Source organism: Enterococcus sp. CSURQ0835, assembly GCF_902706605.1.
Taxonomy (GTDB): domain Bacteria; phylum Bacillota; class Bacilli; order Lactobacillales; family Enterococcaceae; genus Enterococcus_A.
This window is the reverse complement of record NZ_CACSLH010000008.1, coordinates 1-57671: the sequence shown is the minus strand read 5'-3', so window position 1 is coordinate 57671 and position 57671 is coordinate 1. Positions and strand designations below refer to the sequence as shown.

Here is a 57671-nt window from a genome sequence, read left to right as displayed (position 1 = left end):
CGCAAGTGCTGTGTATCACCCATTTACCACAAGTCGCCGCCTGTGCTGACCATCAACTCTTCATCAAAAAAGAAGTCAAAGCCGGCCGCACGATCACAAAAGTAGAAGAGCTTTCTGAAGCTGAACGGATCGAAGAAATCGCCCGGATGCTAGCTGGTGCAGAGATCACGCCGCTGACTTTGCAGCACGCCAAAGAATTATTGGAAATGGCTCAAACGGAAAATCGGGCTTGATCATTCCTTTTGTCGCAACGGTTGGGAAATTTCAACCCATAAAAAAAGACCCGCCGCGCATTTGCGGCCGGTCTAACTGTTTATTGTAAGACGCTGACGATACTTCCGAACACTAAGGAGCCGATCGTCAAAATCAACATCGTCCAGATGACGACTTTCGTTACTTTAGAAAAAGTGCTGTTTGATTTTTTGTTATTCATGGCACTCACCATCCTTTGCGGAATCTTCGTGACTATTGTAGCGTGTTTCCTGCTTGGGCGCAAATGTTCTTTTTGCAAAAATGAAATCATTAATAAAATTTATAAGTTAGCCTCACATGAAATAGTGAAACGCTTTTTTGCGGAAATTGAAATAATTTTTAATTCTTGTTTAATCTCGGCTACTTAAAGTAAAATTGAAATCAAGCTGTAACGAGGATCGCGTATAGTGAGAATCAGTTTGTGAGGAAGGAATGGGGTCGTTGGCAAAATTTTCACCGCTGTTGTTAGTTTGGTATATTTTTCCGGTCATCATCATGGTTGGAGCGCAATTTTTAGTTGAGACATTTCATTTAAAAGAACGCTTTAAAATCAAAGCACCAGATATCGCCGTTCCTTTTTTATTGATCGGCGTCCACGAGATCTCTAAATCATTTGCACCTTTTTCGATCTTACCTTACGTATTACTTTCGATTTGTTTATTAGGGATCGCACTCGTGATCTTTCACGCGTATCGCTATCGGGAGATCGTGTACGGTCGTTTTTTCAAGATGTTTTGGCGGCTGACATTTTTATTGACGTGTTTGCTGTATGTAGTATTGATCGTCATGAGCCTCATCCGTTTACTTTAATTACCTATTTTGACCAGCACTGTTGCATGAGATTGATCATGTGATGGTGCTGTCTTTGTTAAAGTAATCCTGTCGTACATAGTTTGGTGCTAGAAAATAGAGTTAGCTGCTCGATTACGGGAGAAAGTTTTTAAAAAGTCTATTATTAGTTTGTTATTCGTGGATGGTAAAAAAAGGTCAAAAAACTAAAAAACGACTTTCCCATAAACGGTGGTAGATTGTGGGGGAATGTGGTAGACTTAATTTAGATTGTGGGGGAACGGGGGAAAGCCGATGTTCATGGGAGAATTTCAGCATAATATCGATGCAAAAGGACGTTTAATCGTACCTTCGAAATTACGTGAACAATTAGGCGAAAAATTCATCGTGACTCGCGGTCTGGATGGCTGTCTTTTTGGTTATCCTATGACTGAATGGTCGAACTTAGAACAGAAATTAAACGAGATGCCGCTTTCGAAAAAAGACGCGCGGACTTTTGTTCGTTTTTTTTATTCCGCAGCAACGGAGTGTGAGCTAGATAAACAAGGGCGGATCAATATTCCCCAAACATTACGTCAGCACGCGGAACTGGACAAAGAGTGTGTCATCACCGGAGTAGCAAATCGCATTGAGATTTGGAATCAAGCAAAATGGCAGGCTTTCACAAAAGAAGCCGAAGAAAACTTTGACGATATCGCCGAGACAATGGTCGATTTTGGATTTTAGGGAGAAGGATATTCAATGACACAAGATTTTCAACATACAACCGTATTACTCCACGAGACGGTGGACGGGCTCAGGTTAAAATCAGACGGTCAGTATGTTGATTGTACGTTAGGCGGTGCTGGTCACAGCGAATATCTGCTGAGCCAATTAGGTCCAAACGGGCACTTATATGCGTTTGATCAAGACCAAAGTGCGATCGAGCATGCCAAAGTTCGCTTAGCAAACTACGTTGAACAAGGCCAAGTGACGTTCATCAAAGCGAATTTTCGGGAGTTGAAACAAGAACTTCACGCACTAGGGATCGAAAAAGTCGACGGTATTTTGTATGACTTAGGCGTCTCTTCGCCCCAGCTAGATGAAGCCAGCCGCGGTTTTAGTTACCATCACGATGCGCCACTTGATATGCGGATGGATCAAAGCGCAGAACTTTCAGCGTATCAAGTCGTCAATGAGTATTCTTATCAACAGCTAGTGAAGATCTTTTTCCGTTATGGTGAAGAAAAATTTTCTAAGCAGATTGCCCGTTTGATTGAAGAAAAACGGCAAAAGCAACCGATCGAGACGACGGGTGAATTAGTCGACATCATTAAAGAAGCGATTCCCGCTCCAGCTAGAAGAAAGGGCGGGCATCCGGCAAAGCGTGTGTTTCAAGCGATCCGCATCGCGGTGAATGACGAATTAGGCGCGATCGAAGATTCATTGGAACAAGCGATCGAGGTGATCGCAGTTGGCGGACGGGTCAGCGTGATCACGTTCCACTCGTTAGAAGATCGGATCGTTAAAACGATTTTCAAAGAATACAGTCAGCCCAAAGACACACCGCCGGGGTTACCAATGATCCCTGAAGAGTTCCAGCCGATTTTAAAGCTGGTAAATAAAAAGCCGATTCTTCCCTCTGAAGAAGAATTAGAGAACAATAACCGCGCACGCAGCGCAAAATTACGTATTGCAGAAAAAATCAAGGAAGGATAGGGAGAATGGCTGAATTAAAAGACCAAGACCAAACGATATTTGACTATGCCCAAGAACATGAACAACAACAACCGCTAAACGAGCCAGACACCACCAAGATCCTTCATTCACCTGCCGATCGCTTGAAGAAAGTGACGCGGTTGGAAAAAGTGGTTGTCTTGGGCATGCTGCTTTTGTTGATCGGAACGGCCATCATCATGGTGAACTTCCGGAATGAAATCAGCAAAACTCAAAACGAGATCACGTCGATCCAAGCTAAGATCGATCAGAATGAAAAACAAGCGACGCAACTTCAGCAAGAAAAAAATGAGTTGTCGCGTTCCGAGCGATTGAAAAAAGTAGCTGAGAAAGCAGGGCTTACGATCAACGATGATAATTTAAGGAAAGTGAAATAATGGATTTTAAGGAATTAAAACGAAAAATCCGCAAAAAAAATCAAAGTCCGATGAACAATCGCAAAAAAGTAGGTATTCTTTTATTTGCTACGAGTATTGGGTTGTTCTTTTTGTTTGCCACGCGGATGATTTATGTGGTCGCCGGCGGACATATTGCGGGAACTTCGCTGGAGAAAAAGACTAGCGAATTGTATCGCGGTGAAGAAGTCGTCAAAGCCAAGCGCGGAACGATCTATGACCGGAACGGGGTAGCAATCGCAGAAGACGCGGCTTCGTATTCGATCTACGCGATTTTGTCAGAAAGTTATACGTCAAATGGCGAGAAGCTCTATGCCCAACAAAAAGATTTCAAAAAAATCGCTCAAATTTTAAAAGCACACTTAGCCATCAAACCGAAAACCTCACTGAAGATTTTAAATGACGGGATGAATGATGATGGAACGAGTAAATATTACCAAGTCGAATTTGGTGCTGCGGGTCAAAATATCTCAGAAGAAATCAAGCACAACATCCAAGCGCAGATGGATCGCGAACATGTCAAAGGGTTATATTTTACCGAACACGTGGATCGCATGTATCCAAATGGGGAATTCGCTTCTCATTTCATCGGGTATGCGACGCCGGACAAACATGAAGTTTTAAAAGGTAAGATGGGACTAGAGCAGGCTTATGATGATGTATTAAAAGGGAAAGATGGCAAGATCGTCTACCAAAAAGATAATACGCAAAAGCCATTACCAGGCACTGTCGCGGAAGAAAAAGAAGCCGTCAACGGTGAAGATATTTATACGACCCTTGATGCAGGACTGCAAAGTTATTTAGAGACGTTGATGGATAAAGTCAGCAAAGAGACTCAACCAAAAGAAATGACCGCGATGTTGATGCAAGCTAAGTCCGGTGAGATTTTAGCAATGTCTCAACGGCCGACTTTCAATCCTGAAACAAAGGCTGGTTTAGGAAGTAACGGTTCATGGCGGAATTTCTTGATTCAAGATAGTTATGAACCAGGCTCGACGATGAAAGTCTTCACTACGTCAGCCGCGGTCAACGAAGGGATCTTTGACGAAAATGAAACCTTCGTCTCCGGTAAGATCAAAGTCGGCGATGCTACGATCAATGACCATGACTTTGGGGCTAAAGGCGTGTTGACGATGCGACAAGCGTTATCGTGGTCCAGTAATGTCGGCATGGTGATGCAAGAAGAACGACTAGGCAATAAATGGCGCGAGTATATGAAAAAATTTGGTTTTGGTCAAAGCACTTACTCTGGCTTGCCAGGCGAGGTCAAAGGGTCACTGCCAACTTCCAATATGGTCGATGAAGCGATGAGTTCTTACGGTCAAGCGATTGGCGTGACGAATTTTCAAATGATGCGGGCGTATACGGCTGTAGCTAATGATGGCAAGATGCTTCAACCTCATTACATCAAAAAAACCGTCGATCCGACGACTAAAAAAACGATCGAAACTAAACCGGAAATCGTCGGTGAACCGATCACAGCGGAGACTGCTGATACGGTACGGGGTTATATGCGAGATGTCATCGAAAGTGAAAATTATGGGTCAGCATATGGCTTATATAAAGTACCAGGCTATCGCATCTCAGGTAAGACAGGGACAGCTCAAATCGCCGAAAACGGACGCTATTTGACTGGAGACACGAATTATATTTATTCGATCGCCTTGATGCTGCCTTCAGAAAATCCAGAATATATTTTGTATTTGACCCTGAAGCAGCCGACAAAAACACCTGGCGGCTCCCTTGCTCAAATCGCCAATCCACTATTAGGACGTGCGATGGAATTTGAAGAAGATCCGACAACTGATTCAACGAAACAAAAAAAGGCCAAAGAAGACGAAGAACAGATCAAAGTCGAGGATTATCGCCAATTAGCTGCTAGTAAAGCAGCCAGCGATGCTAACAAACGCGGATTATCAGCGGTCGTTGTCGGCAATGGGAAGAAAGTTCTCAAGCAATCAAGTAAGCCAGGTGAAAAAGCGATGGCCAATGAGCGCTTGATCTTGATCACCGATGGCAAAAAAACGATGCCAGATGTCAGTGGCTGGTCGAAGTCAGATATTTTGAAACTTGCTAATTTATTAGGCATAGAAGTCAGCTTCAAAGGTGAAGGTTACGCAACAAAACAAAACATTGAACCATTTGCAGAAATCGGGAAGAAAAAACTAAACATTACTTTAGATTAGAACTGGAGAGAAAAAAATGGATGCGGCACAACTTTTTATAGCTTTTGTTAGTAGTTTTGCGATCACAGTAGCAGGGATGCCCTTTATCATCGGGTATTTCCACATGAAAAAACAAGGACAAGAAATTCGGGAAGAAGGTCCCAAATGGCACAATGCAAAAGCGGGAACGCCGACGATGGGAGGTCTAGGCTTTTTAGCTGCTTCAGTCTTGACGGCACTTTGGTTTGGCGCTTGGCAAGGGAAGCTGACCAACTCACTGTTGATTTTGATTTTTGTCCTCTTGTTGTATGGGATCATCGGCTTTTTAGATGATTTCTTAAAACTGGCACACAAACAAAACGAAGGGTTGACGTCGCGCCAAAAATTTATTGGGCAAGTCGTTGGAGCGATCATTTTTTACGGCGTGTATCGCTTTGAAGGCTATCCGGATACGTTGAATCTTTTTGGTTTTGATTTACCATTAGGGATCTTGTACGGACTATTCGTCATTATTTGGCTAGTCGGTTTTTCCAATGCGGTCAATTTGACAGATGGGATCGATGGTTTAGTTGCCGGCTTAGGTACGATCTCGTTTGCGGCCTATGCTATAATTGCGGCATACCAAAAACAGTATGAAGTCTTGATTATGTGTTTGAGTGTGATCGGTGGTTTAGTCGGTTTCTTTCCTTATAATAAGAAAACGGCGAAGATCTTTATGGGGGATGTCGGTTCATTAGCATTAGGCGGGTTGCTAGCGGCGATTTCCGTGATGCTTCATCAAGAATGGACGTTGCTTTTGATCGGTTTAGTCTACGTTTTTGAAACGGCTAGTGTCATGATCCAAGTCATGTCGTTCAAATTAACGGGCAAACGGGTCTTTAAGATGTCACCGTTACACCATCACTTTGAGATGTCTGGCTGGTCAGAGTGGAAAGTCGATACTGTTTTTTGGCTAGTCGGGTTAGTTGCAGCCGGAATCACATTAGCAATCGTATTGTAGGAGATGACCAAGATGAAACAAGTAGAGCGTTATAAAAATGAAAAAGTATTAGTGTTAGGTTTAGCCAAAAGCGGCATGAGTGCGGCCAAGTTATTGCATCGGTTAGGGGCGCTTGTGACTGTAAATGATGGCAAACCATTTGCGGAAAATCCGGAAGCGCAAGATCTGCTGGCGATGGGAATCAAAGTCGTAACCGGCAGTCATCCGATCGAATTATTAGATGAAGATTTTGCTTTGATGGTGAAAAATCCAGGGATTCCTTATGACAATCCGTTAGTTCAAAAAGCCGAAGAATTACAGATCCCGATCATTACTGAGGTCGAGTTGGCCTATCAAATCGCGGAATGCCCGATCATTGGCATTACCGGGACTAATGGGAAGACGACGACGACCACGATGATCGGACTTGTCTTAAATCAAGACCGTCAACAGGGAAAAGCTTATCTAGCAGGCAACATTGGCTATCCGGCTAGTGAAGTCGCGCAAAAAGTGACTAAAGATGATGAGTTGGTCATGGAACTTTCCAGCTTTCAATTGTTAGGGACACAAGAATTCCATCCGCATATCGCGGTGATCACCAATATTTATGAAGCGCATTTGGATTATCATAAAACTCGGGAAAATTACATAGCAGCAAAGTGGGAGATCCAACAAAACATGACTGCCGCTGATTTTCTAGTGATGAATTGGAAAGATGCAGAATGGCGCGCCTTAAGTGAACAAACAAAAGCGCAAGTCGTGCCGTTTTCTTCGATTGAAAAAGTCGACGGCGCCTATTTAGCAGACGGCAATTTATACTTTAAAGAGGAATTGATCATGGCAGCAGCTGATCTGGGTGTGCCAGGCTCGCATAATATCGAAAATGCATTAGCTGCGATTGCAGTAGCTAAGATCCAAGGTGTAGCTACTGAGGCGATCAAACAAGCCTTGCAAACTTTCCATGGTGTTCCCCACCGAACGCAATATGTCGATACAATCAATGGTCGCAAGTTTTATAATGATTCAAAAGCAACGAACGCGCTGGCAACTGAAATGGCACTCAGTGGTTTTGATAATGCAAAATTAATCTTACTAGCAGGCGGCTTAGATCGCGGCAATGGGTTTGATGAATTATTACCAGCCTTTAAAGGGTTGAAAGCGATCGTTGTCTTTGGTGAGACGCAAGCTAAGTTAGCTGAGACCGCCAAACGTGCCGGAGTCGAAAAAATCATTTTCACTGAAAATGCCGAGACAGCTGTTCCACTAGCGTATGAATTAAGTGAAGCAGGAGATAGTATTTTACTTTCACCAGCCAATGCTAGTTGGGATCAATACAAAAATTTTGAGATTCGCGGTGACAAGTTTATGCAAGCCGTGAAAAATTTAGAAAAGTAGGGTGAATCCATGAGAATCTTAGTGACCGGTGGTGGCACAGGCGGCCATATCTACCCCGCTTTAGCCTTTATCCGCTACGTGGAAAAATTGCAGCCAGATGCCAAATTTTTATATGTTGGGACCCATCGCGGGTTAGAAAATAAAATCGTTCCCGAAAGCGGCATCCCATTTAAAACGATCAAGATCCAAGGTTTCAAACGTAGCTTGTCATTAGACAACGTCAAAACCGTTCAATTGTTTTTGAAAAGCATCAAACGAGCGAAAGAAATCATTCGTGAATTCAAACCAGATGTTGTGATCGGGACTGGTGGCTATGTCTCCGGAGCGGTCGTGTATGCAGCTGCTAAATTAAAGATCCCGACGATCGTGCACGAGCAAAACAGTGTGCCGGGGATCACCAATAAATTTTTGAGCCGTTACGTAGATCGAGTCGCGATTTGTTTTCCTGATGCAGCCCAATATTTTCCAGCTAAAAAAACGGTTTTAGTCGGAAATCCGCGGGCGCAAGAAGTCGTGACCAGCGGCAAATCAGAAGTTTTACAAGAATATCAATTGAATCCAGATCAGCCGACAGTTTTGATCTTTGGTGGTAGCCAAGGTGCGTTAAAAATCAATCAAGCAGTCGCCAGTGCACTGCCGCAATTTGCCAAAAAAGATTATCAAGTCTTGTACGCTTCAGGCGAACGCTATTACGCCGATTTACAAAAAACCTTAACAGGTCAGACAGCCAGTAATTTATCGATCCAGCCGTATATCAAAAATATGACGGATGTGATGGCCAATGTCGATCTATTGATTGGGCGAGCCGGGGCGACTTCGATTGCGGAATTTACCGCGCTGGGCTTACCGGCGATCTTGATCCCCAGTCCGTATGTCACCAACGACCACCAAACTAAAAACGCGCAGAGCCTCGTTGCTGTCGGTGCTGTGAAAATGATCACTGATGCCGAACTTTCAGCAGATAACTTGGTGGCTGCAGTTGATGAGATCATGGGAGACGCCGAGTTAAAAGAAACGATGGCACAAGCTTCGAAAAAAGAAGGCATTCCCGATGCTGCGGAACGTCTATTGCACTTAGTTAACCAAATCATTTAAAAGGTGGTGAGGATCATCAGCAAAAATGAGGGAAAACAACCGAAAAAACGCCCGCTGACACCGTGGCAGCAAGCCAACCTTGAATATATGAAGAAAAAAGCTGCCGAAACTAAAAAACAGGCGGAGAAAAAAGCGCCAGAAGCTGAAAAAGGATCAGCTCCAGCAGAAAACTTACCAGCGGAAAAATCAGCGGAGAAAAAAGTTTTTCCTGCTGATGCGCCACCGGTCCCGATTGACGAACCAGCTGATACGACCGACGATTTAGAAGAGAAGTTACCTTTTTTCGATCGACTGCCGAAAGATCGGAAGTTATATCAACGGATGGGGCTGTTGATCGGAATGTTTTTACTTCCGCTCGTTGTGTTGGGGTATTACATCTCGCCTTTTAGCCGGCTTGCAGGTGTTCGCGTTGAAAATAATGAACACGTTTCAAAAGCGGCGATCGAAAAAACGGTCGATCTTCAAGTGGGGGAGAATTTGTGGCCGCAATATTTTGAGCGGCAAGCTAAAGTCGCACAATTGAAGAAAAAAGAAGCACGGATCAAAAACGCAGCGATCACATTCAATGGTGCTAATCGATTCGTGATCAACGTAACGGAGTATAAAGAAGTGGCCTTTTTAGAACACAATGGGAAGTACTCCCCGATCATTGAAAACGGTCAGATCATGCCTGTCGATCAAAAAAAAGCCGCGGGAGATTTGCCGATCTTAGAAAATTTCAAAGGCTCGAAACGGATCTTAGCCGTTTTGTCACGCTATAAAAAATTATCTGAAGAGATCCAACAAGGTATCTCGCAGATCAAATTCGCGCCAACGACAGAAAACGATGAGCTATTGCAGATCTTTATGAATGATGGCAATCAAGTCTTAGTCAGCATCACTGAATTGGATCAAAAGATGAAGTATTACCCACAAGTCGTCAAACAAATGAACAAGGCGAAAATGCAAGGCGTCGTCGATATGGAAGCAGGGATCTACAGCTATCCGTATCCGCACGAAAAAAAAAACTAAAAGCTCGCAGCAAAATACCACTAGCTACTCACAAGAATTAAAGGAAAATGAATAAATTTGTCACAAGAAAGTAACGAATCTGCTTTATCAATGGTAGTAAATTGTGGTAGAATTAATCCCAGTGAATATATTTACATGGAATATATTTCTGGCTTTAAAAAAGCAAACTCTCAGTCTTAGATAACATAACAGAAGTAAAGTAGGAGGGAAATCCCATTCATGGCAAAAGCAGGAATGTATGTAGGCCTTGATATCGGTACGACGTCGGTCAAAGTCGTCGTTGCTGAATACATCGATAGCCAAATGAATATCATTGGTGTAGGAAATGCAAAATCAGAAGGAATCAATCGTGGGATCATCGTGGATATCGACAAGACGGTCCAAGCGATCCAACGAGCAGTAAGACAAGCCGAGGAAAAGGCCGGGATTCAAATCAAAAGTGTCAGTGTGGGATTGCCAGCTAACCTTCTAGAAGTTGAACCTTGTCAAGGCATGATCGCAGTGAACAATGATTCAAAAGAGATCGGGGATGAAGATGTTCGCAATGTCGCCGCAGCTGCAATGGTCCGCTCGGTGCCGCCAGAACGTCAAATCGTCGCTTTATTACCACAAGAATTTACCGTTGATGGCTTTGAAGGTATCAAAGATCCACGGGGCATGATCGGTGTCCGATTGGAGATGCTAGGTCTGATCTTTACCGGACCTAAAACAGTCGTCCACAATATTCACAAGTGTGTCGAAAAAGCCGGTCTTGCAGTTTCACAAACGATCATCACACCACTGGCTTTAACCGAAACGATCTTGTCAGAAGGCGAAAAAGACTTTGGGACGATCGTGATCGACATGGGTGGTGGTCAAACGACGACTGCAGTCATTCATGATGATCAGTTGAAGTTTACGCATGTAGATCAAGAAGGCGGCGAATATGTCACCAAAGACATTTCGATTGTCTTGAACACTTCTTTCCAAAACGCCGAGACATTGAAGATCAATTATGGCGATGCGTATCCGGAACGAACGTCCGCTAACGAAGAATTCCCGGTGGATGTGATCGGTAAGACTGATCCAGTCAAAGTCGATGAACGCTATTTATCCGAGATCATCGAAGCGCGTTTAGAACAGATCTTCAGAAAAGCGAAAAAAGCATTAGATTCCATCGATGCGTTGGATCTTCCAGGCGGGATCATTTTGACTGGTGGTGCAGCTAGTTTACCAGGTGTTGTTGATTTAGCTGAAGAAATCTTTGAAACTAACGTCAAATTATACGTGCCTAATCAAATGGGCTTACGTAATCCAGTCTTCACGAATGTCATCAGCTTAGTCAATTATGCAGCTGAGTTAAGTGAAGTTTACCAATTGGCCAAAACAGCGGTCACAGGGGATAAGACATCACAAGCGGTATCATCACAAACAAGTGCGCCAGTCGTTACTCAAACACCGGTCTACGATGATTACGAAGCGGCTGAAGAGTACGAAGAAGAACAGCAACAACCAAGTAAGCCGAAACCAAAAAACGATGAAAAAGTGACCGGGAAGATCAAAGATTTCTTCTCAAACATTTTTGATTAATTCTTTAGGAGGAAAAAAGCATGGAATTCTCATTAGATAACAATATTAATGAAGGCGCGATTATAAAAGTTATCGGCGTCGGCGGTGGCGGCGGTAACGCGATCAACCGCATGATCGAAGAAAACGTAAAAGGCGTCGAATTTATCGCTGCCAACACTGATGTGCAAGCATTAAAAAATTCAAAAGCTGAAACAGTCATCCAATTAGGACCTAAATATACGCGGGGACTAGGAGCTGGTTCACAACCTGAAGTTGGTCAAAAATCAGCGGAAGAAAGCGAACAGCAAATTCGGGAAACGTTAGAAGGCGCAGACATGGTCTTCATCACAGCCGGAATGGGTGGCGGAACCGGAACTGGTGCTGCACCAGTTGTGGCTAACATCGCCAAAGATTTAGGCGCGTTGACAGTGGGTGTCGTGACGCGACCATTTAGTTTTGAAGGACCAAAACGCGGTCGCTTTGCAGCAGAAGGTATTGCTTTGATGAAAGAAAACGTGGATACGCTTTTGATCATCTCAAACAACCGCCTATTAGAAGTCGTTGATAAAAAGACGCCGATGTTAGAAGCATTCCGCGAAGCTGATAATGTGTTACGTCAAGGGGTCCAAGGAATTTCTGATTTGATCACAGCACCAGGGTATGTCAACTTGGACTTTGCTGATGTGAAGACGGTCATGGCTAACCAAGGAACTGCTTTGATGGGGATCGGTGTTGCTTCTGGTGAAGACCGGGTCGTTGAAGCAACGAAAAAAGCTATTTCATCACCATTGCTTGAAACATCAATTGATGGTGCAGAACAAGTCCTACTAAACATCACAGGTGGTTTGGATATGACATTATTTGAAGCGCAAGATGCTTCTGATATTGTAGCCAATGCTGCAACTGGGGATGTGAATATCATCTTAGGGACCTCAATCAGTGAAGAATTGGGCGATGAAATCCGCGTGACGGTGATCGCAACAGGGATTGATCCAACAAAAAAAGAGCGTAAGGCTAGTCGTCCAGCGCAACAACGTACTAGTCAAGTCGTAAAAACCCCAGCTCCTGCTCCAAGACAAGAAGTTGAGCCAACACCAACAACCGATTCAGATTCACGTTCAGCTTTTGGTGACTGGGATATTAGAAAAGAAGAAAATGTGCGCCCACGAGTGGATGATTCAAAATTTGATAGTGTTGAGAAAAAAGATTTTGACACGTTCCATCGTGATGAAGTAAAACTTGACGACGAAGATGAGTTAGATACACCACCATTTTTCCGTCGCCGTAAATAAAAGTTAAGGGGGAAGAGCAGATGATTGCTGATAACTTGCACGACATTCAGCAAGAGATCCAGGAGTCGTGTGCTCTTGTTTCTCGTGATGCAAGTGCCGTTACACTAGTTGCTGTCACTAAAAGCGTTGAAGCCGATCAAGCACGTGAACTAGTCGAGCTAGGCGTAACGAATGTGGCCGAAAATCGGGTTGATAAATTGTTAGCCAAAAAAGCGGCCTTAGCTGATCATGATCTGACGTGGCATTTGATCGGTAATCTACAACGCCGCAAAGTCAAACAGATCATCAACGAGATCGATTATTTTCACGCGTTAGATAGTCTGCGTTTAGCTGAAGAGATCGAAAAAAGAGCGGCACGGCCCATCAAATGTTTTATCGAAGTCAATGTCTCAGGGGAAGAATCCAAACACGGGATCACCCCACAAGCATTACCAGAATTGATCGCCGCACTTCAAACACTTGAAAAAATTAAAATCGTCGGATTGATGACGATGGCACCGCTTCATGCCGCGGAAGCTGAGATCCGAGATGTCTTCCACCGCTTAAAAACGTTGCAGCAAACGACGCAAAAACAAGTTGCGACCTGTACTGAATTGAGCATGGGAATGAGTCATGATTTTAAGCTAGCGATTGAAGAAGGCGCGACCTTTGTCCGGATCGGTACTGCATTATTTAAAGAAAGGTAGGATCAAATTATGGCATTTAGTTTATCAAAGATCTCTGAATTTTTCGGCTTGTCAGAAGAAGAAACGTATGAAGCACCGGTACAGCAGCCGGTAAAAGCAAAAAAAGAAACACGTCGTCCGGTCCAATCGCAATCTACATATCGTCCCGCCGCTCGTCCAGCAACACCGCAGCCAGCAAAACAACCAGCGCCAGCTAAAGTCGTAGCGATGCAAAAACCACAAGCAACGACTCGTCCAGAAAACGCGCGGCCGGTACAACCGATTCAAAAACAAGCGGTACAGCAGACAAGACCGCTAAAAGCAAAAGCTGCGAACACGATGCAAACTCAAACGGCAGCGATCAATCAACAAGCGACGCGGCCTAATCGCAAAGAAGCACACCGCAAGATCGCAATCGTTGAGCCCAAAGTTTATTCAGAAGCGATGGCGATTGCTCGAAAGATCGAAGCTGGTGAAGCTGTCTTAGTGAATTTCCAATCGATTGATGAAATGAAGGCACGTCGGATCGTGGACTTTTTGACGGGTGTCGTCTTTATGGCAGATGGGGATATCAAACGTATTGGCAGCGAGATGTTTATCTGTACGCCGCCAAATGTTGAGATCGATCGTTCAACGTTACGCAATTTGCAAGAAGAAGATATCTTCGGCTTAGGCATGTAAAGGAGCAACTTATTTGATCATTATCCAATTATTAGCACTTATTAATCGTATCGTTTATCTTTATTCTATTTTATTGATCGTCTATGCGCTGATGTCATGGTTTCCTGGAGCGTATCAATCAAAATTAGGTCAGCTTTTAGGCAAGATCTGTGAACCATTTTTACGGTTGTTCCAACGGTTACCTTTGCAATTTGCCGGGATCGATTTTTCCATCATGGTCGCGATTTTCGCGTTGAATATTTTGATGCGGGTCATCGATCGGCTGGCGTATATGTTCATTTATTAAAAAGGGAGAGGAGGAGAAAACTTGAATACGAATGTTTATCAGCACTTTCGGCCAGAAGAGCATCCTTTTATCGATGCGGTCGGCGATTGGCTGGAACAAGTGGAAAGTCAATATGCTCCTTACTTGACCAATTTTTTAGATCCGCGCCAAGCGTATATTTTAGAAACGTTGATTCGTGAAAATAGTGAACTGCAATTTAAATTTTATGGCGGGTACGAACAAGCAGAACGTTGTCGTTGTCTGATCTATCCTGAATATTATGAACCGACTGACGCTGATTTTGAACTGGTGATGATCGAAATCAAATATCCCCACAAATTCGCGCAGTTATCCCATGGAAAAATTTTAGGCACGATGATGAGTACCGGTGTGAAACGTGAATTTTTCGGTGATATCATTTCTGACGGTGAACGCTGGCAAGTTTTTTTAGCAAATGAAATCGCAAATTACATTGAAACACAAGTTACGAAGATCGGGAAAGTCACGGTCCACTTTGAAGAGCGGCCGTATACGGAGTTGATCGTACCAAAAGACAGCTGGACGGAAGAAAGTGCGACGGCTAGTTCATTGCGGTTAGACGTAGTGATCTCAACGGTCTACAATATTTCCCGCCAGCGTTCAAAACAATTAGTCGAGTCTGGCAAGATCAAAGTCAATTGGATGCCCAATGAGCGGCCCGATTACAGCTTGGATCTTTTAGATATCGTTTCGATCCGCGGCTTTGGCCGAATCCAGATCCAAGGTATCGAAGGCACGACCAAAAAAGGCAAGATCCGCTTACAGTTAGGCGTGTTACGTAAATAAATTTTAGAGGTGAAAAAACACATGGCATTAACCCCCTTAGATATTCAAAATAAAGCTTTTTCAACCAAAATGCGCGGCTACAATCAAGATGAAGTCGATGATTTTTTGGATATGATCGTCCGCGATTACGAAGACACATTGACCAAAAATCGTGAGCTGGAGAAATCTTTGAAGCACTCACAAGAAAAATTAGAATACTTCAATGAATTAAAAGAAGCGTTGAACCAATCGATCGTAGTAGCACAAGATACTGCTGACAAAGTAAAATCTTCTGCCAGCAAAGAATCAGAAGTCATGATCTCATCTGCTCAAAATCGTTCTGATGAAATGATCGCGAATGCTGAGAAAAAAGCGCATTTGTTAACTTCAACAGCCGAAGAAAAAGCAAATCAGATCTTAGCTGATGCAACCCATCAAGCTCGCCAATTAGCAACTGAGACGAACGACTTGAAGAAAAAAACGCGCGTGTTCCACCAACAATTATTATTATTGTTGGAAACTCAATTAGAGCAAGCCAAAAGTGGGGACTGGGATGATATCTTGACCCCGATGTCGAACTTTGTCGATGGTCACGCTGAGATCAAACAAATCTTAGGCGAAGAACTTGACAAGGGTGAAACGACTGCTGTACACTCAGAACAACCAGCAGAAGTGACTGAAGCAGTGACTTTACAAACAGCTGAATCAACTGACCAAGCTCAAGCGGTTGAAGAAAAATCAGCGGAAGCAACTGAGATCGATCGTGACGCGGTAAAAAAGTCTGAGGTTTCCGCAGTTGCTAAAGCGGAAACGATCGATGCACCTAAGCCAACACGACAAGCGCGCCGCAAAGCTGGACTGACGATCGATATCCCAGAATTAAAAAAAGAAAGTAACGCATAGAACAGAAAAGCTGATCTCATTCTTTTAGCGAGTTGCAGAAAGTGCGAGTGCAACAGACCCTGTGATTAAGCCAGATCCTCTATGAAGCTTATTTGTGAACTACAAGTAGCAAGTAACGATTCATCTCGTTAACGATGATTTGAGGAGATCTATGGATTTCAAATTTGGGTGGTACCACGACAAGCTCGTCCCGACGAGGAGCTTGTCGTTTTTTTTTATTAAGCTAGCCTTTAAGCGACGGATCGTTCTAGTGGTAGAAAATTATTTTTAAGCTAGAAGTGGTTAGCTAAGTTAAGTTTAACTTTGGAAAGGAAGTCGATCGAATCGTGAAAATGAAAGAAACGTTGAACATTGGCAAAACAAAATTCCCGATGAAAGGTAATTTACCAAATCGAGAAGCTGATTGGGAAAAAGAGTGGGAAGCAAATAAAATCTACGAAAAGCGGCAACAATTAAATGAAGGTAAGCCAAGTTTTGTCTTACATGATGGACCGCCTTACGCCAATGGGAATATTCATATCGGTCATGCACTGAATAAAATCAGTAAAGATATCATCATCCGCTCAAAATCAATGTCAGGTTTCCGTGCGCCGTATGTTCCAGGTTGGGATACTCACGGCTTACCGATCGAACAAGTGTTAGCCAATAAAGGTGTTAAACGCAAAGAGATGACCCGGACTGAATATTTAGCGAAATGTCGCGAGTACGCATTGTCGCAAGTGGATAAACAACGAGAAGATTTCAAACGTTTAGGTGTTGCTGGTGAGTGGGATCATCCGTATTTGACGCTTTCACCAGATTATGAAGCTGCTGAGATCCGCGTCTTTGGGAAGATGGCAGAAAAAGGTTACATCTATAAAGGTTTGAAGCCGATCTATTGGTCTCCCTCTTCCGAATCCTCTTTAGCGGAAGCTGAGATCGAATACAAAGATGTCAAATCACCTTCGATCTTCGTGGCGTTCAAAGTCAAAGACGGTAAAGGATTATTAGACACGGATACATCGTTCATCATTTGGACGACAACACCATGGACACTACCTGCTAATGAAGCGATCGCAGTCAATCCGAAATACGTTTACGTGTTAGTCAACGCGGACGGGAAAAAATTTGTGATCGCAAAAGACTTGTTGGATACGGTCAAAGCTGAACTGAATTGGGAAAACGTAGAAGTGCTCAAAGAATTCAAAGGTACTGAGCTGGAATACATGACCGCGCAACATCCGTTTTATGATCGGGAGTCATTAGTCATCTTAGGCGACCACGTGACGTTAGATGCCGGGACTGGTTTAGTTCACACCGCACCAGGACATGGGGAAGACGACTATATCGCTGGGAAAAGATATGATTTAGAAGTCTTATCGCCCGTTGATAGCCGAGGAATGCTGACGGCTGAAGCACCAGGCTTTGAAGGTGTCTTTTATGACAAAGCCAATCCGATGATCACCGATTTATTAAAAGAAAAAGGTGCGCTGTTAAAATTAGAATTCTTCACCCACAGCTACCCGCATGATTGGCGGACGAAAAAACCGGTCATCTTCCGAGCAACGCCACAATGGTTTGCTTCGATCGATAAATTCCGCCAAAATATTTTAGACGAAGTAGAAAAAGTCGATTGGATCATTCCGTGGGGCAAAACACGGCTGTACAACATGATCCGCGACCGTGGTGATTGGGTCATTTCTCGGCAACGGGCATGGGGCGTACCACTTCCAATTTTTTATGCGGAAAATGGTGAGGCCATCATCACACCAGAAACGACGGAACACATCGCGCAATTATTTGAAGAACACGGTTCAAGTATTTGGTTTGATTGGGATGCGAAAGATTTATTACCAGCTGGCTTCACACATCCCGGTTCACCAAATGGGACTTTCACCAAAGAAACAGATATCATGGACGTGTGGTTTGATTCTGGTTCTTCCCATGAAGCAGTCTTGAAACAACGGGACAATTTGACGTTCCCAGCAGATATGTATTTGGAAGGCTCTGACCAATATCGTGGCTGGTTCAACTCGAGTATCACGACTAGTGTTGCCATCAATGGCGTAGCACCTTACAAAGCTGTTTTATCACAAGGCTTCACGTTAGATGGTGAAGGTCGCAAAATGAGTAAATCACTGGGCAATACGATCGCACCAGACAAAGTGATTAAACAAATGGGAGCCGATATTTTACGACTGTGGGTCTCAAGTGTCGATTATGAAGCTGATGTGCGGGTATCGATGGATATCTTGCAACAAGTCGCTGAAACGTACCGCAAGATCCGGAACACGCTTCGCTTCTTATTAGCGAATACGACAGACTTTGAACCAGCTAAAGACGCTGTGGCGTATGCTGATTTGCGCTCGGTCGACAAATACATGACAGTCCGTTTGAATGAAGTCATCAAAGCAGTTCGCGCTGACGGCTATGAAAAATATAATTTCATGCACATTTACCGCACGATCATGAACTTTTTAACGAGTGACTTGTCAGCCTTTTATTTGGATTTTGCCAAAGATGTCGTCTACATCCAAGCCGCTGATAGTTATGAACGACGTTGCATGCAGACTGTCTTTTACAATGCAGCAGTCGCCTTGACGAAATTATTGACACCAGTGATCCCTCACACGGCTGAAGAAATCTGGTCGTATTTAAAAGAAGAGGAAGACTATGTGCAATTAGCTGAATTCCCAAGCTATGAAGAATTTCCGAACCAAGGGGAACTCCTGGACACGTGGGCAGCTTTCATGGATTTCCGCGACAAAGTCTTAAAAGCTTTAGAGGCAGCTCGGAATGAAAAAGTGATCGGCAAATCGCTGGAAGCGAAGTTAACCGTTTATCCGAATGAACAAGTTCGTGACTTGTTAGAAGCGTTAGATGAAAACGTGGCGCAACTCTTGATCGTCTCACCGGACTACTATGAAGTCGCAAGTGGTGCGGCGCCTGAGAACGCGGTAGTCTTTGAAGATGTTGCTTTCGTCGTTGAAAAAGCACCAGGGCATGTCTGCGAACGTTGCCGCCAAGTCAAAAAAGATGTTGGCAGTGATGAAAAATTACCAGAACTATGTGGCAGTTGTGCCGAATTAGTTGAAAAAAATTATCCGGAAGCTGTTGCGGAAGGGTTTGAAACAAAATAATTTTTGGAGCAGGACAAGAGTTAACTCTTGTTCTGCTTTTTTGCCTATTTCCAATTATAAAAAGTTGGTTGCTAGGAAGGATTTTGTTTTCAGTACCTACAACCTTAAAAATCTGAAAACAAATCGAGCAAAACGAACAGATATACGTTTTTTATGTATAATGAAGTTGTAGGAGTAGGCGTAAAAAGGGGGCGAACTTTTTAGCCAGCGGTTTGACCGCAAAGGGGGAAATTCCCATGGAGAAAAAAATACTCCGATTGCTCCTGTCGCTGTTTTTATGGTGTCTTGTTATTCTGCCAGTGACTGTTCAGGCCAAAATGATTTTGCCAAGTTCAACTGTTTCAAGCATCTTTTCACCGCCAAATGAAAAAACAGTTTCTACAGTACCCTCACCGTTTATAAAAGCAACTCCTTTCCAACCAACATCTTCTTCTAGCAACAATTTAGCACCAAATGAAATAACCTCTTTCGCTCCAACTTCTGCAGATTCATCCCTCAGTGAATCTGTCAATTCAAAGCCTCTTTTCCTGAACAACTCAACAAACCCCAACAATTTAACGAGTCTGACGAAAAATACTTTACCCATTTCGAATGAACCAACGCCAACTGATACGCTACCGCCTAAAAGTGATGCGGAGAGCGCACAAACATTTGAATTGTCACCGGTTACTTACGACGGCCAGAGCGGCTATCAAATCGATGGCTTTGCTGATACGGCGACAGCTGCGGATCGGAAAAATTTAGTCATTCCAGCCAACTATCAGGGATTGCCGATTTTGACTATTAAAGGTGCGCCAGAAGAAAAGTACAGAGAGAGTGCCTTCTATGGTGAAAGTTCCATCAAGACGGTCCAATCCGCACCGAACTCTAGACTGCAACAAATAGGAGTCAATGGATTTAATTCATGTTCGAATTTGCAAAGTGTTGACTTGCCCTCTGTTGTTACATTGGAGAGCTATGCTTTTTCAAGTTGTGAGAAATTAGAACAGCTCAATTTTCCCCAAGTAAGAGCACTTCAGGGATATGTTTTTATAGATGATAAAGCATTGCGCCAAGCCAATTTTCCTCAAGCAGAAGTGCTTGCCGTGCGTGATTTTTCTATGTGCGTAGGCCTCGAAAGTTTGAGTCTGCCAAACGTTAAAAAAATGGGTCAACTTGCATTTGCTCATGACACCGCGTTACAAGAAATTGATCTAAGTGGGTTAACTGTCGAGCTAACACCGTGGGCTTTTTACGATTGCCCGAATTTAAAAGTGATCAAAGCCACCAATTTAGCTAACTTTGACAATTTCAAGCAAGCGGTAAAAACAGCCTATGTTAATGCTAGAGTGCCAGCAACAGCCGTGATCGTCACCCGTGATTACATTGATCCTGCTGTGACGTTTACGTGGCGCGACCCAAAGACGGGCATCCGGCAAACCGGTCTCGGCCAAGTCTATTCTGCGATCCCCATAAGCGAACTAGCCATTAGTTCTGTCAACGATGGGATCCAACTTAAAGCGCCTGTAGATCCTTTGACCGCTGACCTGCAAAAGACGTTCGGCTTTAATTGGCATGCAGACAGTGAGAGCGGACCGGTGGGAAGTTCGCCTAAAGTAGAAGCAGATGGCACGCTACCTGCTCAAACTTATTACGGTGTTTTTCGCCGGCTGAAAAGTGGCGTGGCTGCAGGCGACCTCACCTTAGCAACACCGACCTTGGAATATGACGGACAAGCTCAGTCGGTAACATTACAAACTATTTTATGGAAACCAGCTGACTGGATCACGTTAGGAGAAGGCACTGTGGAATATAAAGCCGCTACTGATCCTGATTTCAATTTGACCCCGCCAAAAAATGCGGGAACCTACCAAGTTGGGGTGTTGTTTGATTCAGATGATCAGCAGAAAAATTTTGTCCAACTGGATCAACTGTTAACTATTACACCTCACAACATTTTACCCGCAGAGATCCAATTTACCGGCACCGACAAAATTTATGACGGAATGCCGGCTGCACACTTGACGGCTAAATTGATCGGCCGCGCGTCATATGTGACCGATGACGTTGGTCTAGTGATCCAATCGGCTAGCTATCGTGATTCGCTGGTCGGGACGGAAAAACCGATCGACTATGCTTGGCAGTTGACGGGGGCTGATAAATCGAATTATATGTTGGCAGATACGGCGCATGTAACAGTCAACGGGACGATCAAGCCAGCTGATGTCAACGTGACGTTTGAAACTGCTGGCCACGGTTTGTTGCAAGGTGCAACGAGTGCTACTGTTCACCGGGGAGAAAAGTTGAGCACACTGCCCACTCCGCTACCCGATCCTGGCTACGCATTTGACCATTGGGAAAAAGCCGGGCAAGTCGTTGATCCGCTTAAAGAAAAATTGACGGCGGACACGATGTATCGCGCCGTGTTTAAAAAATTGCCACCATTTATGTATCAGGTAACGTTTGCCACCGATGGCCACGGTAAATTAAGGAACAACACGCCACTCCAAGTAGCACGCGGTGAAAAATTACCTCAATTGCCGACTCCGATCGCTAATTCTGGTTATGGCTTTAGTCATTGGGAGAAAAATGGTCAATCAGTGGCAAACTTAAAAAATGAGATCGTCACTGGTAACACGACCTACCAAGCGATTTTTAAAAAAGTTTTATCAGCTATTGTGTATCATGCCACATTTAAAGCTGGTGAGCATGGAAGCTTGAGTGGGGATACGCTGGTGGCGGTCAAGCGCGGTGAAAAAATAGCGAGCCTACCGAAACCCGTTGCAGATCCAGGCTATGTTTTTGACCACTGGGAACAAAACGGTCAAACGATCGCACAGCCTAAAGCGCAACGCGTTACTGGTGATCTGACGTATCAAGCGATTTTTCGGAAAGCACCGACTGTTGAAAAAAAGCGGCCATTGTATCGCGTCTACAATCCAAACTCTGGGGAACATTTTTATACGTTGCATGCTGGCGAAAAAAAACAACTAGTTAAATTAGGTTGGCATGACGAAGGAACTATCGGCATGATGGCTTCTAAAGGGACCCCAATTTATCGGTTGTATAACCCAAATGTCGGGGACCATCATTATACTAAACGTGTGGCTGAACGAGATCAGTTAGTCCGTCTCGGCTGGATCGCAGAAGGTATTGCGTTTTATTCAGGTGGGAATAAAAAGATTTATCGGTTGTACAATCCTAATGCTATTACTGGTGCGCACCACTATACTCCGAGCCTCGCAGAAAAAAATTATTTAGTTCGGCTTGGTTGGCGGGATGAGCAAGTAGGATGGTACAGTTATTGATGTTCAAGTTGATCGGTGGAAAGTTTGTTTAGCAGGTTAAAAATAGTCAGAAAAAAAGCGCGAACGATTCCGGTGTCAAACACCAGCGAATCGTTCGCGCTTTTGATTTGAATGTTAGTCTAATTTTCCTCGTTCACGGTACCATTCATCAGGATGCCAGATCCAAGCGTGCCCATTTTTTGCCAGCAAGTCAAAGGCAGCTTGTGGTCCCATCGTGCCTGCATTGTAGTTCGGAAAATGCGGGGTCGTCTTGTCCCACGTTTGGCGAATGCGGTCGACGATCTCCCAGCTTTGAGCCACTTCATCCCAATGCGAGAAATTCGTACCATCACCATTCAACGCATCAAGGATCAATTTTTCATACGCTTCGGGACTGTTTTCGGTCACTTCAGCACTTTGACGGAAATCGAGTTTGACCGGTTCAGGATTGAAGCCTTGGCCGATCTGTTTGCCATTTAAAGTCAGTGAAAAACCTTCTGTCGGCTGGATGTAAATGGTCAAAATATTTTGCGGTAAGTTTTCTTCTGGGATCGTGTCTTCTGCTAAATCGTCATTGGTGAAGCTGAAAACATTCACCGGTACTTGTTTGAAGACGACATTGATCCGAGTCCCTTTTTCAGTCATACGCTTACCGGTACGGATGTAAAAAGGAACACCTGACCAGCGGAAATTATCGATCAAAAATTTTCCGGCGACAAACGTCTCAGTCTCAGAATCTTGCGCGATATTTGGTTCATCGTGGTAAGCGACGAATTCATTTCCGTCGATTTTGCCGGCAGCGTATTGGCCGCGAACAAAATTTTCGCTGACTTCTTCTGGTGTATAGCGGCGAATCGCTTGCAGTGCTTTGATTTTTTCTTGCCGGATGCCTTGATCAGAAAATGAAGTCGGCACTTCCATCGCCAAGAGTGACAAGACTTGCAAAATATGGTTTTGCACCATGTCTTTTAAAGCGCCACTTTCTTCGTAATAGCCGCCGCGTTCTTCTACGCCGATACTTTCGGAAAAGGTGATCTGCACATTATCGATGTAACGATTGTTCCACAGTGATTCAAAAATATTATTCGCGAATCGGACGACGGCGATGTTTTGGATCATTTCTTTTCCTAAGTAGTGATCAATCCGAAAAATATCAGATTCGGGGAAGACTGCGCGGATTTGTTTATTCAAAGTCGTCGCAGATTTTAGATCAAAGCCAAATGGTTTTTCGATCACTAAACGATTGAAGCCATTGTCAGTCAAAATGTGTTGTGATTTCAAATGGTCGACGATCGTACCGAAAAATTGGGGGGCCATCGCTAAATAATACATACGGTTTCCTTGCAATTTGTAGCGGGTATCCAACGTGTCTGCCAAATCTTTCAGCGCGTCATAGTGGCTAGTATCATTGACGTTGTGAGACAAATAATAAAAGTGGCTGGCAAAACTTTCCGCCGCTTCTTCTGATGGATTCAAATCTTGGATCGTTTCTTTGACGACTTGGCGGTAGTGGTCATCACTCCACGGTCTGCGGGCTGTGCCGATGACGGCAAAATGTTCCGCTAAATTACCTTTTTCATATAAACGGAATAAAGAAGGATACAATTTCCGTTTGGCTAAATCTCCGGTTGCCCCGAAGAAAATAAATAAAGCCGGTTGTTCCATAATAGTCGCTCCTTTGCGATTCTCTGTGTGTGCTTTTTATTATTATAGTAGCGTTTTAGTGAAATTCAGTTGTCAGTATTCATTTGAGCGCTAGTCAATCAAGCCTGCCGCACTTATAATTGATCGACAAAAATCGTGCTGGCGGCTTTATAGCTGACGGCGATTTCTTTTTCATCGTTTTTCAAAGTGATGGGACCTTCATAAGCGGCGATCGTTTCAATCACATATTCCTCATGGATCTTGATACCAAGGTCGACTAAATAGTCCAATAATTCTTTTTCATCTAAGACACGAGCGATCCGGATCTTAGTTCCAGCAGGATACTCACTCAATGCTTGACGTTTTTTTTCATGGATCACTTGATCACTTTGGGGAATCATCCCGCCGTGGGGACAGTAGGCCGGATGCCCCAAGTAGTCATCCATTTTTTCTTCCAGCTGATCGGAGGTAACGTGTTCTAATACTTCCGCATCATCGTGGACTTCATTCCAAGAGTAACCGAGGTGGTCGACGAGAAAAACTTCCCATAAGCGATGCTTCCGAACTAAAGTGCTGGCTTTTTTCAATCCGAGCTTGGTCAACTGCACGCCTTGATAAGGGGAGTGTTCCACCAAATCTTCTTTCACGAGTTTGCTGATCATCTCACTGACCGACGCACCGGAAACGGTCAAGCCAGCGACGATCTGTTTGTTAGAGATTTTATTTTCATCGCCGCCTAATTCTAAAATCAATTTTAAATAATCTTCACGATTTGGTGTCATTGCAGTCATCCTTTCACGACTTGGCATATCAGGTTCATCTTAGCAGAAAAATAAAATTATTTCCATTTGTCCGTTTCGTCAGTAAAAGCCGAACGATAACGAAAGTCTTTAAAAGAAATTTCTAAAAAAGATTGATTTGGTTCACTAAAACGATTATTATATTAAAACTAAATAAGAATTGTCAGAAAATTCAAGAGGACTGATAACATGAGGAATAACGATAAATTAAATTCGACGATGTATGAGCCGGCGTTTGAAAAAGACGCATGTGGGATGGGGTTCATCGCCCAAATGAGCGGACAAGTCTCCCATCAGATCGTGAGCTGTGCTTTGACGATGTTAGAGCGGATGAATCACCGAGGAGGAACCGGAGCTGAACCAGATACTGGTGATGGTGCTGGGGTCTTGCTGACATTGCCAGATCGTTTTTTTAGAGCTGAAGCTACTGCCGCGGGAGTGGTTTTGCCACCAAGCGGCGATTATGCGTGTGGTATGTTTTTCTTGCCGCAAGAGACAGAGAAAAAAGCTGGTTTATTAGCGGCATTGAAAACGGAGATCGCCTCGGCTGGCTTTCCTGTTTTATGGATTCGAGAGGTGCCGTTTGCGTTTGAAAATTGTGGTCCTGGTGCGCAAAAAGTGATGCCGAGTTTCGTCCAACTTTTCTTAGGGCGACCAAGTGAAGTAAAACGGGGCCGAGCCTTTGAAGATCAATTGTATCGGTTGCGCCGTCAGATTGAAAAAACGTATCACGCCACTGAACTTTCGATTTGTAGTTTATCTGCTAAGACCGTGGTGTATAAAGGAATGCTGCATGCTTACCAAGTGGGGCTTTTTTATCCAGATCTGCAAGATCCCCGCGTAGAAGCGAGTATCGCCGTCGTCCATTCGCGTTTTTCAACCAATACTTTTCCCAGCTGGGATCGCGCTCAACCGTATCGTTTCTTAGCACATAACGGTGAGATCAACACATTACGCGGAGCAGAAAATTGGATGAAAAGTCACGGGATCGAGATTTATAATGAAGAAAATTCCGATTCAGCAAAATTAGAAAATTGTTTAGAATATTTGTACCGTAATGGCCGCGAGATTCCGCAAGCTTTAATGATGATGGTTCCAGAAGCTTGGTCAAAAGAAGCGAAACTTGCCGATGAGTTGACTGCGTTTAGTGAGTACAATGCTAGTTTTATGGCGCCTTGGGATGGTCCGGCGGCTTTGTGTTTCACTGATGGCGAAATGGTGGGGGCTGCGCTTGACCGCAATGGCTTGCGTCCTTCCCGTTATTCGATCACAAAAGATGGGCTGGTACTGGTTGCTTCTGAATCAGGCGTCATTGATCTCAAGCCAGAAAACGTAATCGAAAAAGGTGTCTTGGGACCAGCGAATATGATCTTAGTGGACACGAAACGCGGAAAATTTTATCGCAACGAAGAAGTCAAAGCAAAATATGCTAAACAATACCCTTATCAAAAATGGTTGCAAGAACATCGGTTGACGTTAGCCGAATTAGTAGCGCCCGTAGCACCTGACAATGATACGATGATGACAAAAACTGATTTACATCAGTTGTGGCAATTGAATGGTTATACTGATGATATGATTCGGGGCGCGATCTTACCGATGGCAGAGCGAGGTGAAGAACCGGTCATCTCGATGGGATTTGATTCTCCGTTAGCTGTCTTAAGTAATAAGCCGCAGTCGTTGTTCACGTATTTCAAACAACAATTCGCCCAAGTGACGAATCCGCCCATCGATGCGATCAGAGAACAACTGGTGATCGGGACGGAACTATTTTTAGGTCGTGATGGCGATATTCGTTACGACAGCGCTGAAAATTGTCAAAAATTAAAAATCGACAGCCCAGTGTTAAGTTCGGCTGACTTTGAAAAAATTCGGACACTCGATCAAGCGCAGCAAAAAGCGGTGACGATCTCAACGCTTTATCACGTGACTGAAAATCACAACCAATTAGAAGAAGCGTTGGAAGTCATTTTCCAGCAAGCTGAAAAAGCGATCGATCAAGGCGCAACGATTGTCATCTTGAGTGATCGTAAGCGCGCAGCCGATCAAATGGCCGCACCGATTTTGTTAGTGGTAGCAGGCTTACACAATCATTTAGTTCGTAAAGGCAAACGTGCGCAAGCCAGTTTTGTGGTGGATGTGGCAGAAGTCTGTGAAGTGCATCATTTTGCTACTTTATTGGGGTATGGTGCTAGCGCGATCCATCCGTATGGTGCCTATGCAACGTTAAGTGACTTTACTGTTGAGCACGGGTTAGAAAATTATCGGAAAGCCGCTGAAAAGGGAATCATCAAAGTCATGTCGCGAATGGGAATCTCGACGATCGCAGGTTACCATAGTGCGCAATTATTTGAAGCAGTGGGGATCAGTCCGGCAGTCACCGAAAAATATTTTACCGGAACTGCTAGTCGGATCGGTGGTTTGACGCTAGCTGAGATCGAACAAGAATACTTAGCTCGTTTCCAACAAGCGACCGGTCAAAAACAGCATGACCCACTTCCGTCAGGCGGGAGTTTCCAATATCGTGCAGAAGGGGAACACCATTTGTACAACCCAACGACCATTTATCAATTCCAACAAGCCGTACGCAGTGGAGATTATGGGTTGTATAAAGAGTACAGCCAAAAAATGGATCACGAAGCATTAAGTGAACCGACGACATTACGTTCATTGTGGGAATTTTCTAGCCAGCGTCCGTCCGTGGCCTTAGCAGAAGTCGAGCCGGTCTCAGCGATCGTTAAACGGTTCAAAGTCGGGGCCATGTCTTATGGTTCGCTGAGTGAAGAAGCCCATAAATGTATTGCCGAAGCGATGAACTCGATCGGCGCTAAATCCAACAGTGGTGAAGGTGGCGAAAATCGCGCGCGTTTCAGACCACAAGCAGACGGCAAAAATTTCAACAGCAAGATCAAACAAGTCGCGTCTGGTCGTTTTGGCGTGAATGCAGAATATTTGATGAGTGCCGAAGAATTACAGATCAAAATGGCTCAAGGTGCAAAACCGGGTGAAGGCGGGCAGTTGCCAGGCAATAAAGTCTTTCCTTGGGTAGCAGAGATCCGAGGTTCAACGCCTGGTGTCCGTTTGATCTCGCCACCGCCGCATCATGATATTTATTCCATCGAAGACTTGGCGCAATTGATCTATGATTTAAAAGCGATCAATCCTTACGCGAAGATCAATGTCAAATTAGTTTCTAGTACAGGTGTTGGCACGATCGCAACCGGCGTAGTTAAAGCCGGCGCGGATATCGTCGTGATCTCAGGTTACGATGGCGGGACGGGTGCTTCCCCGCGAAATTCTGTTCGTGATGCGGGCTTGCCTTGGGAAATGGGCTTGACTGAAGCGCATCAAACACTTTCGATGAATGATTTGCGGCAGCGAATGATTTTAGAAACCGATGGGAAATTGATGACGGGACGTGATGTTGCGATCGCAACGTTATTAGGAGCAGAAGAATATAGTTTTGCTTCACTAGTTTTAGTGGCGATCGGCTGTGTCATGATGCGAGTCTGTAGTTTGAATACGTGTCCAGTCGGAGTCGCGACCCAAAACCCAGCGCTGCGGAAATTTTTCGTCGGCAAGCCGGAACATGTAGTGAATGCGATGACGTTCATCGCTGAAGAACTGCGAGAAATCATGGCGGAACTCGGTTTCCGAAGCATTGATGAGATGGTGGGTCAGACCGAAGCATTGAAGCCGCGCTACATTGCAAAAGGTAAAGCGAAAACGTTGGACTTCACCCGTATCTTGTCTAAAAATATCGGAATAAACCGCAAATGTGTCGATCCATTTTTACCGAAGCGACAATGGCCAGAACTCGATGCGTTTGCTAAAAGTGCTATTGAAAGCGGGCAAATGATCAAGGTAGACAATCGGATCAACAACGTCGATCGTTCCGTGGGTGCAAGGATGGGCGGTTGGATCGCAGAACGGTTTGGAAATGATGTGCTGACTCCGGGACAGATCAACTATCGTTACAGCGGGATCGCCGGCCAAAGTTTTGGCGCTTTTATCCCGCAAGGCTTGGAGCTGCATTTAGAAGGAGAAGCCAATGACTATGTGGCTAAAGGATTGAGTGGTGGCCGGATCGTGATTACGCCACCAGCTGATGCGGGCTATGACGTTGAAGCATCACCGATCGTCGGTAATGTAGCCTGCTTTGGTGCTAGTGGCGGTGAAGGTTATTTCCGCGGGCGCGCCGGTGAACGATTCTGCGTGCGAAACAGTGGTGCTGAGGTCGTTGTGGAAGGCGTTGGCGATCATGGCTGTGAATATATGACTGGCGGTGTGGCCGTGATCTTAGGCTCTACCGGTCGTAATTTTGCCGCGGGGATGTCTGGCGGTGTGGCGTATGTCTATGATCCAGCAGGTGAATTTCCAGCGAAATGTAATTTAGAGATGGTGGAATTGTTTGGGTTAGACGAAGCAGGCGATGACAGTATTTTGAAAGAATTATTGGAGAGACATCTCGTCTTTACAGATTCAAAAAAAGCTGAAGCGATCTTATTGGATTGGGAAACAGCTAAAGAACACTTCGTTAAAGTTTATCCGAAAGAATATCATCACATGCTAGCGGTCACGGCGGAATTAGCGAAAACCGGTTTGACGGGTGAAGCGTTAGTTGAAAAAGCGTTTGCTGAAGTGATCGGCGAACAAGCTGGAAAGGGGCGTAATTAAATGGCAGATCCATTTGGCTTTTTAAAATATGAGCGAAAAGACAATCCTTTTCGACCAGTAGCAGAACGCATCAAAGACTGGGAGGAGTTGCAGATCCCATTAAGCACAGAAGAACGGCAAACCCAAGCTGCTCGATGTATGAACTGCGGCATTCCATTTTGTCAGACCGGTATTTTTTACGGTGGGAAGCGTGCAGTGTCTGGTTGTCCTAATGATAACTTGATTCCAGAGTGGAATGATTTCGTGTACCGCGGTGAGTTTAAAAAAGCGTTTGAACGACTAGCTAAGACGAATCCATTACCGGAAATGACTGGGCGTGTTTGTCCAGCACCGTGTGAAAAAGGCTGCACGGAAGGCTTGAACGGTTCTGGCGTCACGATCCATGACAATGAACGTTTCATCATCGATCACGCGTTTGAAAATGATTGGGTCAAAGCTACCGGCTTGCCAGCTGAACGAACGGATTTTAAAATCGCGATCGTCGGCTCCGGGCCAGCGGGCTTATCAGCTGCTTGGCGTTTGAATCAATTAGGGCATCACGTAACGGTCTTTGAAAAAAGTGATCAAGCAGGTGGCTTGTTGATGTATGGGATTCCTAATATGAAATTAGACAAGCAAGTTGTTATGCGGCGCATTGCGGTGATGGAAGCCGTCGGGATCAAATTTGTTTTGAACACAGAAATCGGCGTGGACATTACAGCGGATGCATTACAAAAAGAATTTGATCGGGTGATCATCGCAGCAGGAGCTAGTGTTCCCCGCGACCTCAATGTTCCAGGGCGTGACGCACGTGGTGTTGTGTTTGCCGTTGATTATTTGACTGACTGTACAAAAGAGGTCCTAGCCGGTGAACGTCACAGCAATCAAAAATTAGCTGGTCAACACGTCATTGTGATCGGCGGTGGTGACACGGGAAATGACTGTCTTGGTTCAGCGGTGCGGCAAGGTGCGGCAAGTGTGACCCAACTTGAGATCACGCCACAACTGCCTAGTGAGCGGACAACTGAAAATCCGTGGCCAGAATACCCAATGGTCGCAAAAATCGGCTATGGTCAAGCAGAAGGAATGTTCACGGGAAATGGGCCATTGACTTACTACACGACTTCGACTACGGAATTTATCACTGAAGACGATCGGATCGTAGGGATTAAAACTGTTCAAGTCGATGGGAAATTTCAAGCGATTCCCGGGACGGAAAAAACATTGAAAGCTGATCTGGTTTTATTAGCGATGGGCTTTACCGGGGTTCAACAATCGTTATTGGAAACTTTTGACGTCCATGAGATTTTTGCCGACTACACGACGGACAATGAAAAAGTTTTGGTTGCCGGTGATGCGAAACGGGGTCCAAGTCTCGTCATTTGGGCGATTCGAGAAGGGCGTAAAGCTGCTGAACAAATCGATCAGCAACTACGAGCATTAGTCTATCAATAAATGATTCAGTCACAAAAAGACCTCCCAGCATTAGACGAATAATCTAATGGTGGGAGGTCGCTTTAGTATAAAAATAAGAGCATAGCTTTAACGAATTCAGTCGCTTCGTTAGCTTTCGATTTCAGTTACGAGCGTGATCGGCATCGTCACATCGTCCGCTTCATCATAGATCGTCGCCGGGAGACCGTTTTCAGTTTGGATCAATAAATGGTAGCCCAGTTGATCTTGGATCGCAAATTTCATTTCGCTAAGTTCGATCAATTGATAAACAACCGCTTTATTATCAATCGTGATTGAAAGATCGGGATAGATCGTCAGTGTGTGTGTCGATTTTTCTTTTGGATATGCAAAGGTCCATGTGCCAACGTAGCGGGCGATCAGATCTTTCGTTTGTTGTTTTTCAGTCGTATGAAGAGCAGTAGTACTGACTGCGCCTAATAAAACGGAGGCACCTAGAAAAAACGGCCATTTTATTTTCATTTTCGGAGCTCCTTTCCCTTGAAATACTTGACTTTACTATATAATAAAGTCAAATGATTTACTATCAGCCTTAAGGACTATTTAACAATTGGAAGTGAAAAAAATGCAGTATGAAGCCAGCCAAATCGCAACTTTTTTAAGCCGACCCAATCGCTTTATTGCTCACTGTGTCTTACGGGACGGACAAGAAGTGATCGCCCATGTCAAAAATACCGGCCGAGGCAAAGAAGTTTTTTTACCCGGAGCTACGGTCGCATTGAACTACCAGGCATCTCCAAAACGTAAAACGGATTACGATCTAGTGGCGATCAAAAAAGGCGCATTGTGGATCAACATTGATTCTCAAATTCCCAATGCATTAGCAGCCGAGAATATTTTGAGCGGAAAAATAAAATTGCCTGGCTTAGCCGGTGCGATCACTGGATTAAAACGCGAGTATACTTACGATCGCTCAAAGTTTGATCTTTATTTTGAAACGGAGCGACAGGAACGCGGTTTTGTCGAAGTCAAAGGCATGACTTTGGAAAATCAATTGATCGGAGCATTCCCTGATGCGCCTACATTGCGGGGCTTGAAACACGTGAATGAGTTGCGACAAGCACAAGCAGAAGGCTACAAAAATTATTTGTTGTTCATCGTACAATTTGAACCGATCACGCTTGCGACGATCAATCAAACGATGCAGCCGACATTGCAAACAGCGATCACAAAAGCTGAACAAGACGGCGTGACCGTTTTAGCGTATAATTGTCATGTAACGGCAGATAGTATCACAGTCAAAGGCGCAGTGCCTTTTGTCTTGGACTATCCCTTTAACGATCCCAATCAATGAAAGGTGGAACAGTTATGATCAACTTAGGAATTATCGGGACCAACTGGATCACAGATCAATTCGTGCAAGCCGCACTGGAAACGGGGCGCTATGAATTAGCTGCGGTATATTCAAGAAAATTAGCAACAGCGCAAAAGTTCGGTGAAAAATACGGTGACGTCGAATACGCGACAGACTTGGAAACTTTTTTCAAGCTCGCACATGTCGATACGGTTTACATCGCGTCCCCCAATAGTTTACACTTTGAACAAGCAAAACAAGCGATCGAAGCTGGAAAAAATGTTATCGTAGAAAAGCCCGCCTTTTCAACGCCAAAAGAAATGGATACGATCATCGAGCTCGTGAATCAAAAACGTGTCTTTTTCTTTGAAGCGGCCCGCAACATCCATGAACAAGCGTTTAAAAAAATTGACGACTTTTTACCATTAAAAGATCGGATCATCGGGGCGGATTTTAGTTTTATGAAATATTCTTCGCGCTATGATCTTGTGTTAGCAGGTGAAGAGCCCAACATTTTCTCGCCGCATTTTTCTGGTGGCGCGTTAGTTGATCTTGGCGTCTATCCGATCTATGCCGCTGTCGCTTGGTTTGGCATGCCTAAAGAGTCGTTGTACTTTGGTCGGTTATTGCCAACTGGTGTCGACGGGATGGGAACCGGCGTCTTGCGGTATGAAGATTTTGACGTGACGATCCGGACGGGCAAAATCGGCGACAGCTACCAACCGTCTGAGATCTATTTTGATTTTGGAACGTTGACGCTAGATGCGATCAATTCCATCAGTGAAGCGACGTTCCATAATCGGGAAGCCGGTCGTAGTGAAAAAATGGCCATCCATGCGTTAGAAAATCCGATGGTGGAAGAAGCAAGAGATTTTGCCAATGTGATTGAACACCCGGATGACAAAAATTTAGGCTTGTTATACGAAGAATGGGTGGAACTGGCCCGCAACGTCAATCAAGTCGTGTACGATATGCGAAAAAATGCCGGTGTCGTTTTTGACGCCGACGAGAAATAGAGGAAAATTATGCCGAAATTAGCACCATTTTTACAAACGAACTGGGAACAAGCTGGTTTTACCAAGCCAGCATTGATCCAAGAAAAAGTTTTCGAACCGATCACCACGGGAAAAAGTTTGGTCGGTGTGGCGCCGACGGGTAGTGGAAAAACATTGGCGTATTTGTTACCGTTGTTGAATCGGTTAACAGTAGGTGAGCCAAGTCAAGTGTTGATTTTGACTTCCTCACAAGAACTAGCCATGCAAGTCGTTGAAGTCGCCCGCACGTGGCTTATGGGGTCAGGGATGAAAGTCCAAGCGTTGATCGGCGGCGCTAATGTCAAACGTCAACAAGAAGGATTGAAGAAAAAACCCGAACTGCTAGTTGGAACACCTGGTCGAGTGTTGGAATTATTGAAAAGTAAAAAAATCAAAGCCCCGAATATCCAAACGATCGTCTTTGATGAAGTCGACCAATTGTTAGGCAGTCAAGAATTGATCGGCGGGATCTTGCAAAGCACGTTGAAGGATACGCAACATTTGTATTTTTCAGCCACCGCTGATCATGTCTTAGCACAGTTGCAGGCGTTAGAGCCAGAACTTGTGGTCGTCGATGTCAGTCAAGAAGACGATAGTCAAGGTGAGGTCGCCCATTATTATGTCGAAGTTTCACAACGTAAAAAAGTCGATACTTTGCGCCGTTTATTAAACATGGACAGTTTTTGGGGAATGATTTTTTTCAATCAAGTTGCCGATCTTGGCGCGGCGGAACAAAAATTAGCTTTTCACGGCTTACCGATCGCTAGTTTAGCTTCTGATGAATCAAAAGCGTTACGGAAATTAGCGATCGATCAATTTAAAAAGCGGCATGCACAAGGATTGTTGACAACGGATCTAGCGAGTCGCGGGTTAGACATCGCAGATCTGCCCTTTGTCGTCAATGCGGATTTTCCCCAGACAGCTGATAGTTACACGCATCGTGCTGGCCGCGTTGGACGAATGGGCAAAGCTGGCACTGTGATCTCATTGTTAGCGCCTCATGAAGTGAAAGCCGCCCAGAAAGAAACGCGTAAACTGGGGATCGAGTTGCAGGAGATCTTTTTACACGGTGGTGAAATCGTCAGCGAACTACCAGCAAAAGAAAGCCAGCCAAAACCCAAGAAAAAGATTTCGAAAAGCAAACCGGCTAAAAAGCAAACTCGTCGGAAAAAATGATGTTTGTTTTTTCTGCTTGCGTAAATTTTATGAAATAGCTAGAATAAAGAAGAGTTGTTCCTGTAGCTCAGTAGGATAGAGCGATCGCCTCCTAAGCGATAGGCCGCTGGTTCGATTCCAGTCAGGAACGTTACCGATCTTCTGCTAGTTTAAAAGCCTCTCGCCTTGCTGGAAAGTTGCGCAAGGTGAGAGGCTTTTTTAGTTGAGTTGCTTTTAGTTAGCCGAGCAATCTTGCTGTTGACACGTGTCTAGTTTATTTTTGCCACCGTTTCAATTGCGGGAAAAATTCTTTCATCATTTGTTCGGCTTGGGCTTCGGTTTGACCCATCTGTTCTAAAACGCCGCCTTCTTTCATGTGTTTCAAACTGATGGCGAGCATCTCATCCATCGAGACATCTTCGGTAAATTCACCAGCTTGATAACAGTACGTACAATATTCTGGAGTTTTACTACCGTCTTTTTCGGTTCCATACAGGCTTTCATCCGGCAACAGCATGCCACAACTTTGACAAAAATTCATTTCTTCCATCGAATCACTCCCTTTATTTTCAGTATAACAAAAGTAACCGCTAACAAAAAGTGTGGACTAATGTTGAGTGAGCAAAAATAGAGAGCAGGCGCTGATTTATAGCCTGCTCTCTAATTGGTCGCCCGCTAAAAAGCTGTCGGCAAACGATTTAGTTTTAAAATAAAGTTTCCCAAACTCATCGATCAAACCGTGAAACTCTTGGGCTTGGGCTAAGGTCAACTCAACTGAAACTTGCTGCTGCAAGTGATGATAATTTTTACTGACCACACCTAAAGCCGCAAATAATTTTTGAGCATAGCGATCGGCGACAAAGACCGGAACATCAAAAACATACAGGAGCAAAACGTCCGCGGTCTCTTCACCGATACCATGTAGAGCCAGCAATTTTTTTCGTAAATCAGGACCAAATGTCTGGCGGAGCTTAGTAAAATCAAAGTCATATGTGGCAAGCAGCTGGAATAATTCTTTGATCGCCCGACTTTTAGTTTGATAAAAGCCGCTGGGACGGATCAGCTCGATCAGTTCAAGTTGAGACAACGCCGCAACTTTTTCACCTTCAAAGTTGGTCACGGGTTTTAAATTTTCTAGCGACTTGTCAACATTTGCCCAGGCGGTGTTTTGGACTAAAATCGCGCCGAGGCAGATCTCGATTTTATTTTCGGCCGGCCACCAACCTTGCGGCCCCATGTGGGCGAACATTTTTTCATACAACTGAGAGACGGTCAGTTTCACTTAAGCCCAGTCACCGTTTCGAAAAATCGGCACGCGGCTCCCGTCTTCTCGAATGCCGTCGATGTTCATCTCAGCTGAGCCGACCATGAAGTCGACATGGGTTTGACTGCTGTTTAAGCCGGCTTGTTTTAATTCTTCTGGTGTCATCTCGGTGCCGCCTTCGATACTAAATGGATAAGCTGCGCCTAATGCTAAGTGATTCGAAGCATTTTCATCAAACAAAGTGTTGAAAAAAGTGATCCCCGATTGTGAGATGGGGGAAGGATCGGGAACGAGAGCGACCTCACCTAAGTGGCGCGCCCCTTCATCGATGTCTAACAGCGAGGCTAGGACTTCTTGGCCTTCTTTAGCAGAAAAATCAACGACTTTCCCTGCTTTAAAGGTAAATTTCATATCGATCAAAGTCGTGCCGGCATAGCTCAATGGTTTTGTGCTGACGATCGTGCCATCGACCCGATTGCGATCAGGTGCAGTGAAGACTTCTTCAGTCGGCATGTTCGCCATAAATTCATTACCATCGGCCGCAAAACTCCCAGCGCCTTCCCACAAATGATTTTTCGGCAACCCGATTGTGATGTCCGTTCCAGGCGCAGTGTAGTGCAGGGCAGAAAATTGTTCTTGGTTCAATTTAGCTGCTTGCTCGCGCATCTTTTGATCGTGGACTTGCCAAGCTTTGACAGGATCTGCTTGATCGATCCGAGTCGTTTTGAAAATTTCTTCCCAAAGTGCATCCACTTGTGCTTCAGTGGAATCTAATTCAGGGAAAACTTTTTTCGCCCAAGCAGGACTAGCCGCTGCTACGACTGTCCAGCGTAATTTGTTGGATTGGGTTGCTTCCATGACGGGTTGCAAGGCTTTGCCGCGTGCTTGTTGATAAGTTGCCACCCGCTTAGCATCGACTGCTTTTAACGCATCTGGATCTTGGGAGACGATACTGATCCGCGTCACACGTTCTTTAGCAAAGGTTTCAGCTTCTAATTTTTTATATTCAGGGATCTCCGTCAAATATTTTTCAGCAGCCTGACTTAAAAATTCTTTTTGGATCAGATCATCATTCCACTGCACGATGACTTGGCCGGCACCTAATTGATAAGCTTCTTGGGTAACCAAACGAGCTAGTGGTGCTTGGTCGACGCTGGCGTAGACGACGACAGTATCAGCTGGTTGGACATTGACCCCGACTTTTACGATCAGATGCGCATATTTTTTTAATTTTTCTTGGAAATCTTTCACCATTAAAAATCCCTCCAATTCATTTTCTCCATAGTACCATGCCGATTTGGTGAAAACAAAAGAAGCGGACTACTCACGCGTACTTGCACTTCACAAAAAAATCGCCTTACGTTTGTTACGCAAGGCGATTGACGATCATAAATCAAATTGGCAAGGACAAAAAATAAATTGCTCGTTCCTAGTTCAAAGTTCCCTGCAAAAAGGGTCGCTTGTTTTATGAAGCAGCGGTTACGAGCTTTTTGGCAAACGCTTCTAAGTTTTCGATGTCTTCTTCTTCGGCGGCCATTTCGACTTTCACACTTTCGGCACCTTTAGTGGCTCCGGTTTTCAAAAAGGCTGCTTCAAAGTCATCGACTGATTTGCAGTAGTAATCGTAAAACGTATCACCTGATCCGCAGACTCCAAAGATTTTACCAGAAAGATCCAGCTCTTGTAGATCTTCATAAAAGTCAACGATCTCATCAGGCAGGTCGCCGTCACCGTAAGTATAAGTCGCTACGACACAAATGTCAGCTGCTTCAAAGTCGGCTGCATCGACTTGCGTACATTCATCGATCTCAACTTCTAACTCTAAATCTTCCAACGCTTCAGCCACGATGTCGGCGATCTCTTCGGTATTACCGGTCATGCTGGCATAAACGATTTTTGCTAATGTCAAAAGAAATTCCTCCTCCTTAAATCTTTGTTTCACTAGCTGATTATAGCAAAAGACTTTTTAAAATAAAATCCTCAAGGGACTGATTTGTTCAGTAAAAAGGACTATGGTAAAATAAATTATGAGAAATAAAGGAGACGAATGAGAATATGATCACATTAAAATCACCTCGCGAGATCGAAATGATGAAAGAATCTGGTGCGTTATTAGCCGATGTTCATCGTCACTTGCGTGAATTTATCAAACCCGGCATTTCAAGTTGGGACATTGAAGTCTTTGTCCGCGACTTTATCGAAAGCCATGGCGGTAAAGCCGCTCAAATCGGTTATGAAGGGTACAAGTATGCAACGTGTTGCAGCATCAATTCAGAGATCTGTCACGGCTTCCCCCGCAAAAAACCATTGAAAGATGGTGATTTGATCAAAGTCGATCTGTGTGTCGAATACAAAGGCGCGATGTCTGACTCTTGTTGGGCCTATGCAGTCGGGCAAGTCACACCTGAGATCGAAAAATTGATGGCGGTAACCAAAAAGGCGTTGTACCTTGGGATCGAACAAGCGCAAGTCGGCAAACGGATCGGCGACATCGGTCATGCGATCCAAACGTATGCAGAAGGAGAAGGTTTTTCCGTTGTTCGTGATTTTATCGGTCACGGGATCGGGCCGACGATCCATGAAGAACCTGCTGTGCCTCATTACGGTGAAGCCGGCAAAGGGTTGCGTTTGCGAGAAGGCATGGTCATCACGATCGAACCGATGATCAATACGGGTGATTGGAAAATGAAAATGGACCCGAACGGCTGGACGGCCTACACGCACGATGGTGGCATCAGCTGTCAATATGAACATACATTAGCGATCACGAAAAATGGTCCAGAGCTATTGACTTCACAAGGGAAAGAAGGAACTTATTAACTCATAGATGGAGAGGATGCGGATGGATTCGCTCAAAAAAATTTTAAAAAATGAAAAGCTGAATCGTTTTTTGACCCCGTTTAAAAAACACTTGGCAAAAACTGAGATCGGGGATCAAAGTGTTGTGGTCGCCTACTACTTATTATTGTCGATTTTTCCTTTACTGATCGCAGTGGGCAACATTTTACCTTTTATCAACGTCACGCCCCAGACCGTCTTGCCGTATGTCAAAGAAGTGTTGCCGGGGCAGATCTATAGCTTTTTAGGTCCAGCGATCAAAAATTTGTTGACTAGTAATTCAGGCGGCATGTTATCCATTTCGTTGCTTGCCGCGATTTGGTCCGCCAGTAAAGGGGTCAACGCGATCCAAAAAGCATTGGATCGTGCGTATGGCGTGGAAAGCAGTAACAGTATGTTAGGGCGCGTCGCTTCAGCCGGCATGGTGGGCGCTTTGATGTTAGGGATCATCGCCGTTGCGATCGTCTTTAGTGTCGGGCAAGTGGTGTTAGAATTTTTGCAGCCGATCTTTAATTTTTCACCGAAGATCGTGACCGTCTTTCTAACGTTACGCTGGCCGATCATCATTCTCGCGTTTTTAGCAATTTTATCGGCGATGTATAAAGCCTTGCCGAATGCTAAAATCAAATGGCGGTCAACGCTTCCAGGTACGCTGTTTGCGACGATCGGTTGGATGGCCTTAGCACAAGGTTTTGGTTTTTATGCGCGCACGTTTGCCAAAAGTGTCTCTGGTTATCAAATCATCGGAAGTTTTATCGTGTTGATGTTTTGGTTGAATTTTACGGCGATGATCTTGATCTTTGGCGGTGTTTTAAACGTTACGATCGAAGAATATCGAACCGGCAAACAATTTGAAGCTAAAGAAAGTCGCTTTGATGCCTTCGTGAAAAAAAAGTTGGCCCAACGCAAAGCTAAAAAACAGTCGAATGAACTGGACTGACTTTTTGCAAGCTAAGTCACGGATCAAAAAGGGCGTGTGCCTAAGCTAGCTTACCGAGTTTATTTCAGTTTTCTTTACCACCAGCGACTTGTAAACATTCCAAGTTTCGTTATAATGATTTTGAGTCATTGCATGAAATGCAATAGTTTGGGTGAGCTGTCTGTCAGCTCAAAACGAGGAGGAAATAAGTGTGCTGGTTTCATTTGGGATCGTGATCAAATACTTTTTGACGTTTGTCTTAGCCTTGATCTTAACGCCCATCTTTAAGATTGTTTCGGTCCAGTTAGGGTTAGTGGATAATCCAAACGCGCGGCGGATCAACAAAGTTCCGATGCCAAGCGCCGGCGGGTTACCGATTTTTATTGCGTTTGCGACTTCGACATTGTTGTTTTTCCATAATTTGATCCCCCGCAGTTACGTGGTACCGATCTTATTAGGCGGTAGCGTGATCGTGATTACGGGCTTGTTAGATGATAAATTTGAATTGACACCAAAACAAAAAAGTTTGGGAATTTTACTTGCTGCATTAGTGATTTATTTTGGTTCAGGCATCCGCTTTAATTTTTTGACGGTGCCGATCTTTGGCCACATTACGTTAGGCTGGTTGAGTTTTCCGGCGACACTTTTTTGGATCTACGGCATCACCAATGCAGTCAATCTGATCGATGGCTTAGATGGTTTAGCCGCGGGCGTCTCGATGATCGGACTGGCGACGATCGGCGTCATCGGGTATTTTTTCTTACACGCATCCACGACGTATATTTCATTAACGATTTTTTGTTTAGTCGCTAGTATTATGGGCTTTTTTCCCTATAATTTTTATCCGGCCAAGATTTATCTCGGGGATACCGGCGCGCTGTTTTTAGGTTTTATGATCGCAGTGCTTTCGTTAGAAGGTTTGAAAAATGTAACGTTCATCACACTCGTTACGCCGCTGATCATTTTAGGAGTTCCCGTGACCGACACCTTTTTTGCGATGGTCCGGCGTAAATCGAATCACATGCCGATCTCCAGTGCGGACAAGCAACATTTGCACCATCGGTTATTGAATCTTGGGTTCACCCATCGTGGGGCGGTCTTAACGATTTATGCGATCGCCGTTTTATTTTCGTTTACTGCACTTTTATTGAATTATACGAGTACGATTGGGACCATCGTGTTGATCGTTTCGATGGGATTAGCCATTACATTTTTACTGGAACTGATCGGTTTGATCGGCGAAAAACACAGTTATATCACAAAGACGTTCCATTTTTTTGGGAATAAAGAATATCGCGATCAAGTGATCAAGAAATTTTTGAAGAAATGAGTGCCAATATGGAAAAATCAGAACCGGTCATCATCAGCATCGTCACCCACAACAGTGACAAACTTTTTATGAGTCTTGCGACCTTGATCGAGTCTTTAGGTGAAGAAGCGAACGTCTTGATCAAGATCTTTGATAATCATTCTGATGAAGAGTATCGCAAGCGCCTAAAAGAATACGCGACTATACCCTTTGTGGAGGTAGTGTTCCATCCTGCCAACAAAGGGTTTGGTTTTGGTCACAATCAAAATCTGTTAACCGCTTCAGAACGTTACGGGATCATTTTCAATCCAGATATCTTATTAAAAGAAGAAGTCATCACTAAGTTAGTGTTGTTATTGAAGCTGCATCCCGAATGTAGCATGGTCGCCCCCAAGATTTTGAATCAAGATGGCTCGACGCAGTATTTGATCCGTCAACGCTTGAGTGTGTTTGATTATGCGTTGCGTTTCATTCCGTTTAAATTCGTCAAAAAAATGTTTGCCAAACGTTTAGCTCGTTTTGAATGTCGTGATTTGCCAGATGATCGTGACAGTTACGTGCGAATGATCTCGGGTAGCTTCATGGTAGTGGATCTAGCAGCGTTTCGGGAACTAGACGGGTTTGACGAACGCTATTTCATGTATTTTGAAGACAACGATCTGTGTTTTAAAATGGAAGCGGCCGGGCATAAGATCTTATACACACCGCGCTATCAAGTCACGCATTTATATGAGCGTGGGGCAGTGAAAAACCGCAAACTTTTTTTGACTTTCCTGCAGTCGATGGGAAAATTTTTTCATAAATGGGGCTGGCATTGGTTTTGATTTCGTTGGCTCGACGTACTAAGCTTTAGGAGGCAAGAGCAGCGATGGAGGACACGAAACGAAAATTGACGGTCTCCGTATGTATGGCGACGTATAACGGAAAAAAATTTATCGATCAGCAATTAGACAGCATCTTAAATCAATTACAAGCAACCGATGAACTGATCATTTCAGACGATCATTCCAGTGATGGCACGTGGGAATTGTTGCAAAACTATCAGACAAATGATCCGCGGATCAAATTATTTCAAAATCCTCAGCAAGGCATTCGGACCAATGTCGAAAATGCCATCTTACATAGTCAAAACGAGATTATTTTTTTAAGTGATCAAGATGATGTGTGGCAGCCGGAAAAAGTCGCGACGATCGTCACCTTGTTTACGCAGCAGCCCCGAACACAAGTCATCATCTCTGATTTGGTGATCGTGGACGATCAATTGAAACCGCTGGAAGCTTCCTATCAAAAATTTCGACGGACTCGCAGCGGGTTTTGGCCCAATTTATTACGCAGCAGTTATATTGGCGCTGGGATGGCTTTTCGAGCGGAACTAAAGAAAATGATCTTGCCGATCCCAGAAAAAGTTCCGATGCATGATATGTGGATCGGGCTGTTGGCTGACCGGCAAAAAAAAGTTCAGTTCATCGCGGCACCGCTTGTTTTATACCGGCGCCATGCGTTGAATGCGTCAGAGATCGCGACGACTTCAAGTCGCTGGCAACAGTTTAAATGGCGGTTTCACGCTTATCAAGAAGTACGCAAACGCGAGCGGGAATTTCGAAAGAATTCCTAAAGGGTCTTATCCTGTTTACCAACATACGGTATAATAATTTCGTATGGATTCAAATAAAAGTTAGGAGCGAGGAAATGAAAGGAATCATTTTAGCTGGCGGCAGCGGAACACGTTTGTATCCGTTGACCAAAGCCACTTCAAAACAATTAATGCCGATCTACGATAAACCGATGATCTATTATCCAATGTCTACTTTGATGTTAGCGGGGATCAAAGAAATTTTGATCATTTCGACTCCGCAAGATACACCACGCTTTGAAGAATTATTTGGAGACGGCTCTGATTTAGGTATCTCGATTGAATATGCCGTTCAAGCAAGTCCTGATGGGTTGGCGCAAGCTTTCATTATTGGGGAAGAGTTTATCGGTTCTGATAGTGTTTGTCTCGTGTTAGGCGATAATATTTATTACGGCGACGGACTGTCGAAAATGTTGCAACGCGCAGCTAGTAAAGAAACTGGTGCGACTGTTTTTGGTTATCACGTCAATGATCCAGAACGTTTCGGCGTAGTAGAATTCGATGATGACATGCGGGCGGTTTCGATTGAAGAAAAACCTGAAGCACCAAAATCTCATTATGCAGTTACCGGCTTATATTTTTACGACAACGATGTGATCGAAATCGCTAAAAATATCAAACCTTCTGCACGCGGCGAGTTAGAGATCACCGATGTCAACAAAGAATATTTGAAACGCAACAAATTATCTGTCGAAGTGATGAGCCGCGGCTTTGCTTGGTTAGATACCGGGACTCACGAATCATTACTTGAAGCTTCAACATTTATTTCAACGATCGAAAAACGCCAAAACTTAAAAGTCGCGTGTCTAGAAGAGATCGCCTACCGAATGGGCTACATCACCCGTGAACACATGGTAGAACTAGCACAACCATTGAAGAAAAATCAATACGGACAATACTTATTACATTTAGCAAAAGAGGGCGAATAAGATGGGGAAATTGGTCGTAACGAATACGAATTTGACTGACGTAAAAATCGTGGAGCCAGCTGTTTTTGGCGATCACCGTGGTTTTTTCACGGAAAGCTATTCCGAAAAAGATTTTAAAGCAGCTGGGATCGATTTTGATTTTATCCAAGACAATCATTCTCTTTCGACCCAACCAGGTGTCTTACGGGGATTGCATTTTCAAAAAGGCAAATCAGCCCAAACTAAATTGATTCGGGTCGTGACGGGCGCTGTTTTAGATGTGATCGTTGACATTCGTAAAGGCAGCCCAACTTATGGTAAATGGGAGGGCTACATTTTGTCAGAATACAATCACCGTCAATTGTTAGTACCAAAAGGTTATGCGCATGGTTTCGTAACGTTGACGCCTGATGTGAATTTCTTGTACAAATGTGATAATTATTATGATGCGCAAGCAGATGGCGGGATCGCATTTGATGATCCAGAACTTGCGATCGATTGGCCGATCGCGATCGACAAAGCGATCACGTCTGATAAAGATAAAAAACATCCTACCTTGAAAGAATTTGAAGCAGACAATCCTTTCGTTTATGGTGAGATCTAAAAAGGAGAACAACTAAGTATGAAAAATATCATCGTGACCGGCGGCGCGGGATTCATTGGCTCAAACTTTGTCCATTATGTGGTGAACAACCATCCTGAGGTCCATGTGACAGTCTTAGATAAATTGACTTATGCCGGTAATAAAGCAAACTTGGCTGGACTACCAGCAGACCGCGTTGAATTAGTCGTAGGCGATATCGCGGACGCAAAAATCGTGGATGAATTAGTTGCCAAAGCGGATGCAGTCGTGCATTACGCAGCGGAATCCCATAATGATAATTCATTGAAAGATCCGTATCCCTTTGTGGAAACGAATTTGATCGGGACGTATACATTGATCGAAGCTTGCCGTAAATATGACGTGCGCTTCCATCACGTCTCGACTGATGAAGTGTATGGTGATCTGCCATTACGAAAAGATCTGCCAGGACATGGCGATGGCCCCGGTGAAAAATTTACGGATAAAACGCCTTACAATCCATCAAGTCCTTATTCATCTACTAAAGCAGGCTCTGATTTATTAGTGAAAGCGTGGGTCCGTTCATTTGGCTTGCGGGCAACAATCTCAAATTGCTCTAACAACTATGGACCTTACCAACATATTGAAAAATTCATTCCGCGTCAGATCACGAATATTTTAAGCGGCATTCGACCAAAACTTTATGGCGATGGTAAAAATGTTCGAGACTGGATTCACACGAATGATCATTCTTCAGCGGTTTGGACGATTTTGACTAAAGGCGAGATCGGCGAAACGTATTTGATCGGTGCAGATGGTGAACAAGATAATATTACCGTTTTAGAGTTGATCTTAGAATTGATGGGTCAACCAAAAGATGCGTATGATCATGTGAAAGATCGTCCGGGTCACGACTTACGGTATGCGATCGATTCAACTAAGTTACGCGAAGAACTAGGTTGGAAGCCGCAGTTCACGAATTTCCGTGATGGTTTGGCTGCTACGATCCAATGGTACACTGACAACCGCGAATGGTGGGAAGCTGAAAAACAAGCTGTCGAACAAAAATACGCGAAAAACGGACAATAAAGATCGAGGGACTGGGACTGTCTGGTGCTAGTCCCTTTCCGTATAAACAAAAGCCATGTCTTTTGCGCATCGGAACTGGAAAAATTTTGTTCAATGTTTGAAATGCACGTTTCAAGGAGGAAAAGTAAAAATGATTTTACTGACAGGTGGAAATGGCCAACTAGGGACTGAATTGCGCCATTTATTAGATGAAAAGAAAATGGATTACGTCTCAACGGATGCGCATGATTTAGATATTACGGATGAAGCTGCGACGATGAAGTATATCACGGAATTAAAACCGGAATTGATTTATCATTGTGCAGCGTATACCGCTGTTGATAAAGCTGAAGATGAAGGCAAAGAATTAGATGAAAAAATCAATGTTGACGGGACACGTAATGTTGCCAATGCCGCCAAAGCAGCTGGTTCGACTTTAGTTTACATCAGTACGGATTATGTCTTTGATGGGAAGAAAAAAGATGGCATGTACGCCGTGGATGATCAAACGAATCCGCAAAATGAATATGGTCGGACGAAATTATTAGGCGAACAAGCAGTTCAAGAGATCATGGAAGATTACTACATTATCCGGACTTCTTGGGTCTTTGGGATCTATGGACATAATTTTATTTATACGATGCAAAAATTAGCGGAGACACATGATCAGCTGACTGTGGTCAACGATCAATTTGGTCGCCCGACTTGGACTCGGACGTTAGCTGAGTTCATGGTATATGTGATCGAGAAAAGCGCACCATTTGGCGTGTATCATTTATCAAATGAAAATAGTTGCTCATGGTATGAATTTGCAAAAGAGATCTTAAAAGAGACGAACGTCAAAGTTTTACCGGTCACTAGTGCTGAATATCCGCAAAAAGCAACACGTCCGCAATATTCAGTGATGGATCTAAGTAAAGCAGAAAATCTTGGCTTTAAGATCCCGACTTGGCAAGAAGCGTTAGCTAAGTTTATCGCGTTAGAAAAAGCGTAAAGATGGAAGATGGAGGAAAGTAAGTTGTTTGATATGGTGATCGTGTTGTATAAAATGACCGCAAGTGAGTCAAAGACCGTTCAAAGTCTCAAACAACTGCTTTCGTCTACTGATTATCCGGAGCTGCGGCAGATTTATTTAATCGATAATAGTCCTACCAAAAATCAGCCTGAACAGTTAGCGCCACGTTTTTCTTATCAGTGGCAAGCTGAAAATAGCGGACTAGCCAAAGCATATAATGACGTGTGGCCGCAAAGTGTTAAAGCTGGTTGCAAGTGGCTGGTGACCTTAGATCAAGATACGGAGTTGAATGCTGCGTATTTACAAAAAATGATCAGCGCGCAAAAAAACGCGACTGAACGAACGGCGTTGATCGCGCCGATTATTTATGATCATAACCAGCAGATCTCACCCGTTTTTACTACGAGCTTGCGGCCGTTACATAATATTTTACCGACTAGCGGCAACTACACGAAAGACGTCATGGCGATCAATTCCGGGCTAGCCGTCGCGTTAGATTTTTTAGCGGCTTGCGGTGGGTACAATGAAGAATTTCCACTGGATTATTTAGATCATTGGCTCAGCTGGCAAGTCTTTCAAACAAATCAGACGCTGCAAGTCTTGGCGGTCACGATCGAACATGAGTTGAGTGTGTTGACTCCAAAAACGTTGAGTCATGAACGGTATCAAAAAATTTTAGCAGCAGAAACGCACTTTTATCAAACGTATCACGTGGCACAGTTGCCAGCGTTCAAAAAACAATTACTGTTGCGCGGGATCAAACAGCTGTTTCAACGGCGCGTAAAAGATGCGCTTTGGACGTTGAGACAGTGGAAAAATGTTGGAGGAACCAATGGAAAGCAGAAAACAAATACGTAAACGACAACAATCCAACAAACCAAAAATCGGATCGCGCCTCCTTAACCAGCTGATCAAGTTTCGTTACCTGATCGGCCTTTTTGCGCTGATTTTAATCGTGGCATTGAACTTGAATGGCAGCTCACTAAATGTATGGGATAATTATGTCGCGCAACGAAATGACGGTAAGACGACCGATGTGTTGTTTGGCAAAGCGCGCACGATCCGTTCTGATGAATGGCGGGTCCAAGCACCTTTTTATTTTTCTCAGACGGAAGCGGATTATCCCGTGAATAACCCTGATTATGGGCTGGAAGGTCAAAATATGATCGTAGCGTATAACGCGCCAGTCAAAGACTTGACTGCGATCGGAAAACCGTTTAACTGGGGCTTTTTCTTTTTAGGTCGTGATCACGGGCTCGCTTTTTATTGGGGCTTCAAACTGATTGGGATGTTGCTGTTAGCGTTTGAAGTGTCGCTGATCTTAACAAAAAAAAGGCGAGGATTATCTTTGATTGGAGCCGCCTTGATTACTTTTTCACCGGCCGTGCAGTGGTGGTTCATGCAACACGCAGGTGATTTAGTTTTTTTCACCTTAGGCTTGATGCTGGCGTTTTACCATTACTTTGCCCAGCATGAAAAACGCTGGCTACGTTTATTAATGGTTTTACTCGCGATGGTGTGCGGGCTCGGTTTTGTTTTGGTGATCTATCCGGCGCATCAAGTGTTGTTTGGTTACTTTTTGTTGTTTTGGGTCATAGCCGTCGTCGTGCATTTTAGGAAAAAAGTTAACTGGGACCTTTTGGATCTTTTATTGATCGTACCAGCTGTAGCTGTGGTCAGTTACACATTGTGGCATTTCTATCAGCTTTCAAGCTCGGCGATCACGGCTTCTTTAGACACGGTTTATCCTGGTCGACGGATCGCAACTGGTGGCAAGTGGCCCATTTGGCGTTTGTTTTTATTTTTAACGAATTGGAAATTGCCGTTTGCAACTGGGGCGCCGTATGAAAATCAAGTCGAAAGTGCCAACTTCTTTAATTTGTATTTGATCAGTGTGCCGGCTGGGCTTGTCGTCTTTAAAACGAAACAATTGCGGCAGAAAAACTTTTTCGTTTGGCCGATCTTTTTATTTTCATTTTTTGTGTTGTTTTGGTTATTGGTCGGACTTCCAGCTGAAGCGGCGAAGTGGACATTGCTTTCGTTTGTCGTGACGAAACGTGCGATGTTGCCATTTGGTTTTGCGGCAGCCTTAGTCACCATCTGGCTGCTGGGTGTTTTAGCTGAAAAGGCGATCTTTAGTCGCACGATCAATTGGTTGTTGATTGGCTTGAGCGGCGTGTGCGTCAGTGTGCCGCTATTGACCTCTAAAATCAACGGCTATTTAACTGAACCGGAGCTTGCAGCTACGATCATCATTTATCTTTTTCTAATGGGACTTGTTTTGTTCCGTCAAAAAATCGCGGGCTTACTTTTACTTGCTATCACCATCGTTATGGGTTGCTTTGTCAATCCGATCACAGAAGGTACAGGGGCGATCTTTGAAAAAAGTTTAGCGCAAGCGATCCAGTTGCAAAATAAAAAAGATCCTGACAAATTATGGCTGACAGAAGGAGCGCTTTACAATTTCACTCCGGCACTGGGTGTTCGCTCATTGAATACGGTGCGCTTTTATCCGGATGCGAAATTGTGGCAGCAAGCAGATCCCGCAGGACATCATGAAAAAGTCTACAATCGTTATGCTCACATGACGGCTTTTGTTACTCCCAAGCCGACGAGTTACGATTTAACGTATGCTGATTCGTTTACGATGGATTTAAATTTCCGCTTAGTTGAAAAATTAGGTGTCAATTACGTAGTTAGTCAACGGATGTTAGAAAATTACAATTCGTTGAACGCCTTACAATTTATTCGGGTCTATGGACCAGAAAGTGACGGTTGGTCGATCTATCAAGTGAAGTCGTCCAGTGAGTCAGCTGAGTCGCTGAATGCGGTCGGTCCGCAATAGCAAGTACTAAAAATTAGTTTAAAAAGGAGCGCCTATGGAAAAGCATCGTCAATGGTTGGATCTGATCAGTGTCGTCGCATTGAGCGCGATGCTCCTCGCTTGTTTTTATTTATGGTTACAAGGAGTAGATACCAATGCTAAATTACAATTTTATTTGCAATTACCCCGCTGGCTCACATTAGGGGCAGTCGCTGTTTTAGGACTGAATGTGGGCCGGTTAGAAATCGGAGATGTGATCTGGCTTGTGATCGCGGTCTTGTCGGTGATCGTTTTTAGTTTTTTTGCTGATCTTCGTCAAGCTGACTTTTTCTTAAATGCGATCCCAGCGACTTTCATTATTTTAGTGTTGGATTTTAAATTAGTTCCGTTTAGCAAGCGTGTTCGGTTAGCTTTAGCGATCCTCAGCGCCTTCTTGTTACTGGTCACCTTTTATCGAATCTTGACGGAGATCCCCCAACCGCCAAATGGTCGTTCGATCTGGGCGCTGGGAAATGAATTGAAAGCGATCTGGGTCAACACTAATACTATTGGTGAATTAGTGATGTGTGAGACACTTTTGGCGATTTGCTTATTCCAGTCTAGCTTGAAGCGCAGTTTCTTTTTGACACTTCCTTTAGCTGTTGTCGGGTTAGCAGGAACATGGGTCGTGCAATCAAAAGCTGCTTTATATGCGCTAGTAGTTTTTTGTGGCTTGCAGCTGATCAATCAATTTTTAAAAGGCAAAGGGCGTTTCATCTATGGCGGTGGGATCAGTTTGTTTTTACTATTGATCTTACCGATTTCCTATGTAGCTGCCAAAGCTGAATCGATCAATTTATTTACGGGCCGAGAAGAGATCTGGCGTGATTTTTTTAATCAATTAGTTAAAAGCCGTGGGCAGATCTGGCTGGGGATGAAGCCGTTTGTTTTTTATCGCAACGGGGAGGCGTTGAGTTACCACAGTAGTTACGTAGCCTTGTGGGGACACTTTGGTTTGATCGGTGTGATCTTAGTCTTAAGTTTTATTTTGTACATGGTTTGGCAAATCGTCTTGCAAAAAGAGCGCGTGCAGTTGCGTTTGAGTTTTTTGATCGGTTTTATCGCGATCTTATTGCAGTCCATGATGGAAGAAACGTTAGTGGCAGTCTTTTGGTTTCCGCTGACGATCAGTTTGTTGGGGTTAGCACTTCAAAATTTCGAAAAAACTTTACCTATCGTGAAAAATACGCGCACGACGCGCAGTTACCGACATCAAAAATAGTTTAAAAATAAGTTTAGATCGTCAGATAGCTAGACTTATTTTTTTGCCTACCTTGCTTTTAAACTATGGATTAAGTAAAATAGCAATGTTAGACTTAGCGAAAATTTTCATAAAAAAAAGAGTAAACGAAAGGAATAAAAATGTTTAAAGAGGTATTTGGTTTTTTCAAGGATATTATTCAAAACAGAGTCTTATTAAAACAATTTTCAATCAATGATTTTAAAGCACGTTATGCGGGTTCCGCTTTGGGGATCTTTTGGGCGTTTGCCAATCCACTGGTAATGGTCGTGACGTACTGGTTTGTCTTCAGTGTTGGTTTCAAAGCAGCGATGACCGATGGACATCCTTTCATCGTCTTCTTACTGACTGGGCTCGTACCGTGGATGTATTTTTCTGAAGTATTAGGCGCAGCGACCAATGTGTTCCGTGAGTACAGCTATTTAGTCAAAAAAGTCGTCTTCAACATTCGGATCTTGCCAACGTTGAAATTAGTTTCCTCGCTGTTCATGCACGTGTTCTTTATTGCGATAACTTTTGTCGTGGCAGCTTTTAACCATATTTATCCTTCATTTCAAACATTGCAGATCGTTTATTATTTATTTGCGATGATGATGTTTTTGACTGGCATAACGTGGATCACGTCATCGATCCAACCATTTTTCCCAGACATCAACCAGTTTATCGTCGTGATCATGCAAGCTTTGATGTGGGGCACGCCAGTCTTGTGGAGTATCACCGTCTTCGGAAACCATCCGACTATCCAATTTATTTTGAAATTCAATCCGATGTTTTATGTGGTCCAAGGCTATCGTGATGCCTTCTTTGGAGAGCAATGGTTTTGGCAAAAACCGCTACTGTCGGTATATTTTTGGCTCGTGACGATCATTTTACTTTTAATTGGTGCTTGGATGTTCAAACGTTTGAAACCACATTTTTCTGATGTGTTATAAAAGGAGAACAGTATGACTGAAACAGTAATCGAAATCAAACATTTAACGAAAAAATATGATATGTACAAAAAACCTTCTGATCGTTTGAAAGAAGCGATGAGTATTCGGCGGAAAAATTATCACGATGTTTTTTATGCGCTGAATGATGTGAATGTCTCCGTCAAAGAAGGCGAGATGATCGGCTTTATCGGTGAAAATGGTTCTGGTAAGTCAACAATTTTAAAAATCATCACCGGTGTGTTAACGCCATCAAGTGGTGAGATCCACATTAAAGGAAATATCGCGGCTTTGCTGGAATTAGGTTCAGGGTTCAATCCAGAATACAGCGGCTATGAAAATATTTTTCTAAACGGGATGGTCTTAGGTTACTCTCGTGAAGAAATGGAAGAAAAAGTCGATGACATCATCAACTTTGCCGATATTGGCGATCATTTGTATCAACCAGTTAAAACGTATTCCAGCGGGATGTTCGTTCGGTTAGCGTTTGCGGTTGCCATCAATGTCGATCCCGATATTTTGATCGTCGATGAAGCGTTAGCGGTTGGGGATTTGGAATTCCAATTGAAATGTATGGAAAAATTTACCGAGCTGCGGAATGCCGGCAAAACGATCTTGTTCGTTTCCCATGATGTCAATGCCGTACGTCGTTTTTGTGACCGGGTCTACTGGTTGAAAAATGGTGTGGTAGAAGCAGAAGGCAAAACGATGGAGATCACAGAAGACTACGAAAACTTCTTGAAGAAAAAATCATTGAAGACAGTCGATCGGGAAACATCGGCTAAAGATGAATTTTCGGCTCACGATATCGTGGAAGTCAACTCAGCGGAATTGTTGAATGGCGATTTGAATCCAGTCGAAGAAGCGGTGGAACAAGATAGTAAAGTCATCGTTCGAGTGACATACACAGTCAAAGATGATTCTATCAAAAAACCAGTTTTAGGGGTGGCGATCCGGACCGTTGATAACAATTATGTTTGCGGGTTGAACACGTTACTAGATGAGACAACGATCCCGTGGCAAAAAGGGAAAAATGTTTTTTACATCGAGTATGAAAAGATGGCGCTTTTAGGTGGCGAGTATTATTTCGATATCGCAGTCTTTGAAGAAAATGCTACCGTACCACTCGTCTATAAAACGCGTTACGTGACGATGTTCATTACCGGGAAATATGTCGGTGAAGGGATCGTCGTGCTAGATCACACTTGGAAGGATAAAATTTAATCATGAAATATGACTTTGATTTATCACTGGATGAACATACGAGTGTCGGAAAAATCATCAGCCAAATCAAAAAAGGCAGCCGGGTCCTAGAGTTTGGGCCCGGCAATGGTCGTATGACGAACTATTTGATCTCAGAATTAGATTGTGAAGTGGCGATCGTCGAATTTGATCCCGTGTTGTACGAACACGTGATGGGCTTTGCGCAAGATGGTTTTTTAGGCAATATTGAAGACTATACATGGTGCGATCATTTCAAAGGAAAAACATTTGACTATATCGTTTTTGCCGATGTCTTGGAGCATTTGACTGATTCAGAAGAAGCATTACGCCAAGCGCGAAAATTTTTAACCGAGCAAGGCGAGATCTTGATCACATTTCCCAATGTCGCCCACAACTCTGTCTTGATCGATCTGTTCAATAATAAATTAAATTGGAACGAATATGGGTTGCTGGATCGGACGCATAATAGTTTTTATACCGAGTCTGGTTTTGAAGCGTTGTTTGCGCGCCTTGACTTGCATATCGTAAAAGAAGATTATACGTATTCGCAAGTGGGGCAAAACGAGATCGAGACAAGCTATGAAGATCTGCCAGAAGTTACGCGGTTTGAATTTAAAAATCGTCCGTATGGTGAGGTCTATCAATATTTCTTTGCTTTGACGAAACAGGCGGTGGAACAACCAGAACGTGCGACGCCAATCAATTCCAATTACAATAAACAAATGCAACTGGCTTATGTCAAAGCTGGTAAATATGAAGTCGTTCCTTACATTTTTAACAATCACACTGGCGAAAATAAAGTGACGACCCATAAAGTTCCGCAAGAAATCGATGAGCTTCGTGTCGTGATCGGAAAATTGCCTTCGACAGCGCGCTTTTCAGTCGTAGCCGATAATAAGCTCGTGCCGGTCAAAAAGACGAATGCCGACTGGTTCAGCGAAGATCTGTATGTTTTCAATCATATCGTGGAAGAACCGTTTGTGATCTTTGACGGCGCTCATGTGGCTGGGAAATACATCACCGTTACGGTTGAGATTTTGAACGAAGAAGAATTTTTCCCAACTGAATCGTTGATCATCCAAGATTTGGAAGACGAACGATCCAAAAATCGGCTGCAACGATTAAAGCTCGATTTTTATGATGCTTACCACTATAACTTGGCAGAAGTGCCGTATAAAAAAGCGGAAGAGTATGAAGACAAGATCAAATTAGTAATTGAATCGATCGAAAACAATGAAGAAGAAAACCAAGTCATCGTTCGAGGCTGGGGTTTTACTCGCGACAAACACGAGCCGCTCGATTATTTGCTAGCTGATTCAGCTAATGATTTTAAAGTAGCCCACTTGTTCCGACTCGATGTCAATGAGACTCATGACTTACCGGATGGTGAAAAATATGGTTTCTTACTTACTGTCGATAATATGCAGATCATTCATGATTTAAAACTATTAGCCGTACCGAAAAAAGAAGATGTCGTCTATCCATTTATCGCGGAATTACCGAAACCGCCAAAATTATCGTTGTATCGCAAGACTCGTTTTGCATTAGGTGCTGTTCGTCGACAAGGGATTCGGGGCGCGTATCAAAACTACCAACGACAAAAACAATTCGAATCAGCTTATGATGAATGGATCAAAGTCACCGAGGTCGATTGGAAAAATCAATTGATCGAAGAGACCCAAACGTTAGCAGAGCGGCCGAAAATCTCACTAGTCGTTCCTGTTTATAACGTGGAAGAAAAATGGCTGCGAGCCTGTGTTGCTTCCTTGACTCATCAGCTGTACGACAATTGGGAATTATGTTTAGCAGACGATGCGTCACCAAAACCTCACATCAAACCATTGTTGAATGAATTAGCCGATAGTGATCCGCGGATCAAAGTCGTTTTCCGGCCGAAAAACGGACATATCTCAGAAGCAACGAATTCGGCGATCGAACTAGCTACGGGAGACTACATCGGCTTTATGGATAATGATGATGTGTTAGCCGAGACGGCGCTTTTAGAAATGGTCAAAGCCATCAATGAAGATTCCGAACGTGAATTTTTCTATACGGACGAAGACAAACTTTCCATGAGTGCGAAACGATTCGATCCATTCTTCAAACCGAATTGGAATGAGACCCTTTTATTAGGACATAACTATATTACGCATTTCGTGGTCGTTAAACGGAACTTGCTGGATCAAATTGGCGGCTTGCGCAGTGAATTCAACGGTAGCCAAGATTATGATTTCGTGTTGCGAGCGACTGAAGCGGCTAAAAAAATCTATCATATCCCACGCATGTTGTATCATTGGCGAACGATTGAAACGTCAGTTGCGATGGACCCACAAAGCAAAGAATATGCGTATGTAGCTGGGAAAAATGCGTTACAATCAGCACTTGAACGCCGTGGTTTGGCGGGCTCTGTCAGCATGACGGAAAATTATGGTGCTTATAAAATCGAACTTGATTACGATCAAACACAAAATGTTTCGATTTTATTTACGAGTGAACCAACTGACCAAAACGTGATCGAAAAATTAGTGACGTTGATCGATTGGGAAAATTATGAAGTCATCTTACCACCGACTTTTGAAGGCAAGATCACGGATGCTCACGTGCGTTTTGTTTCAGGGGATGTCAACGAACAAGCAAAAGCTGCAAAGGGCGAATATCTTATTTTCTTAGCCCCTGATTTAGTACCAGTGAAAAAAGCGTGGCTCAAAGCGGCGTTAAACTTTGGTCATTTGCCAACTGTCGGCTTAGTCAGCGGGAAAATTTTGACAGAACATGCAGCGATTTTAAATTGCGGTGTCATCATTCGACCTGACCAGCAGACGTTATATTACGAACAGCAAGGGGTTTCAGATAAAACGATCGGGACGTATTTCCGTCCGACTCTACCGCGGGAGATTTTTAGTGCGACTGAGGATTGTTTAGGGATCACAAAGGCTGATTTTGAAAAGCTAAACGGATTTGACTTGAACTTGCCACCGCAATTAAAAGGGGTCGATCTCAGTTTGCGGGTCGTACAAGAATTAAATAAAAAAGTCGTGTTCGATCCGTACTTCAGCTTTACGAGCCAGCAAACGGAACGCTTTAGTTTACCGGATGGACAATTTGCCTTATTAAATGCTAAATATTCACCGGAACAACTGCATGATCCGTACACGAATTTCAATCAATTTAAACTATGGAGGTAACAAAAGATGCCAACCGATGAGCTGATCGTCTGTATCGATTCCAGTGGTTTTGAAGCTGGTAAAAAAATCACCACCATCAAAGGCTGGGCGTTGGATTCAAAAACGAAAACCGCACCGGAATTGATCGTTGATCCGAAAAATATCAGTGATTATACGTTAGATCGCTATCCGCGCTCAGACGTAGCCGAATTGCACAAGACGAGTGCAGCTTTAGCGAGCGGCTTTACTTTAACCTTGGAAGTCAAAGATCCTGAGCAACCGATCACATTGACTTTTCGCAGTGACAATCAAGAACATGTGGAACTGATCGAGCCCAAAAAAGCGATTGGTGTCGTGCCAGAAACACCGGCGGCACCTTCTGCTTTTCAACGAGCGCTGACAAAGACCCGCAAAGGATTCCGTTACTTGAAGCACAACGGGTTGAAAAATACATTGCGGCGAGTGAAGATCGAGCAAACGAAACAAAGCGCTGAACGCTATCAGCAGTGGATCGCTCAAAATGAAAATTGGGATGAAGCTGCGATCCAAAAAGAAATCGCGAGCTTTACTTACCAGCCGCTGATTTCGATTTTGATGCCTAGCTATAATGTGGATGAAAAATGGTTGAGCAAATGTATCGAGTCAGTCCAACACCAATTTTATGAAAACTGGGAGCTTTGTATCGCAGATGATCATTCCACAGATCCTAAGGTCAAACCGCTGCTGGAAAAATTCCAGCAAGCGGACCCGCGGATTAAAGTCGTTTTTCGCCCGGAAAATGGTCATATCTCAAAAGCGACCAATTCAGCACTTGCGATTGCAACCGGTGAATTTGTAGCACTTTTAGATAATGATGATGAGTTAGCACCGATCGCGTTATACGAAGTGGTGAAGTGCTTGAATCAAAATCCTGAATTGGATTTGATCTACAGTGATGAAGATAAGATCGACATGGAAGGGCACCGGTTTGATCCAGCATTTAAACCAGACTTTTCACCGGATCTTTTATTAGGCACGAATTATATTTCACACTTGGGCGTTTATCGTCGGAGCATTATGAATGAAATCGGTGGCTTCCGCGTTGGGTATGAAGGTTCGCAAGATTATGATCTTGTCTTGCGTTTTACGGAAAAGACGAATGCGAAGCGAATCGCTCATATCCCGCAAATTTTATATTATTGGCGGATCTTACCAAGCTCGACTGCGGCTGATCAATCGACGAAAGGCTATGCGTTTGATGCCGGGTTAAAAGCGGTCCAAGATGCACTTGCTCGCCGAAACATCAAAGGAACTGCTACTCACGCGGCCGGCAATGGTTTGTATGATGTGCAATATGAAATCTTAGCCGAAGATTTAGTCAGTGTCATCATTCCGACGAAAAATGGCTACGATGATGTGAAACGTTGTGTCGATTCGATCATTGAAAAAACAACGTACCCTAATTACGAGATCATTATGGCTGACAATGGTTCCGATCAAAAAGAGCTGCAAACTTTATACCACACGTATCAAGAAAAATTAGGCGAACGCTTTGTGGTTGAAGAGATCAACATCCCATTCAATTATTCGCGGATCAATAATTTAGCGGCCCAAAAAGCCAAAGGAAAATATTTATTGTTCTTAAACAATGATACCGAGGTCATCACACCGGAATGGATGAGCAAAATGGTTTCTTTTGCTCAGTTTGATCGAATCGGCTGTGTTGGGGCGAAGCTTTATTACCCAAACCATACAATCCAACATGCTGGAGTGATCTTAGGGTTAGGCGGCGCAGCAGGTCACGGGCATCATACTTTCCCACAAGGTGATTTTGGCTACTTTGGGAAATTAGAGATCAATGTGGATTATTTAGCTGTTACCGCAGCTTGTATGATGATGCGCGCAAAAGATTTCAACGAACTGGGCGGCTTCAATGAGGAATTGACGGTAGCCTTTAACGATGTAGACTTATGTTTGCGGGAATATGAGACCGGTCGGAACAACGTCTGGTTGCATGGGGTTGAACTTTATCACTTTGAATCACAATCACGCGGTTATGAAAATACGCCGGAAAAATTGGAACGTTTCAAAAAAGAAACAGCCTACATGGAAAACAAATGGCAAGCCTATATCGAAAACGATCCTTATTACAATCCTAACTTAACTCGGACTGGCGGCGATTTCGCCGTTCGAATCAAAGAAGAAAACAGCTGATGCAAAAGCTGTTTTTTTCTTTTTGTATGATTTGAAAACCACCTGCTATGCGGGTGGTTCCAAAAAGCTTTTAGCGTGGTATCAAAAAAGCCTCCCAAAATGATAAGATAATGCTGGTTGACCGACCGCATCACTATCAGATTAGG

Annotated in this window: 47 protein-coding genes, 1 tRNA gene and 3 pseudogenes (1 of these 51 running past the window's edge); 42 read left to right on the top strand and 9 right to left on the bottom strand. The window is 43.9% G+C overall.

Features of this window, described 5'->3' with window-relative positions; translation table 11 throughout:
- Positions 1-233, top strand: the final stretch of a protein-coding gene (recN, locus tag GVJ38_RS05110) for a DNA repair protein RecN (protein WP_159722102.1). Its footprint begins 1450 nt before the window's first position; the window shows 233 of its 1683 coding nt (coding positions 1451-1683); its start codon lies off the left edge, out of view; its stop codon occupies positions 231-233.
- A gap of 80 nt (positions 234-313) precedes the next feature.
- Here recN and GVJ38_RS05105 read toward each other — a convergent pair whose 3' ends face one another.
- Positions 314-433, bottom strand: a complete 120-nt coding sequence (locus GVJ38_RS05105) for a DUF4044 domain-containing protein (protein ID WP_159722101.1) — start codon at positions 431-433, stop codon at positions 314-316.
- Positions 434-693: 260 nt separating this feature from the next.
- On the opposite strand from GVJ38_RS05105, the gene GVJ38_RS05100 reads away from it, so the two are divergent.
- The 18 genes and pseudogenes from GVJ38_RS05100 (at position 694) to ileS (ending at position 19074) form a co-directional block, all read left to right on the top strand.
- On the top strand, positions 694-1062 hold the full coding sequence (locus tag GVJ38_RS05100; RefSeq protein ID WP_200849456.1) for a DUF3397 domain-containing protein: 369 nt from the start codon (positions 694-696) through the stop codon (positions 1060-1062).
- Between the two features lie 273 nt (positions 1063-1335).
- Positions 1336-1767, top strand: coding sequence for a division/cell wall cluster transcriptional repressor MraZ (gene mraZ, locus GVJ38_RS05095; protein WP_159722099.1), 432 nt, complete (start codon positions 1336-1338; stop codon positions 1765-1767).
- A 15-nt stretch (positions 1768-1782) separates the two neighbouring features.
- A complete protein-coding gene (gene rsmH, locus GVJ38_RS05090; protein WP_159722098.1) occupies positions 1783-2739 on the top strand; it encodes a 16S rRNA (cytosine(1402)-N(4))-methyltransferase RsmH in 957 nt (318 codons plus the stop codon).
- A 5-nt stretch (positions 2740-2744) separates the two neighbouring features.
- Positions 2745-3134 carry a cell division protein FtsL gene (gene ftsL, locus GVJ38_RS05085; protein ID WP_159722097.1) on the top strand — a complete coding sequence of 130 codons (390 nt, stop codon included), beginning with the start codon at positions 2745-2747 and terminating at the stop codon, positions 3132-3134.
- Positions 3134-5338 carry a penicillin-binding transpeptidase domain-containing protein gene (locus GVJ38_RS05080; RefSeq protein WP_159722096.1) on the top strand — a complete coding sequence of 735 codons (2205 nt, stop codon included), beginning with the start codon at positions 3134-3136 and terminating at the stop codon, positions 5336-5338. The genes ftsL and GVJ38_RS05080 overlap by 1 nt, the downstream gene beginning before the upstream one ends.
- A gap of 16 nt (positions 5339-5354) precedes the next feature.
- Complete coding sequence (gene mraY, locus GVJ38_RS05075) at positions 5355-6317, top strand: phospho-N-acetylmuramoyl-pentapeptide-transferase (RefSeq protein ID WP_159722095.1); 963 nt, start codon at positions 5355-5357, stop codon at positions 6315-6317.
- Between the two features lie 12 nt (positions 6318-6329).
- The gene (gene murD, locus GVJ38_RS05070; RefSeq protein WP_159722094.1) at positions 6330-7691 is read left to right on the top strand and encodes a UDP-N-acetylmuramoyl-L-alanine--D-glutamate ligase; all 1362 of its coding nucleotides are present in this window, start codon (positions 6330-6332) and stop codon (positions 7689-7691) included.
- Positions 7692-7700: 9 nt separating this feature from the next.
- Positions 7701-8786, top strand: a complete 1086-nt coding sequence (murG, locus tag GVJ38_RS05065; RefSeq protein ID WP_159722093.1) for an undecaprenyldiphospho-muramoylpentapeptide beta-N-acetylglucosaminyltransferase — start codon at positions 7701-7703, stop codon at positions 8784-8786.
- Between the two features lie 6 nt (positions 8787-8792).
- Positions 8793-9797, top strand: coding sequence for a cell division protein FtsQ/DivIB (locus GVJ38_RS05060; protein WP_159722092.1), 1005 nt, complete (start codon positions 8793-8795; stop codon positions 9795-9797).
- Between the two features lie 219 nt (positions 9798-10016).
- A complete protein-coding gene (gene ftsA / locus GVJ38_RS05055; RefSeq protein WP_159722091.1) occupies positions 10017-11366 on the top strand; it encodes a cell division protein FtsA in 1350 nt (449 codons plus the stop codon).
- 20 nt (positions 11367-11386) lie between these two features.
- A pseudogene (gene ftsZ, locus GVJ38_RS05050) lies at positions 11387-12383 on the top strand (cell division protein FtsZ); the annotation flags it as partial.
- A gap of 83 nt (positions 12384-12466) precedes the next feature.
- Positions 12467-12637: pseudogene (locus tag GVJ38_RS14460) on the top strand (cell division protein FtsZ); the annotation flags it as partial.
- 20 nt (positions 12638-12657) lie between these two features.
- Positions 12658-13323 carry a YggS family pyridoxal phosphate-dependent enzyme gene (locus GVJ38_RS05045; RefSeq protein ID WP_159722089.1) on the top strand — a complete coding sequence of 222 codons (666 nt, stop codon included), beginning with the start codon at positions 12658-12660 and terminating at the stop codon, positions 13321-13323.
- Between the two features lie 9 nt (positions 13324-13332).
- Positions 13333-13983 (top strand): cell division protein SepF, encoded by a 651-nt coding sequence (locus GVJ38_RS05040; RefSeq protein WP_159722088.1) that lies wholly within the window; start codon positions 13333-13335, stop codon positions 13981-13983.
- Between the two features lie 16 nt (positions 13984-13999).
- The gene (locus GVJ38_RS05035) at positions 14000-14269 is read left to right on the top strand and encodes a YggT family protein (protein WP_200849459.1); all 270 of its coding nucleotides are present in this window, start codon (positions 14000-14002) and stop codon (positions 14267-14269) included.
- 21 nt (positions 14270-14290) lie between these two features.
- The gene (locus GVJ38_RS05030) at positions 14291-15073 is read left to right on the top strand and encodes a YlmH family RNA-binding protein (protein WP_159722086.1); all 783 of its coding nucleotides are present in this window, start codon (positions 14291-14293) and stop codon (positions 15071-15073) included.
- Between the two features lie 21 nt (positions 15074-15094).
- Positions 15095-15712 (top strand): annotated as a pseudogene (locus tag GVJ38_RS05025) (DivIVA domain-containing protein); the annotation flags it as partial.
- Between the two features lie 569 nt (positions 15713-16281).
- Entirely contained in the window at positions 16282-19074 is a 2793-nt protein-coding gene (gene ileS / locus GVJ38_RS05020) for an isoleucine--tRNA ligase (protein WP_159722084.1), read from the top strand.
- 307 nt (positions 19075-19381) lie between these two features.
- Here the strand turns inward: ileS and GVJ38_RS05015 are convergent, their stop codons facing one another.
- Entirely contained in the window at positions 19382-19585 is a 204-nt protein-coding gene (locus GVJ38_RS05015; RefSeq protein ID WP_159722083.1) for a hypothetical protein, read from the bottom strand.
- Positions 19586-19730: 145 nt separating this feature from the next.
- Here GVJ38_RS05015 and GVJ38_RS05010 point away from each other — a divergent pair, with 145 nt between their 5' ends.
- Entirely contained in the window at positions 19731-22361 is a 2631-nt protein-coding gene (locus GVJ38_RS05010; protein ID WP_159722082.1) for a leucine-rich repeat protein, read from the top strand.
- Positions 22362-22475: 114 nt separating this feature from the next.
- Here GVJ38_RS05010 and zwf read toward each other — a convergent pair whose 3' ends face one another.
- Together zwf and GVJ38_RS05000 are read right to left on the bottom strand one after the other, a co-directional pair.
- Complete coding sequence (gene zwf, locus GVJ38_RS05005) at positions 22476-24005, bottom strand: glucose-6-phosphate dehydrogenase (protein WP_159722081.1); 1530 nt, start codon at positions 24003-24005, stop codon at positions 22476-22478.
- 113 nt (positions 24006-24118) lie between these two features.
- Positions 24119-24766 (bottom strand): metal-dependent transcriptional regulator, encoded by a 648-nt coding sequence (locus tag GVJ38_RS05000; protein ID WP_159722080.1) that lies wholly within the window; start codon positions 24764-24766, stop codon positions 24119-24121.
- Between the two features lie 207 nt (positions 24767-24973).
- On the opposite strand from GVJ38_RS05000, the gene gltB reads away from it, so the two are divergent.
- A complete protein-coding gene (gltB, locus tag GVJ38_RS04995) occupies positions 24974-29461 on the top strand; it encodes a glutamate synthase large subunit (RefSeq protein ID WP_159722079.1) in 4488 nt (1495 codons plus the stop codon).
- On the top strand, positions 29462-30895 hold the full coding sequence (locus GVJ38_RS04990) for a glutamate synthase subunit beta (protein WP_159722078.1): 1434 nt from the start codon (positions 29462-29464) through the stop codon (positions 30893-30895).
- Between the two features lie 108 nt (positions 30896-31003).
- Here GVJ38_RS04990 and GVJ38_RS04985 read toward each other — a convergent pair whose 3' ends face one another.
- Entirely contained in the window at positions 31004-31375 is a 372-nt protein-coding gene (locus tag GVJ38_RS04985; protein ID WP_159722077.1) for a DUF4828 domain-containing protein, read from the bottom strand.
- Positions 31376-31478: 103 nt separating this feature from the next.
- Between GVJ38_RS04985 and sfsA the strand changes: the two genes are divergently transcribed.
- From sfsA to GVJ38_RS04965, 4 genes are all read left to right on the top strand, one after another.
- Positions 31479-32207: a DNA/RNA nuclease SfsA gene (gene sfsA, locus GVJ38_RS04980; protein ID WP_159722076.1), complete on the top strand. Its 729-nt coding sequence runs from the start codon at positions 31479-31481 to the stop codon at positions 32205-32207.
- A gap of 14 nt (positions 32208-32221) precedes the next feature.
- Positions 32222-33223, top strand: a complete 1002-nt coding sequence (locus GVJ38_RS04975; protein ID WP_159722075.1) for a Gfo/Idh/MocA family protein — start codon at positions 32222-32224, stop codon at positions 33221-33223.
- Positions 33224-33232: 9 nt separating this feature from the next.
- Positions 33233-34417, top strand: a complete 1185-nt coding sequence (locus GVJ38_RS04970; protein WP_159722074.1) for a DEAD/DEAH box helicase — start codon at positions 33233-33235, stop codon at positions 34415-34417.
- Positions 34418-34473: 56 nt separating this feature from the next.
- A tRNA-Arg gene (locus GVJ38_RS04965) sits at positions 34474-34547 on the top strand.
- Positions 34548-34670: 123 nt separating this feature from the next.
- Here the strand turns inward: GVJ38_RS04965 and GVJ38_RS04960 are convergent.
- From GVJ38_RS04960 to GVJ38_RS04945, 4 genes are all read right to left on the bottom strand, one after another.
- Complete coding sequence (locus GVJ38_RS04960; protein WP_159722073.1) at positions 34671-34946, bottom strand: zinc ribbon domain-containing protein; 276 nt, start codon at positions 34944-34946, stop codon at positions 34671-34673.
- 96 nt (positions 34947-35042) lie between these two features.
- Positions 35043-35678 (bottom strand): endonuclease III domain-containing protein, encoded by a 636-nt coding sequence (locus tag GVJ38_RS04955; RefSeq protein ID WP_235032816.1) that lies wholly within the window; start codon positions 35676-35678, stop codon positions 35043-35045.
- Positions 35679-36914: an aminopeptidase gene (locus GVJ38_RS04950; protein WP_159722072.1), complete on the bottom strand. Its 1236-nt coding sequence runs from the start codon at positions 36912-36914 to the stop codon at positions 35679-35681.
- Between the two features lie 211 nt (positions 36915-37125).
- Positions 37126-37569: a flavodoxin gene (locus GVJ38_RS04945; protein WP_159722071.1), complete on the bottom strand. Its 444-nt coding sequence runs from the start codon at positions 37567-37569 to the stop codon at positions 37126-37128.
- 146 nt (positions 37570-37715) lie between these two features.
- On the opposite strand from GVJ38_RS04945, the gene map reads away from it, so the two are divergent.
- The 16 genes from map (at position 37716) to GVJ38_RS04865 (ending at position 57525) form a co-directional block, all read left to right on the top strand.
- Positions 37716-38480 (top strand): type I methionyl aminopeptidase, encoded by a 765-nt coding sequence (gene map / locus GVJ38_RS04940; RefSeq protein ID WP_159722070.1) that lies wholly within the window; start codon positions 37716-37718, stop codon positions 38478-38480.
- Between the two features lie 22 nt (positions 38481-38502).
- The gene (locus tag GVJ38_RS04935; RefSeq protein WP_159722069.1) at positions 38503-39438 is read left to right on the top strand and encodes a YihY/virulence factor BrkB family protein; all 936 of its coding nucleotides are present in this window, start codon (positions 38503-38505) and stop codon (positions 39436-39438) included.
- Positions 39439-39628: 190 nt separating this feature from the next.
- On the top strand, positions 39629-40747 hold the full coding sequence (locus GVJ38_RS04930; protein WP_159722068.1) for a glycosyltransferase family 4 protein: 1119 nt from the start codon (positions 39629-39631) through the stop codon (positions 40745-40747).
- 8 nt (positions 40748-40755) lie between these two features.
- Entirely contained in the window at positions 40756-41550 is a 795-nt protein-coding gene (locus GVJ38_RS04925) for a glycosyltransferase (protein ID WP_159722067.1), read from the top strand.
- Positions 41551-41594: 44 nt separating this feature from the next.
- Positions 41595-42341, top strand: a complete 747-nt coding sequence (locus GVJ38_RS04920; protein ID WP_159722066.1) for a glycosyltransferase family 2 protein — start codon at positions 41595-41597, stop codon at positions 42339-42341.
- Positions 42342-42415: 74 nt separating this feature from the next.
- Positions 42416-43288, top strand: coding sequence for a glucose-1-phosphate thymidylyltransferase RfbA (gene rfbA, locus GVJ38_RS04915; RefSeq protein ID WP_159722065.1), 873 nt, complete (start codon positions 42416-42418; stop codon positions 43286-43288).
- A gap of 10 nt (positions 43289-43298) precedes the next feature.
- A complete protein-coding gene (rfbC, locus tag GVJ38_RS04910) occupies positions 43299-43871 on the top strand; it encodes a dTDP-4-dehydrorhamnose 3,5-epimerase (RefSeq protein WP_200849458.1) in 573 nt (190 codons plus the stop codon).
- Between the two features lie 18 nt (positions 43872-43889).
- Positions 43890-44918, top strand: coding sequence for a dTDP-glucose 4,6-dehydratase (gene rfbB, locus GVJ38_RS04905; RefSeq protein WP_159722063.1), 1029 nt, complete (start codon positions 43890-43892; stop codon positions 44916-44918).
- 130 nt (positions 44919-45048) lie between these two features.
- The gene (rfbD, locus tag GVJ38_RS04900) at positions 45049-45891 is read left to right on the top strand and encodes a dTDP-4-dehydrorhamnose reductase (protein WP_159722062.1); all 843 of its coding nucleotides are present in this window, start codon (positions 45049-45051) and stop codon (positions 45889-45891) included.
- A 33-nt stretch (positions 45892-45924) separates the two neighbouring features.
- Complete coding sequence (locus GVJ38_RS04895; protein WP_235032820.1) at positions 45925-46770, top strand: glycosyltransferase; 846 nt, start codon at positions 45925-45927, stop codon at positions 46768-46770.
- Positions 46745-48757 (top strand): DUF7657 domain-containing protein, encoded by a 2013-nt coding sequence (locus GVJ38_RS04890; protein WP_159722060.1) that lies wholly within the window; start codon positions 46745-46747, stop codon positions 48755-48757. The genes GVJ38_RS04895 and GVJ38_RS04890 overlap by 26 nt, the downstream gene beginning before the upstream one ends.
- 34 nt (positions 48758-48791) lie before the next feature.
- Entirely contained in the window at positions 48792-49997 is a 1206-nt protein-coding gene (locus tag GVJ38_RS04885; RefSeq protein ID WP_159722059.1) for an EpaQ family protein, read from the top strand.
- A gap of 140 nt (positions 49998-50137) precedes the next feature.
- Positions 50138-50947, top strand: coding sequence for an ABC transporter permease (locus GVJ38_RS04880; protein ID WP_159722058.1), 810 nt, complete (start codon positions 50138-50140; stop codon positions 50945-50947).
- Positions 50948-50959: 12 nt separating this feature from the next.
- On the top strand, positions 50960-52168 hold the full coding sequence (locus tag GVJ38_RS04875) for an ABC transporter ATP-binding protein (RefSeq protein WP_159722057.1): 1209 nt from the start codon (positions 50960-50962) through the stop codon (positions 52166-52168).
- Between the two features lie 2 nt (positions 52169-52170).
- On the top strand, positions 52171-55353 hold the full coding sequence (locus GVJ38_RS04870; protein WP_159722056.1) for a glycosyltransferase: 3183 nt from the start codon (positions 52171-52173) through the stop codon (positions 55351-55353).
- A 6-nt stretch (positions 55354-55359) separates the two neighbouring features.
- Positions 55360-57525: a glycosyltransferase family 2 protein gene (locus tag GVJ38_RS04865; RefSeq protein ID WP_159722055.1), complete on the top strand. Its 2166-nt coding sequence runs from the start codon at positions 55360-55362 to the stop codon at positions 57523-57525.
- Positions 57526-57671 lie beyond the last annotated feature (146 nt).

Coding starts and splice junctions, on each gene's coding strand:
- GVJ38_RS05105 (WP_159722101.1), bottom strand. CDS start 433: ATGAATAACAAAAAATCAAACAGCACTTTTTCTAAAGTAACGAAAGTC.
- mraZ (WP_159722099.1), top strand. CDS start 1,336: ATGTTCATGGGAGAATTTCAGCATAATATCGATGCAAAAGGACGTTTA.
- rsmH (WP_159722098.1), top strand. CDS start 1,783: ATGACACAAGATTTTCAACATACAACCGTATTACTCCACGAGACGGTG.
- ftsL (WP_159722097.1), top strand. CDS start 2,745: ATGGCTGAATTAAAAGACCAAGACCAAACGATATTTGACTATGCCCAA.
- GVJ38_RS05080 (WP_159722096.1), top strand. CDS start 3,134: ATGGATTTTAAGGAATTAAAACGAAAAATCCGCAAAAAAAATCAAAGT.
- mraY (WP_159722095.1), top strand. CDS start 5,355: ATGGATGCGGCACAACTTTTTATAGCTTTTGTTAGTAGTTTTGCGATC.
- murD (WP_159722094.1), top strand. CDS start 6,330: ATGAAACAAGTAGAGCGTTATAAAAATGAAAAAGTATTAGTGTTAGGT.
- murG (WP_159722093.1), top strand. CDS start 7,701: ATGAGAATCTTAGTGACCGGTGGTGGCACAGGCGGCCATATCTACCCC.
- ftsA (WP_159722091.1), top strand. CDS start 10,017: ATGGCAAAAGCAGGAATGTATGTAGGCCTTGATATCGGTACGACGTCG.
- GVJ38_RS05045 (WP_159722089.1), top strand. CDS start 12,658: ATGATTGCTGATAACTTGCACGACATTCAGCAAGAGATCCAGGAGTCG.
- GVJ38_RS05040 (WP_159722088.1), top strand. CDS start 13,333: ATGGCATTTAGTTTATCAAAGATCTCTGAATTTTTCGGCTTGTCAGAA.
- zwf (WP_159722081.1), bottom strand. CDS start 24,005: ATGGAACAACCGGCTTTATTTATTTTCTTCGGGGCAACCGGAGATTTA.
- GVJ38_RS05000 (WP_159722080.1), bottom strand. CDS start 24,766: ATGACACCAAATCGTGAAGATTATTTAAAATTGATTTTAGAATTAGGC.
- gltB (WP_159722079.1), top strand. CDS start 24,974: ATGAGGAATAACGATAAATTAAATTCGACGATGTATGAGCCGGCGTTT.
- GVJ38_RS04990 (WP_159722078.1), top strand. CDS start 29,462: ATGGCAGATCCATTTGGCTTTTTAAAATATGAGCGAAAAGACAATCCT.
- GVJ38_RS04985 (WP_159722077.1), bottom strand. CDS start 31,375: ATGAAAATAAAATGGCCGTTTTTTCTAGGTGCCTCCGTTTTATTAGGC.
- sfsA (WP_159722076.1), top strand. CDS start 31,479: ATGCAGTATGAAGCCAGCCAAATCGCAACTTTTTTAAGCCGACCCAAT.
- GVJ38_RS04975 (WP_159722075.1), top strand. CDS start 32,222: ATGATCAACTTAGGAATTATCGGGACCAACTGGATCACAGATCAATTC.
- GVJ38_RS04970 (WP_159722074.1), top strand. CDS start 33,233: ATGCCGAAATTAGCACCATTTTTACAAACGAACTGGGAACAAGCTGGT.
- GVJ38_RS04960 (WP_159722073.1), bottom strand. CDS start 34,946: ATGGAAGAAATGAATTTTTGTCAAAGTTGTGGCATGCTGTTGCCGGAT.
- GVJ38_RS04950 (WP_159722072.1), bottom strand. CDS start 36,914: ATGGTGAAAGATTTCCAAGAAAAATTAAAAAAATATGCGCATCTGATC.
- map (WP_159722070.1), top strand. CDS start 37,716: ATGATCACATTAAAATCACCTCGCGAGATCGAAATGATGAAAGAATCT.
- GVJ38_RS04935 (WP_159722069.1), top strand. CDS start 38,503: ATGGATTCGCTCAAAAAAATTTTAAAAAATGAAAAGCTGAATCGTTTT.
- GVJ38_RS04925 (WP_159722067.1), top strand. CDS start 40,756: ATGGAAAAATCAGAACCGGTCATCATCAGCATCGTCACCCACAACAGT.
- GVJ38_RS04920 (WP_159722066.1), top strand. CDS start 41,595: ATGGAGGACACGAAACGAAAATTGACGGTCTCCGTATGTATGGCGACG.
- rfbA (WP_159722065.1), top strand. CDS start 42,416: ATGAAAGGAATCATTTTAGCTGGCGGCAGCGGAACACGTTTGTATCCG.
- rfbB (WP_159722063.1), top strand. CDS start 43,890: ATGAAAAATATCATCGTGACCGGCGGCGCGGGATTCATTGGCTCAAAC.
- rfbD (WP_159722062.1), top strand. CDS start 45,049: ATGATTTTACTGACAGGTGGAAATGGCCAACTAGGGACTGAATTGCGC.
- GVJ38_RS04895 (WP_235032820.1), top strand. CDS start 45,925: ATGGTGATCGTGTTGTATAAAATGACCGCAAGTGAGTCAAAGACCGTT.
- GVJ38_RS04890 (WP_159722060.1), top strand. CDS start 46,745: ATGGAAAGCAGAAAACAAATACGTAAACGACAACAATCCAACAAACCA.
- GVJ38_RS04885 (WP_159722059.1), top strand. CDS start 48,792: ATGGAAAAGCATCGTCAATGGTTGGATCTGATCAGTGTCGTCGCATTG.
- GVJ38_RS04880 (WP_159722058.1), top strand. CDS start 50,138: ATGTTTAAAGAGGTATTTGGTTTTTTCAAGGATATTATTCAAAACAGA.
- GVJ38_RS04875 (WP_159722057.1), top strand. CDS start 50,960: ATGACTGAAACAGTAATCGAAATCAAACATTTAACGAAAAAATATGAT.
- GVJ38_RS04870 (WP_159722056.1), top strand. CDS start 52,171: ATGAAATATGACTTTGATTTATCACTGGATGAACATACGAGTGTCGGA.
- GVJ38_RS04865 (WP_159722055.1), top strand. CDS start 55,360: ATGCCAACCGATGAGCTGATCGTCTGTATCGATTCCAGTGGTTTTGAA.